The sequence below is a fragment of the Enterobacter sp. UPMP701 genome, from assembly GCF_053709515.1.
Genome location: NZ_JBSKJN010000005.1, coordinates 1 through 57,671, shown reverse-complemented (window position 1 = coordinate 57,671; position 57,671 = coordinate 1). Strand labels below are relative to the sequence as shown.

The 57,671-nt window shown below is 55.1% G+C and carries 46 protein-coding genes and 5 tRNA genes (1 of these 51 running past the window's edge); 34 read left to right on the top strand and 17 right to left on the bottom strand.

Features of this window, described 5'->3' with window-relative positions:
* Both avtA and ACWKXT_RS13280 read right to left on the bottom strand, forming a co-directional pair.
* Positions 1-500, bottom strand: partial view of a valine--pyruvate transaminase gene (avtA, locus tag ACWKXT_RS13285; protein ID WP_454528245.1) — the 5' portion only. Its footprint begins 757 nt before the window's first position; 500 of the gene's 1,257 nt are visible here — the first part of the coding sequence; the start codon lies at positions 498-500; its stop codon lies beyond the left edge, outside the window.
* Positions 501-740: 240 nt separating this feature from the next.
* On the bottom strand, positions 741-2,771 hold the full coding sequence (locus ACWKXT_RS13280; RefSeq protein WP_454532616.1) for an alpha-amylase: 2,031 nt from the start codon (positions 2,769-2,771) through the stop codon (positions 741-743).
* A gap of 314 nt (positions 2,772-3,085) precedes the next feature.
* Here ACWKXT_RS13280 and ACWKXT_RS13275 point away from each other — a divergent pair, with 314 nt between their 5' ends.
* Positions 3,086-3,910, top strand: coding sequence for a protein bax (locus ACWKXT_RS13275; protein ID WP_454528247.1), 825 nt, complete (start codon positions 3,086-3,088; stop codon positions 3,908-3,910).
* 39 nt (positions 3,911-3,949) lie between these two features.
* Here ACWKXT_RS13275 and xylR read toward each other — a convergent pair whose 3' ends face one another.
* The 4 genes from xylR to xylF form a co-directional block, all read right to left on the bottom strand.
* Positions 3,950-5,128, bottom strand: coding sequence for a D-xylose utilization transcriptional activator XylR (xylR, locus tag ACWKXT_RS13270; protein WP_028015065.1), 1,179 nt, complete (start codon positions 5,126-5,128; stop codon positions 3,950-3,952).
* Positions 5,129-5,161: 33 nt separating this feature from the next.
* Complete coding sequence (gene xylH, locus ACWKXT_RS13265; protein ID WP_041911621.1) at positions 5,162-6,343, bottom strand: xylose ABC transporter permease XylH; 1,182 nt, start codon at positions 6,341-6,343, stop codon at positions 5,162-5,164.
* The gene (locus ACWKXT_RS13260; protein WP_454528248.1) at positions 6,321-7,862 is read right to left on the bottom strand and encodes a xylose ABC transporter ATP-binding protein; all 1,542 of its coding nucleotides are present in this window, start codon (positions 7,860-7,862) and stop codon (positions 6,321-6,323) included. Before ACWKXT_RS13260 ends, xylH begins: the two co-directional genes overlap by 23 nt.
* 71 nt (positions 7,863-7,933) lie before the next feature.
* Positions 7,934-8,926, bottom strand: coding sequence for a D-xylose ABC transporter substrate-binding protein (xylF, locus tag ACWKXT_RS13255; protein WP_454528249.1), 993 nt, complete (start codon positions 8,924-8,926; stop codon positions 7,934-7,936).
* A 371-nt stretch (positions 8,927-9,297) separates the two neighbouring features.
* Here xylF and xylA point away from each other — a divergent pair, with 371 nt between their 5' ends.
* The 4 genes from xylA to ACWKXT_RS13235 all read left to right on the top strand — a co-directional run bounded on the left by xylA (position 9,298) and on the right by ACWKXT_RS13235 (position 13,699).
* On the top strand, positions 9,298-10,620 hold the full coding sequence (gene xylA / locus ACWKXT_RS13250) for a xylose isomerase (protein ID WP_454532685.1): 1,323 nt from the start codon (positions 9,298-9,300) through the stop codon (positions 10,618-10,620).
* 61 nt (positions 10,621-10,681) lie between these two features.
* Complete coding sequence (gene xylB, locus ACWKXT_RS13245) at positions 10,682-12,136, top strand: xylulokinase (protein WP_454532615.1); 1,455 nt, start codon at positions 10,682-10,684, stop codon at positions 12,134-12,136.
* 103 nt (positions 12,137-12,239) lie between these two features.
* Complete coding sequence (locus ACWKXT_RS13240; RefSeq protein ID WP_454528251.1) at positions 12,240-12,779, top strand: isochorismatase family protein; 540 nt, start codon at positions 12,240-12,242, stop codon at positions 12,777-12,779.
* A complete protein-coding gene (locus ACWKXT_RS13235) occupies positions 12,779-13,699 on the top strand; it encodes a GlxA family transcriptional regulator (RefSeq protein ID WP_454532614.1) in 921 nt (306 codons plus the stop codon). Before ACWKXT_RS13240 ends, ACWKXT_RS13235 begins: the two co-directional genes overlap by 1 nt.
* Here the strand turns inward: ACWKXT_RS13235 and ACWKXT_RS13230 are convergent.
* Positions 13,692-14,687 carry an acyltransferase gene (locus ACWKXT_RS13230; protein ID WP_454532613.1) on the bottom strand — a complete coding sequence of 332 codons (996 nt, stop codon included), beginning with the start codon at positions 14,685-14,687 and terminating at the stop codon, positions 13,692-13,694. The genes ACWKXT_RS13235 and ACWKXT_RS13230 overlap by 8 nt on opposite strands.
* A gap of 182 nt (positions 14,688-14,869) precedes the next feature.
* Here ACWKXT_RS13230 and ACWKXT_RS13225 point away from each other — a divergent pair, with 182 nt between their 5' ends.
* The 4 genes from ACWKXT_RS13225 (at position 14,870) to ACWKXT_RS13210 (ending at position 20,175) form a co-directional block, all read left to right on the top strand.
* Positions 14,870-15,175, top strand: coding sequence for a YsaB family lipoprotein (locus tag ACWKXT_RS13225; RefSeq protein ID WP_454528254.1), 306 nt, complete (start codon positions 14,870-14,872; stop codon positions 15,173-15,175).
* 160 nt (positions 15,176-15,335) lie between these two features.
* Positions 15,336-16,247 carry a glycine--tRNA ligase subunit alpha gene (gene glyQ, locus ACWKXT_RS13220; protein ID WP_003860141.1) on the top strand — a complete coding sequence of 304 codons (912 nt, stop codon included), beginning with the start codon at positions 15,336-15,338 and terminating at the stop codon, positions 16,245-16,247.
* 9 nt (positions 16,248-16,256) lie between these two features.
* Positions 16,257-18,326: a glycine--tRNA ligase subunit beta gene (gene glyS, locus ACWKXT_RS13215; protein ID WP_454532612.1), complete on the top strand. Its 2,070-nt coding sequence runs from the start codon at positions 16,257-16,259 to the stop codon at positions 18,324-18,326.
* A 229-nt stretch (positions 18,327-18,555) separates the two neighbouring features.
* The gene (locus tag ACWKXT_RS13210; RefSeq protein ID WP_454528256.1) at positions 18,556-20,175 is read left to right on the top strand and encodes an ABC-F family ATP-binding cassette domain-containing protein; all 1,620 of its coding nucleotides are present in this window, start codon (positions 18,556-18,558) and stop codon (positions 20,173-20,175) included.
* Between the two features lie 38 nt (positions 20,176-20,213).
* On the opposite strand, the gene ACWKXT_RS13205 is transcribed toward ACWKXT_RS13210, so the two are convergent.
* The gene (locus ACWKXT_RS13205; RefSeq protein ID WP_028015078.1) at positions 20,214-20,501 is read right to left on the bottom strand and encodes an HTH-type transcriptional regulator; all 288 of its coding nucleotides are present in this window, start codon (positions 20,499-20,501) and stop codon (positions 20,214-20,216) included.
* Positions 20,502-20,832: 331 nt separating this feature from the next.
* Between ACWKXT_RS13205 and ACWKXT_RS13200 the strand changes: the two genes are divergently transcribed.
* A complete protein-coding gene (locus ACWKXT_RS13200; RefSeq protein ID WP_454532611.1) occupies positions 20,833-21,543 on the top strand; it encodes a DUF3053 domain-containing protein in 711 nt (236 codons plus the stop codon).
* 246 nt (positions 21,544-21,789) lie between these two features.
* On the top strand, positions 21,790-22,002 hold the full coding sequence (gene cspE / locus ACWKXT_RS13195) for a transcription antiterminator/RNA stability regulator CspE (RefSeq protein ID WP_003860775.1): 213 nt from the start codon (positions 21,790-21,792) through the stop codon (positions 22,000-22,002).
* 58 nt (positions 22,003-22,060) lie between these two features.
* Here the strand turns inward: cspE and ghrB are convergent, their stop codons facing one another.
* The 6 genes from ghrB to ACWKXT_RS13165 all read right to left on the bottom strand — a co-directional run bounded on the left by ghrB (position 22,061) and on the right by ACWKXT_RS13165 (position 28,078).
* A complete protein-coding gene (gene ghrB / locus ACWKXT_RS13190) occupies positions 22,061-23,035 on the bottom strand; it encodes a glyoxylate/hydroxypyruvate reductase GhrB (protein ID WP_454532610.1) in 975 nt (324 codons plus the stop codon).
* A gap of 26 nt (positions 23,036-23,061) precedes the next feature.
* Entirely contained in the window at positions 23,062-24,342 is a 1,281-nt protein-coding gene (locus ACWKXT_RS13185) for an MFS transporter (RefSeq protein ID WP_370884544.1), read from the bottom strand.
* Between the two features lie 94 nt (positions 24,343-24,436).
* Positions 24,437-25,375 (bottom strand): sugar kinase, encoded by a 939-nt coding sequence (locus ACWKXT_RS13180; protein ID WP_454532609.1) that lies wholly within the window; start codon positions 25,373-25,375, stop codon positions 24,437-24,439.
* A gap of 3 nt (positions 25,376-25,378) precedes the next feature.
* Positions 25,379-26,128, bottom strand: a complete 750-nt coding sequence (locus tag ACWKXT_RS13175; RefSeq protein ID WP_454528260.1) for a sugar phosphate isomerase/epimerase family protein — start codon at positions 26,126-26,128, stop codon at positions 25,379-25,381.
* Positions 26,129-26,231: 103 nt separating this feature from the next.
* The gene (locus ACWKXT_RS13170) at positions 26,232-27,248 is read right to left on the bottom strand and encodes a LacI family DNA-binding transcriptional regulator (RefSeq protein ID WP_116343076.1); all 1,017 of its coding nucleotides are present in this window, start codon (positions 27,246-27,248) and stop codon (positions 26,232-26,234) included.
* A 167-nt stretch (positions 27,249-27,415) separates the two neighbouring features.
* Positions 27,416-28,078, bottom strand: a complete 663-nt coding sequence (locus ACWKXT_RS13165; RefSeq protein WP_041911604.1) for an OmpA family lipoprotein — start codon at positions 28,076-28,078, stop codon at positions 27,416-27,418.
* Positions 28,079-28,290: 212 nt separating this feature from the next.
* Here ACWKXT_RS13165 and ACWKXT_RS13160 point away from each other — a divergent pair, with 212 nt between their 5' ends.
* A complete protein-coding gene (locus ACWKXT_RS13160) occupies positions 28,291-30,570 on the top strand; it encodes a molybdopterin guanine dinucleotide-containing S/N-oxide reductase (protein ID WP_454532684.1) in 2,280 nt (759 codons plus the stop codon).
* Here the strand turns inward: ACWKXT_RS13160 and ACWKXT_RS13155 are convergent.
* A complete protein-coding gene (locus tag ACWKXT_RS13155) occupies positions 30,533-30,979 on the bottom strand; it encodes an N-acetyltransferase (RefSeq protein ID WP_454532608.1) in 447 nt (148 codons plus the stop codon). The two genes, ACWKXT_RS13160 and ACWKXT_RS13155, sit on opposite strands and share 38 nt — an antisense overlap.
* On the bottom strand, positions 30,957-31,538 hold the full coding sequence (tag, locus tag ACWKXT_RS13150) for a DNA-3-methyladenine glycosylase I (RefSeq protein WP_454528262.1): 582 nt from the start codon (positions 31,536-31,538) through the stop codon (positions 30,957-30,959). The genes ACWKXT_RS13155 and tag overlap by 23 nt, the downstream gene beginning before the upstream one ends.
* 162 nt (positions 31,539-31,700) lie before the next feature.
* Between tag and ACWKXT_RS13145 the strand changes: the two genes are divergently transcribed.
* The 9 genes from ACWKXT_RS13145 (at position 31,701) to dppF (ending at position 42,265) form a co-directional block, all read left to right on the top strand.
* Entirely contained in the window at positions 31,701-32,399 is a 699-nt protein-coding gene (locus ACWKXT_RS13145) for an autotransporter domain-containing protein (protein WP_454528263.1), read from the top strand.
* 238 nt (positions 32,400-32,637) lie between these two features.
* Positions 32,638-33,840, top strand: a complete 1,203-nt coding sequence (locus ACWKXT_RS13140) for an L-lactate MFS transporter (RefSeq protein ID WP_454528264.1) — start codon at positions 32,638-32,640, stop codon at positions 33,838-33,840.
* A 237-nt stretch (positions 33,841-34,077) separates the two neighbouring features.
* Positions 34,078-35,772 carry a kdo(2)-lipid A phosphoethanolamine 7''-transferase gene (eptB, locus tag ACWKXT_RS13135; RefSeq protein WP_454532607.1) on the top strand — a complete coding sequence of 565 codons (1,695 nt, stop codon included), beginning with the start codon at positions 34,078-34,080 and terminating at the stop codon, positions 35,770-35,772.
* 91 nt (positions 35,773-35,863) lie between these two features.
* Positions 35,864-35,940 (top strand) — tRNA-Pro (locus tag ACWKXT_RS13130).
* Between the two features lie 620 nt (positions 35,941-36,560).
* Complete coding sequence (gene dppA / locus ACWKXT_RS13125) at positions 36,561-38,168, top strand: dipeptide ABC transporter periplasmic-binding protein DppA (protein ID WP_014830231.1); 1,608 nt, start codon at positions 36,561-36,563, stop codon at positions 38,166-38,168.
* A gap of 161 nt (positions 38,169-38,329) precedes the next feature.
* The gene (gene dppB, locus ACWKXT_RS13120; RefSeq protein WP_454528266.1) at positions 38,330-39,349 is read left to right on the top strand and encodes a dipeptide ABC transporter permease DppB; all 1,020 of its coding nucleotides are present in this window, start codon (positions 38,330-38,332) and stop codon (positions 39,347-39,349) included.
* Positions 39,350-39,358: 9 nt separating this feature from the next.
* Positions 39,359-40,261: a dipeptide ABC transporter permease DppC gene (dppC, locus tag ACWKXT_RS13115; RefSeq protein WP_454532606.1), complete on the top strand. Its 903-nt coding sequence runs from the start codon at positions 39,359-39,361 to the stop codon at positions 40,259-40,261.
* Between the two features lie 10 nt (positions 40,262-40,271).
* Entirely contained in the window at positions 40,272-41,255 is a 984-nt protein-coding gene (gene dppD / locus ACWKXT_RS13110) for a dipeptide ABC transporter ATP-binding protein (protein ID WP_080329900.1), read from the top strand.
* Positions 41,252-42,265: a dipeptide ABC transporter ATP-binding subunit DppF gene (gene dppF, locus ACWKXT_RS13105; RefSeq protein WP_134348423.1), complete on the top strand. Its 1,014-nt coding sequence runs from the start codon at positions 41,252-41,254 to the stop codon at positions 42,263-42,265. Before dppD ends, dppF begins: the two co-directional genes overlap by 4 nt.
* A 42-nt stretch (positions 42,266-42,307) precedes the next feature.
* Here the strand turns inward: dppF and coaA are convergent, their stop codons facing one another.
* Positions 42,308-43,258 (bottom strand): type I pantothenate kinase, encoded by a 951-nt coding sequence (coaA, locus tag ACWKXT_RS13100; protein ID WP_454532605.1) that lies wholly within the window; start codon positions 43,256-43,258, stop codon positions 42,308-42,310.
* A 317-nt stretch (positions 43,259-43,575) separates the two neighbouring features.
* On the opposite strand from coaA, the gene ACWKXT_RS13095 reads away from it, so the two are divergent.
* From ACWKXT_RS13095 to rpoC, 13 genes are all read left to right on the top strand, one after another.
* Positions 43,576-43,651: transfer RNA gene (locus ACWKXT_RS13095), tRNA-Thr, on the top strand.
* 8 nt (positions 43,652-43,659) lie between these two features.
* Positions 43,660-43,744: transfer RNA gene (locus tag ACWKXT_RS13090), tRNA-Tyr, on the top strand.
* Positions 43,745-43,861: 117 nt separating this feature from the next.
* A tRNA-Gly gene (locus tag ACWKXT_RS13085) sits at positions 43,862-43,936 on the top strand.
* A 6-nt stretch (positions 43,937-43,942) separates the two neighbouring features.
* Positions 43,943-44,018, top strand: a tRNA-Thr gene (locus ACWKXT_RS13080).
* Between the two features lie 118 nt (positions 44,019-44,136).
* A complete protein-coding gene (gene tuf, locus ACWKXT_RS13075) occupies positions 44,137-45,321 on the top strand; it encodes an elongation factor Tu (RefSeq protein ID WP_023309456.1) in 1,185 nt (394 codons plus the stop codon).
* Positions 45,322-45,550: 229 nt separating this feature from the next.
* The gene (gene secE, locus ACWKXT_RS13070) at positions 45,551-45,934 is read left to right on the top strand and encodes a preprotein translocase subunit SecE (RefSeq protein WP_013094999.1); all 384 of its coding nucleotides are present in this window, start codon (positions 45,551-45,553) and stop codon (positions 45,932-45,934) included.
* Position 45,935: 1 nt separating this feature from the next.
* Complete coding sequence (gene nusG, locus ACWKXT_RS13065; protein ID WP_003862341.1) at positions 45,936-46,481, top strand: transcription termination/antitermination protein NusG; 546 nt, start codon at positions 45,936-45,938, stop codon at positions 46,479-46,481.
* 156 nt (positions 46,482-46,637) lie between these two features.
* Positions 46,638-47,066: a 50S ribosomal protein L11 gene (gene rplK / locus ACWKXT_RS13060; RefSeq protein ID WP_008503452.1), complete on the top strand. Its 429-nt coding sequence runs from the start codon at positions 46,638-46,640 to the stop codon at positions 47,064-47,066.
* Between the two features lie 3 nt (positions 47,067-47,069).
* The gene (rplA, locus tag ACWKXT_RS13055; protein WP_006810530.1) at positions 47,070-47,774 is read left to right on the top strand and encodes a 50S ribosomal protein L1; all 705 of its coding nucleotides are present in this window, start codon (positions 47,070-47,072) and stop codon (positions 47,772-47,774) included.
* Positions 47,775-48,065: 291 nt separating this feature from the next.
* A complete protein-coding gene (rplJ, locus tag ACWKXT_RS13050) occupies positions 48,066-48,563 on the top strand; it encodes a 50S ribosomal protein L10 (RefSeq protein WP_003862338.1) in 498 nt (165 codons plus the stop codon).
* Between the two features lie 66 nt (positions 48,564-48,629).
* Positions 48,630-48,995: a 50S ribosomal protein L7/L12 gene (rplL, locus tag ACWKXT_RS13045; protein WP_002445276.1), complete on the top strand. Its 366-nt coding sequence runs from the start codon at positions 48,630-48,632 to the stop codon at positions 48,993-48,995.
* Positions 48,996-49,314: 319 nt separating this feature from the next.
* Entirely contained in the window at positions 49,315-53,343 is a 4,029-nt protein-coding gene (gene rpoB / locus ACWKXT_RS13040) for a DNA-directed RNA polymerase subunit beta (protein WP_008503453.1), read from the top strand.
* 76 nt (positions 53,344-53,419) lie between these two features.
* Positions 53,420-57,643, top strand: a complete 4,224-nt coding sequence (gene rpoC / locus ACWKXT_RS13035) for a DNA-directed RNA polymerase subunit beta' (protein WP_080330432.1) — start codon at positions 53,420-53,422, stop codon at positions 57,641-57,643.
* The last annotated feature ends 28 nt before the right edge of the window (positions 57,644-57,671 follow it).

Sequence of the window (57,671 nt, the reverse complement as noted above, 5' to 3'; positions counted from 1 at the left end):
TACTTGAACTGGCCTTCCGGCAGCAGCTCGATGTTCGGGCGCGCGGAGACGAACAGATCCTCTTCCAGGCCGGAATCGGCATAGCCGATATACTCCGGGGCCAGCGGGAACAGCACTTTTTTGGTGGTGCCGTCGGCACGACGTCCTGCGAACAGGTTAAACAAGTAGAAAAACGCGCTCTGGCTGCCGTTTGTCAGTGCAATATTCTGTGGTTCGATATCCCAGCCCAGCTCTTCACGCAGCATTTTGGCAAGGAGAGTCAGCAGCTCGGTTTTACCCTGCGGGCCATCGTAATTGCAGAGCGCATCGGTCGCTTTGCCGTTTTCCAGCATCTGCGTTAGCAGCGTCTGGAAATAGGTCGTCATCTCCGGAATTTGCGCCGGGTTTCCGCCGCCGAGCATGATGGCGCCCGGTGTGCGCAGCCCGTCGTTGAGGTCCTCCATCAGGCGAGTAATGCCTGAATGGCGGGTGAATTTGTCGCCGAAAAGTGAAAACGTCATAGCAGGTGTTCTATCGAGCTTATTTTGAAAGTGGGTAACCATAACGCTAGCACCGTGCTGGTGCAAATCGGGAGGTGTGGTCGGATTTGTCGTTTTATAGGGTGGGTAAGGGTTTATTCAGTGAATTGTTCTGGTGTATTTTCCCCTCACCCTAACCCTCTCCCCACGGGGGAGAGGGGACCGCACGGAGCCGTCTTTTCTCCCTCGCCCCTTTGGGGAGAGGGCCGGGGTGAGGGGGGGCTACTGATTACCCGCCCATACCACCATCACCTTATCGCCATTATGCTCACGCACAAAGCCATACCCCTCTTTCAACGACAGCGTGGTGTGCTTGCCTTCGCCAATCGCCGGATGACGCGCGCGGAACTGGCCGAGAGTTTGCCAGTGAGCGACGGTTGAGGCCTGCGTGCCCGTGACGTCCTGCCAGTTCATATCCGAGCGGGTACCCTGCAGCGGGTCGGACCCCGTCGGGCCGAACGGACGCTCAGATTCATCACCGTAATAAATTTGTACGCTGCCCGGCGCGAGCAGGAGCAGCTCCGCAGCTCGCTGGCCCCCTTCGCGGAACAGACGCGTATCGTGTGATGAGAGATAGCTCAGCACGTTGAAGCTTTGCAGCTTTTCCGCCATCTGCTGCCAGGTGAGATCCATATCTGCCAGACAATCCACCGCTTTTGCCGCCTGCTCCTGATAGTCAAAGTTGATCATCGCATCAAAACCGTGGCGGTAATAATCGCTTTGCATCACTCCGTGGCCCCAGGATTCGCCGGTCATCCAGAAGGGCGCATTATCGAGCTTTTTGTCCGGGTTGGCCCCTTTCCACGCGGCCAGCGCCTGGCTTGCCTGATCCTTTAACTGTTGCCATGCCGCAAGCTCGACGTGCTTAGCCGTATCGACCCGGAAACCGTCGATACCGTAGTCGCGTACCCACTGGCTGAGCCAGTGGGTGAGATAGTCGCGCGGCGTATATCCCGGGATGGCTTTCGCGTGGGTATCGGGCTTATGCTGATAGAAATTGGGTAACCCGGAAGGGGTGGTGGATTCTGTTTTCAGGTCCGGGAGAAACGCCAGCGACATGGTCAAATCGTCGAAGCCGGGGTTGTCGTAATCACCGATGTCGGTGCGGATCCATTTCTTGCCCCACCATTTTTCCCATGCGGCTTTGTCGCTGAAGTTGATGTAGTCATTAAAACTGTGCCAGCTTTGGCCCGCGCCCGGCTTCCAGTCTGTCCAGCGTTCGCCCAGGGTCTTTTTCAGCTCATCCCCCTGCAGGTACAGGGCGCCAAACTGGTACGCCTGCATGTCCGCAAGCGTCGCGTAGCCCGCGTGGTTCATAACGATATCGAACAGGATGCGAATGCCGCGCTTGTGCGCTTCATCAACAAGATGGCGCAGGTCATCCTCGGTGCCCATGTTGGCATCAAGCTTTGTCCAGTCCTGGGTGTAGTAGCCATGATAGGCGTAATGCGGGAAATCACCTTTGGTGCCACCGCCTACCCAGCCGTGGATCTGCTCAAGCGGGGAGCTTATCCAGAGCGCGTTCACCCCCAACTGCTGTAAATAGTCGAGCCTGCTGGCGAGCCCCTTGAGATCGCCCCCGTGGAAGGTGCCAATCTCCTGCATACCGTCTTTGTGGCGACCATAGCTGTTGTCGTTGCCCGGGTCGCCATTCACAAAGCGGTCGGTTAGCACAAAATAGACGGTGGCGTTCTGCCAGCTAAACGGCGCAGGTTTGTCGGTTTCGGCGCGCTCAAGGAGCAGCAGGCCATTACTGCCCGCAGCGGGCTGCAGGGTTATATTTTCATTCTGTACCGTCGCGGTCTGTTTGCTGTAGAAATCACGCACCACGGTGCCTTCCGGGAAGGTATGGCTGACGTCCAGCGTTAGCGGTTTACCGTCCCACTTTGGGCACTGGCGGATAACGTTCGCAACAGGTTTTTCAGCCGTACTTTGAATGGTCAGGATCAGCGTGGGCGTGCCGGAGCGGGTATCAATCCGCATCTGGTATTCACCGTCGCGGAAAAGGCGCCACTGCGGCGGCGTGCCGTCGCAGGGCTTGAGCGACAGCATCTCATTGAGTTTTATCGCGTCCGCAGGCTGCCAGCACGTCTTGTCAAAACTCAGCGTCAGAGGACGCGTACCCTTCGCAAGCTTTGCCTGGCTGGTGAAAATCCCGGTGCCTTCGGCGTTAAATGCGTCAAACCCCGGCGATGACCAGTCAGCATGCGCCAGAGCGGGTAACATCAGAAAAGCTAATGCGGTGCGTTTCATTCCTTTTTCCTGTCGCGGCATTTTTGACCAGTGTGCCATCAGGTCGAGGTTAAAAACTCATCCCCCATCGCTTTCTGCAAGGAGGACGCGTGAGGATGAGTGATCTCGCGCAAAATGAGGCTGTTATCTGCGATAGCGCACACATTTTTTGTGGAATGCGGTTTTTATGAGCAAGTTTCAGGTGACATAGTTTCGGAATTGGACTATTTCTATACGTGCTCTTGAAGTCTATTTTTGATATGATTTGAGATTCCGCTCTCAAATTTGTGAAAAAAATAAGGTGTTGGGATGATTACATCCGACCAGGAGACCTAATGATATCGACTCCCATTCGACGATATGGGGCTGCGATACTCATGTTACTCACCACGGCATTTTCGGGTGAGGTGCTTGCGAAGACGCACACGGATACAACGAGTAAGAAAGCCCACGTAATAAAGACGACAAGTAGTAAGGTTAGCAGTAAACAAGAGTATTCTCGCAATAGTGCAAAGAGTAGTTCACTTCCTGATTTGCGAAAATACCCTTCCGGAACACCAAGGAAAAAAGCGTTTCTCCGGACGGTAATGCCTTACATCACAAGTCAAAATGCCGCGATTACGGCAGATCGAAACTGGTTGATTTCCAAACAGTACGATAGCCGCTGGTCGCCGTCTGAACGCGCACGTCTGAAAGACATCACGAAGCGCTACAAGCTGAGCTGGAACGGTAACACGCGCCGCGTGCCGTGGAATGCGCTTCTTGAACGTGTGGACATTATCCCGGGCAGTATGGTTGCGACCATGGCTGCTGCCGAAAGCGGCTGGGGAACGTCTAAGCTGGCGCGTAACAACAACAACCTGTTCGGCATGAAGTGTGCGAAAGGGCGTTGTAATAATGCACCCGGCAAGGTGAAGGGTTATTCTCAGTTCGAATCAGTAAAAGATTCCGTGAATGCTTACGCGGTAAATCTTAATACGCACCCGGCCTACTCATCATTCCGTAAATCACGCGCTCAGCTGCGTAAAGCGGATCAGGAAGTGACGGCCAGTGCGATGATTCACAAGCTGAAAGGGTATTCCACTAAAGGACAGAGCTATAACAACTATCTGTTCGCGATGTACCAGGATAACCAGCGCTTAATTGCCGCCCACATGTAATCTCAAAACAACGCCTTCCACTGGAAGGCGTTTTCTTTTCTAGATCAGCACTTCGCTGTGGCGATCCCGATACTCTTTCGGCGTGGTGTCATACTCTTTGCGAAACACCGAATAGAAATACTGCAGCGACGGATAGCCGCACATCTGCGAGATTTCGTTGATCGACAGTGACGTAGAGACAAGCAGGCTGCGGGCCTTCTCCAGCTTCTCCGCATGAATGACGGCATGGATGGTTTCGCCCACTTCTTCTTTGAAACGCTTCTCCAGATTCGAGCGGGAAATGCCCACCGAATCCAGCACCTGATCGACCTTAATCCCTTTACAGGCGTGGTTGCGAATATAGTGCATGGCCTGAATGACGGCCGGGTCGCTTAAGGAGCGATAATCGGTTGAGCGTCGCTCAACGACGCGAACGGGGGGAACCAGCAGGCGCTGAAGCGGCAGAGCCTCTTTATCCAGCAGACGGTGCAGCAGCTTCGCCGCCTGATAGCCCATCTGACGCGTGCCCTGGGCAACGGAAGAGAGCGCCACGCGAGACAGATAGCGGGTCAGTTCCTCGTTATCAATGCCAATTACGCACAGTTTTTCGGGCACCGGGATGTGCAAATGTTCGCAAACCTGCAGCACGTGGCGGGCGCGGGCGTCCGTGACGGCAATAATCCCGGTCTGCGGCGGCAGCGTTTGTAGCCAGTCTGCCAGACGGTTTTGCGCGTGCTGCCAGTTTTCCGGCGCGGTCTCCAGCCCCTGATACACCACGCCGCGGTACTTCTCCTGTGCGACCAGCTGGCAAAATGCGTGCTCGCGCTCGACGGCCCAGCGTTTGCCGCTGGTGGCGGGTAACCCATAAAATGCGAAGCGATGGACGCCTTTCTCTTTTAAATGGAGAAAGGCGGCTTCGACCAGCGCATGGTTATCGGTGGCAATGTAGTGGACCGGTGGGTAGTGTTCGGGTGAATGATACGAGCCGCCGACGCCCACAATCGGTACGTCGACGTCGGTCAGCAGTTGTTCGATGACGGGATCGTCATAGTCAGCAATGACGCCATCACCCAGCCAGTCTTTGATGTTCTCCAGACGGGTGCGGAAATCTTCTTCAATAAAAATATCCCATTCGGACTGCGACGCCTGCAAATATTCACCCACGCCTTCAACCACCTGACGGTCGTAGGCTTTGTTGGCATTGAATAACAACGTAATGCGGTGACGCTTTTCAAACATGGCTCGCTTCCCAATTCAGTCACAATGCGATTATCAGGCTCGTCGCTTGGTGGCAGAGTCCATCCAGACTGCCAGCAAAAGAATGGCTCCCTTGACGATATACTGCCAAAACGTCGGGACGTCCATCATACTCATCCCGTTATCCAACGACGCCATGATAAATGCCCCCATGACCGCGCCCGCCACGCTACCGATACCGCCTGCGAGGCTGGTGCCACCGATGACGCAGGCAGCGATAGCATCCAGCTCGGCGATGTTACCGGCGGAGGGAGAGCCGGCCCCCAGACGCGAGCTGAGGATCAACCCGGCGATAGCGACCATCAGGCCGTTAATGGCGAAGACCGCCAGCTTGGTGCGTTCGACGTTAATACCCGACAGGCGGGCGGCTTCAAGGTTGCCGCCGATGGCATAAATACGCCGGCCAAACGCGGTGCGCGTCGCCATAAACATGCCGCCCAACAGCAGCAGTGCCAGCAGCAGCACGGGTGTTGGAACGCCGCGATAGTCGTTTAAAAGCCAGATGGCGCCCAGCACAATGACCGCCGTGAGCGCCTGACGTCCCACCACCGACGTTGATGCAGGCGACGCCAGACCCAGCGCCTGACGGCGCATGCGTCCCCGCCACTGCCATGCGACAAACGCCAGCAGTCCCACCACACCGATCGTAAAGCCTATGCTGTCTGAGAGGTAACTCTGACCAATTTGCGACATCGCCGCGCTGGTCGGGGAGACGGTGGTACCGTTGGTGATGCCGATTAAAATTCCGCGGAAGGCCAGCATTCCGGCCAGAGTGACGATGAACGACGGCACCTTGCGGTAGGCAACCCACCAGCCGTTCCATGCACCCAGTACCAGACCCAGCACCAGCGTGACCGCCACGGTCAGCGGCAACGGCCAGCCGAGCCAGACGTCAAAAATGGCCGCCACACCGCCGAGGAGGCCCATCATCGAGCCGACAGACAGGTCGATTTCCGCGGAGATAATTACGAAGACCATCCCCACGGCCAGGATACCGGTGATAGCGGTCTGGCGGAGCAGGTTAGAGACGTTACGCGCGCTCAGGTAAGAGCCATCCGTCATCCACGTGAAGAACAGCATGATGACGATGATTGCTGCGATCATCACGAAAACCTGCAGGTTCAGCGCTTTTAGCCCCGCGAACGCGCCGGGCGTCGGAACAGCGACTTTGATATCAGACGGATTGCTTTTCGACATGACGTTCGCTCCTTAAAGCGGCTTCCATCACCTGCTCCTGCGTCAGGTTCTGGTTAATCAGGTTGGCTTTCAGTTTCCCCTCGTGCATGACCAGCACGCGGTCGCTCAGGCCGAGCACTTCGGGTAACTCAGACGAGATGACGATGACGGCAATCCCTTGCTGTACAAGCTGATTAATCAGTTTGTAGATTTCATATTTAGCCCCGATATCAATCCCGCGCGTTGGTTCATCAAGGATCAAAATGCGTGGATTGAGAAGCAGGCAGCGCGCCAGAATGGCCTTTTGCTGGTTGCCGCCGCTCAGGCGGCCAATCGCCAGTTCCGGCGAGGAAGTTTTGACTTTCAGCCGGGCAAGTGACTGAAGGATGCACTGCTGCTCGGCAGCATCGTCCAGGCTGCTCAGCGCGCCGGAGAAACGATCGAGTGCCGCAAGGGTGATGTTTTTACCCACCGCCATCACCGGCACGATGCCGTCTTTTTTGCGGTCCTCCGGCACCATGGCAATGCCGCGGGCAATCGCCTGCTGGCAGTTGTCGATTCTCACGGGCTGGCCGTCAATATAAATCGTGCCCTCCCAGCGCCCCGGCCACACGCCAAACAGGCACTGCACGGCTTCGGTGCGTCCGGCACCGACGAGGCCCGCAATGCCGAGAATTTCGCCGCTGTGAAGGGAAAACGAAACGTTATTGACCCGCTTAATGTGGCGGTTAACGGGGTGCCACGCGGTCAGGTTTTCCACGCGCAACACTTCATCGCCCTGAGTGTGGGGCTCATTCGGGTAGAGCGCGGTCAGCTCGCGGCCCACCATCATGGTGATAATGTCATCTTCACTCATGCCTGCGGCTTCACGCGTGCCGATGTGTTGCCCGTCGCGGATCACGCAGATGGTGTCCGAAATGGCTTTTACCTCGTTCAGCTTGTGCGAAATGTAGATGCAGGCGATGCCGTGGTTTTGCAGATCACGGATGATATTGAGCAGGACCGCAGTTTCCTGTTCGGTGAGCGACGCCGTTGGCTCATCGAGGATCAGCAGCCTGACCTGCTTATTCAGCGCCTTCGCTATTTCGACCAGCTGCTGTTGCCCCAGGCCCAGATCGCCCACGCGGGTATCCGGTGAAATGTGGAGGCTCACCTGCGCCAGCAGCTTTTCACAGCGGAGCGTCATGTTGTCGTAATCCAGCACGCCGTGGCGGGAAATCTCGGCTCCGAGGAAGATGTTCTCCAGCACGGTGAGATGCTTCACCAGCGCCAGCTCCTGGTGGATGATGGCGATGCCTTTACGTTCGGTGTCGCGAATGTGTGTCGCCTGAATAACTTCGCCAGCAAAGACGATTTCGCCTTCGTAACTGCCGTGCGGATAGATCCCGCACAGGACTTTCATCAGCGTTGATTTGCCCGAGCCGTTCTCGCCACACAGCGAAACCACTTCGCCGGGATTCAACCGGAGGCTGACGTTATCGACGGCTTTCACCGCGCCGAAGCGCTTGGTGATGCTTTTCATTTCAAGTAAATAAGGCATAACTGCTCCACATAACCGAGGGAAGAACAGTACAACGTGATGCGCCCCCGCAGAGCAGGGGCCGCGCCGGTTTACAGTTCACTCTTCTTGTGGAAACCGTCTTTAATCACGGTGGCGTCAATGTTCTCTTTATTGACTTCAATTGGCGTGAGCAGGCGAGCCGGAACGTCTTTCAGCCCGTTATTCAGCGTTGCGTCTGCTTTAGGTTGCTTACCGTTGCCCAGCTCCACGGCAATTTCCGCCGCCGTATTGGCAAGCTGGGTAATCGGTTTGTAGACCGTCATGGTCTGGGTGCCTGCGATAATGCGTTTTACGCCCGCCAGGTCAGCATCCTGACCAGAAATCGCGACTTTCCCGGCCAGACCCTGGGCGCTCAGCGCCTGGATAGCGCCGCCTGCGGTGGCATCGTTAGAGGCCACGACCGCATCAATTTTGTTGTTGTTAGCCGTCAGCGCGTTTTCCATAATTTTCAGCGCGTTTTCTGGCAACCATCCGTCGGCCCACTGATCGCCAACCACCTTAATTTTGCCGCTGTCGATGTACGGCTTAAGGACCTTCATTTGCCCTTCGCGGAACAGCTTGGCGTTGTTATCCACTGGCGAACCGCCCATCAGGAAATAATTGCCCTGAGGCACTTTGTCGATCAGGCTTTGCGCCTGTAATTCGCCCACTTTTTCATTGTCGAAAGAAATATAATAATCAATATCCGCGTTATTAATCATGCGGTCATAAGCGAGAACTTTTATGCCTTCTTGTTTAGCTTCTTTCACCACGTTACTTAATACCTGGCCGTTATAAGGGATAATGACCAGAACATCGACTCCCCGGTTGATCATATTCTCGATCTGCGACATTTGCGTTTCTTCATTGCCGTTAGCCGACTGAACAAACACATTCGCACCGAGCGATTCCGCTTTTTTCACAAAAATATCGCGATCTTTTTGCCAGCGCTCCAGACGCAGGTCGTCAATCGCCATACCAATTTTGACCTCCTTGGCATGGCCTGCAAAGCTTGCAAGGAGGAGAGTGGTGCAGAGCGTTAGGGTCAGGTTCTTTATCTTCATAATTATTAGGCCTTTTTGTAGGGGTATGTGCTGCTGAGATAAAAGAAACATTCACTGCTGGGTCGCAGCAAATTTTTAACGCGGAAAGGCAGGCTGGCAATTACAGATTTTTATCTTCCCATTACGATATTTGGTTTATTTCTGAATTTATGACCGCGATCGGATTTTAAAATTCGTAACGCCTTAATTACATTTGATTCTGGAATGCGCGCCGAAAAATAGTTTGTCTGCGCATTATTTTGCGAGCCAGCGCACAGTTGTGCATTCTCTCAATAGCAGTGTGAAATAACGTAATTGAGCAACCCAAAATGTCTATTCACTATTACTCCTGTATCAACGACTCGCCGCATACCCTGATTATGGAGCTCAATATGCAAGCTTATTTCGACCAACTCGAACGCGTTCGTTACGAAGGCCCAAAAACGACCAATCCTTTAGCATTTCGTCACTACAATCCGGATGAGCTGGTGCTGGGTAAGCGCATGGAAGATCATCTGCGCTTTGCCGCCTGTTACTGGCATACCTTCTGCTGGAATGGCGCCGATATGTTCGGCGTGGGGTCCTTTGACCGTCCGTGGCAGCAGCCGGGTGAGGCGCTTGAGCTGGCGAAACGCAAAGCCGACGTGGCGTTTGAGTTCTTCCACAAGCTGAACGTGCCGTACTACTGCTTCCACGACGTGGATGTGTCGCCGGAAGGGGCGTCGCTGAAAGAGTATCTGAACAATTTTGCGCAGATGGTGGACGTGCTGGCAGAAAAACAGCAGCAAAGCGGCGTGAAGCTGCTCTGGGGCACGGCAAACTGCTTTACTAACCCACGCTACGGTGCGGGGGCGGCCACCAACCCGGATCCGGAAGTGTTTAGCTGGGCGGCTACGCAGGTGGTGACGGCAATGAACGCCACGCATCAGCTGGGCGGCGAAAACTATGTCCTGTGGGGTGGTCGCGAAGGCTATGAAACCCTGCTCAACACCGACCTGCGCCAGGAGCGCGAGCAGATTGGCCGCTTTATGCAGATGGTTGTCGACCATAAACACAAAATCGGCTTCCGCGGCACGCTGCTGATCGAGCCGAAACCACAGGAACCGACGAAGCACCAGTATGACTACGACGTGGCGACGGTGTATGGCTTCCTGAAACAGTTCGGTCTGGAAAAAGAGATTAAAGTGAACATTGAGGCTAACCACGCCACGCTGGCGGGCCACTCTTTCCATCACGAGATCGCGTCTGCGATTGCGCTGGGTATCTTCGGCTCTGTCGATGCGAACCGTGGCGATCCACAGCTGGGCTGGGACACCGATCAGTTCCCGAACAGCGTGGAAGAAAATGCGCTGGTGATGTACGAAATCATCAAAGCGGGCGGCTTCACCACCGGCGGCCTGAACTTTGACGCCAAGGTACGTCGTCAGAGCACCGACAAATACGATCTGTTCTACGGTCACATTGGCGCAATGGACACCATGGCGCTGGCGCTGAAAGTGGCGGCCCGTATGATTGAAGACGGCGAGCTGGATAAACGCGTGGCGAAGCGTTACAGCGGCTGGAACAGTGAGCTGGGCCAGCAAATTTTGAAAGGGCAATTATCGCTTGCGGACATCGCGAAGTACGCTGAACAACAGCAGCTGGCGCCGCAGCACCAGAGCGGGCACCAGGAGCTGCTGGAAAACCTGGTTAATCACTACCTGTTCGATAAATAACAGCATCCAGGCCCGGTAAGCGGAAGCGCCACCGGGCATTTCTGTCAAAGGAGTCACCACAATGTATATCGGGATCGATCTTGGCACATCGGGTGTGAAAGCCATCCTGTTGAGTGAGCAGGGCGACGTGTTAGCCACGCAGACTGAAAAGCTGCAGGTTTCACGTCCGCATCCGCTATGGTCGGAACAGGACCCGGAGCAGTGGTGGCAGGCGACGGATCGCGCGATTAAGGCGTTAGGCGAGCAGCACAGCCTGCGCGAGGTGAAAGCGCTGGGGATTGCCGGCCAAATGCACGGCGCTACGCTGCTGGATAGCCAGCATCGCGTGTTGCGTCCTGCGATCCTCTGGAACGATGGCCGCTGTGCAGAAGAGTGTGCGCTACTTGAGGAACGCGTACCCACGTCTCGCGAGATCACCGGTAACCTGATGATGCCGGGCTTCACCGCACCAAAACTTTTGTGGGTACAGCGCCACGAGCCGGAGATTTTCCGTCAGGTGGCGAAAGTCCTGCTGCCAAAAGACTATCTGCGTTTTCGCATGACGGGTGATTTCGCCAGCGACATGTCCGATGCTGCGGGCACGATGTGGCTCGACGTGGCGAAACGCGACTGGAGCGAGGCGATGCTGGATGCCTGCCATCTGACCCGTGAACATATGCCCGTGCTGTTCGAAGGTAGCGAGGTGACAGGCACGCTGCTGCCAGCCGTTGCCGAGCGCTGGAATATGCCTGCCGTACCGGTGGTGGCTGGCGGTGGTGATAACGCCGCTGGCGCTGTCGGCGTTGGGATGGTTGAGGCGGGGCAGGCGATGCTTTCGCTGGGAACCTCCGGCGTCTATTTTGCCGTTAGCGACGGGTATCGCAGCAACCCTGAAAGCGCCGTGCACAGCTTCTGCCACGCCCTTCCGGGAAAATGGCATTTGATGTCGGTGATGCTGAGTGCGGCGTCCTGCCTGGACTGGGCGGCAAAACTCACCGGCATGGCTGACGTTCCGGCGCTCATCTCCGCGGCGCAGCAGGCGGATGACGCGGCGGGTACGGTCTGGTTTTTACCCTATCTTTCCGGCGAGCGTACGCCGCACAACAACCCGGAAGCGAAAGGCGTATTCTTTGGCCTGACCCATCAGCATGGCCCTGCTGAACTGGCGCGTGCGGTACTGGAAGGTGTGGGGTATGCGCTGGCCGACGGGATGGACGTGGTGCACGACTGCGGCCTGAAGCCGGCGAGCGTCACCCTGATTGGCGGCGGCGCGCGAAGCCCGTACTGGCGACAGATGCTGGCGGATATCAGCGGCTTGCAGCTGGATTTCCGCACCGGAGGGGATGTCGGGCCCGCGCTGGGTGCCGCGCGTCTGGCACAGATAGCCATGAATCCGGAAAAACCGCTTTCGCAACTGTTGCCGCAGCTTACGCTTGAGCAGGCGCATCTCCCTGACGCGGCACGCCATGCGCGTTACGCGGAAAGGCGCGACGTGTTCCGCAAAATCTATCAGCAGTTGCTGCCGCTGATGTCGTAAATGCGGTTGTCTGGCAGAGGCACGAGGATGTCCTTTTTTGGTCTGTTCGTGCCTTCGGTTCCTCGTCAGGATAAGGTCATAACCACTGACGAGGAGTTCCATCATGTCCCGCATCGCATTAATCAACATTGATACTCAGCAGTCATTTCACCACCGCAATTACTGGCAGGAAAGCGAGATCCCTGACTTTCAGCAGGCAATGCTGGGGCTGATTGAAGGCTGCCAGGCGCGCAATATTCCGGTCGTTGATATTCTTCATGTGGATGAAGACGGCCCCTTCACCCTGCAAAGCGGCTATGTCAAACCGATGGCCTTTTTACGTCATCAGCCGGATGTGGTTTTTCAGAAACACGTCCATAATGCCTTCACGGATACCGGGCTTGACCGCTGGCTGCGTGAACGTGACATTAACCAGCTGATTATCTGCGGCATTCGCACTGAACAATGCTGTGAAACTACGGCCCGGGTGGCATCCGATCTGGGTTATGCTGTGACCTTTGTGAGCGAGGCAACGCTGACGTTTCCCATGACGTACAAGGGCATAACCCTGAGCACAGCGGAAATTCGCCATCGTACCGAAACGGTGCTGGCCGGGCGTTTTGCCGAGGTTAAAACGGTAGCGGAGACCCTGGAGTCACTGTAATGCGCATCGACGTCTGGTTCGTTATGTTGCCCGGGGTGCTGTCATTAGACATGACCGGCCCGGCAGAGACCTTTGTACTGGCGGGTGACGCGTTTCGCCTGCATTACATTGGCCCGCAGCCTGATGTTCAGACGTCGATTGGTCTAAAGATGAGCGGCATTCAGCCGCTGCCGGAGAGTCTGCCAGAAGGGAGCTTACTGGTGCTGCCGGGAGTCAGTGACTCCCGCGTTCAGTTCTCAACGCCCCAGGCGAAGCAGATCCAGCACTGGCTGATGCGACTGCAGCCGCAGATCCAGCGCCAGGAAATCACCGTGATGTGCGTCTGTTCAGGGGCGCTGCTGGCGGCAAAATCGGGTCTGCTGAATAACCGGCACTGCACAACCCATCATGACGTGATTAGCCGTTTACGCATCGCGGCCCCCACGGCGACGATTAAAGAGAACCGCATCTTTGTGCAGGACGAGAACATCTGGACCAGCGCAGGGATCACCTCGGGCATCGATCTGGCGCTGCATATGATTAACCGCCTGTGCGGCCCCGAAAAGGCGCTGGCCGTGGCGCGTGAGATGGTGGTCTGGTTCCGCCGTTCCGGTGACGATCCCCAGCTCTCTCCGTGGTTACGCTACCGCAACCATCTTCACCCGGCTATCCATCGGGCGCAGGATGCCCTCACCGCCGAGCCGCAAAAAACGTGGAGCTTGCCTGACATCGCCGCGCTGGCGCACGTCAGTCCACGCCATCTCACCCGGCTTTTCCAATCCCATTTGGGCATTAGCGTTCGCGATTATCTTGAGCAGTTGCGTCTGGCGGTGGCGGAACAGTGGCTGTTGCAGGGGCGCGGCGTGGAGCAGGCCTCACTGGCGGCAGGGTTTTCCTCCCCGCGTCAGTATCATCGCGCCCGGCAGCGAAGCGCTAGCTGACGAAGCGGCGAACGTCTATTTTTTGCAGCAGCATCGACAGCAGCAGGCTGACAGCCAGCGTGGCGGCAAAAATCCAGATGATATCCAGCACCGGCCAGCTTTTCAGCTCAACGCCCCGCGTTCGCAGTGCGTGGATCACCAGCGCGTGAAAGCCGTAAATCCCGAGAGAGTGCCGCGAGATAACGTTCAGCACGGGGAGAGGGCGTGCATTCAGGGTGTTTTTAACCAGCGTAAGCAGCGATACGGCACAGATAAAGACCATCGGCCCGCAATATAGATACCAGGTATCGGCAAAATTGCCGCGCCACTGCAGCTCATGTAGCGTCCCGCGTGAAATCACCGCCACGCCAGCAATAAACAGCGCCCCGCAGAGCCAGTTCAGACTCCTTTTTTGCGTGTCCATCATTCCGATGGCGCGCCCGAGCATGCCGTAAAGCACGTAGTAGAAGGTATCGCCGTTGATATAGAGGTTCACCGGCAACCACTCAAATCCGTCGATTTTCTGCGAGATCGTATTCGGGTTGGCGATGATGCCAATCACCACCATCAGGGCCAGGAGCATTTTTCCGCTGACGTTTTTCACCTGAATAAGCGGCGAGACCAGATAAATCACGATGATGGCGAAAAAGAACCACAGGTGGTAGAAAACCGGCTTTTGCAGCAAATATTTGAGGGATAACTCAGCGTTAATGGAGGTGAACAGGGTGATATAGAGCAAGGCAACGGCGCTGTAGAAACCCAGACAGGCCGCGATGCGGATAAAGTGCCTCGGTTGCGCGCTACGCTCACCAAAAAAGAGAAAACCGGAAATCATAAAGAACAGCGGCACGCTGACGCGCGACGCGGAGTTAAGGATATTGGCAATATCCCAGTTAACGGGGCTGACGCTGTGGGCATTCGTGACGTACCAGGTCGTCGTGTGGATCATGACCACCATCAGACACGCTATTCCCCTCAGGTTATCAATCCAGTTAATTTTTGACGGCATCAGTTCCTCGTATTCCCTGTAAAGTGAGTGTGACTCCCATTGTCCAAAAGTCTTCGTTTGGAAAATTCTGAGTTTTATGCGCAGGCTTGCCGGGAGACCGTGAGATTCGCAGAATGGAAGACCTTAATCTATAAAAGTGTTGATACTAAAAATAACAGCCGCTGACCAGGACGGTAATAAAAATGATGATGAAGCGTGGGATATCACTCTTTCTGCTGCTTTTATTGGCAGGATGCAGTGCTTCTCAGGATGCACCTGTACAAAAAGCGCAGCAGGGAAAAATAAGCCCGGAGCGTTCACTGAATATGGAAGAGCTCTGCAAAGATCAGGCCGCTCGGCGCTATAACTCGGATGTTCAGAAAATTAACGTCATCGGATTCGAGCGCTTTCAGGGCAGCTATGAGCTTAGAGGATATACTGCGCGTAAAGAGGGCTTTGTCTGCTCGTTTGATGCGGACGGTCAGTTTTTACACCTCTCCATGCGCTAACCTGCTTGCATAATCAACAGCCAGACGCCGTCAGCCTTCTGGCTGGAAAGCTTATTTCCCAATTTTCCCTAAACAACCCCGTTTCGTACTGTATATCTTGCAGCCAGCGGGTATACTGGTCCCTTCCATTTAAAACCACACGTATCCAGCACGAAATACTATGCAAAAGTTTGATACCAAGACCTTCCAGGGCCTGATCCTGACCTTACAGGATTACTGGGCTCGTCAGGGCTGTACCATTGTTCAACCTTTGGACATGGAAGTCGGCGCCGGCACTTCACACCCGATGACCAGCCTGCGCGCGTTGGGCCCAGAGCCAATGGCGACCGCGTATGTGCAGCCTTCCCGTCGTCCGACCGATGGTCGTTACGGTGAAAACCCGAACCGTCTGCAGCATTACTATCAGTTCCAGGTGGTGATTAAGCCATCACCCGACAACATTCAGGAACTGTACCTCGGGTCGCTGAAAGAGCTGGGTATGGATCCAACCATCCACGACATCCGTTTCGTGGAAGACAACTGGGAAAACCCAACGCTGGGTGCCTGGGGTCTGGGCTGGGAAGTGTGGCTGAACGGTATGGAAGTGACCCAGTTCACTTACTTCCAGCAGGTTGGCGGTCTGGAATGTAAGCCGATCACCGGTGAAATCACCTACGGTCTGGAACGTCTGGCGATGTACATTCAGGGCGTAGACAGCGTTTACGACCTGGTCTGGAGCGACGGCCCGCTGGGTAAAACCACCTACGGCGACGTGTTCCATCAGAACGAAGTGGAGCAATCCACCTATAACTTCGAATACGCGGATGTGGACTTCCTGTTCACCTGCTTCGAGCAGTACGAGAAAGAAGCGCAGCAGCTGCTGGCGCTGGAAACTCCGCTGCCGCTGCCTGCCTACGAGCGTATTCTGAAGGCCGCCCACAGCTTCAACCTGCTGGACGCTCGCAAAGCGATCTCCGTGACTGAACGTCAGCGCTACATTCTGCGTATTCGTACCCTGACCAAAGCCGTTGCAGAAGCTTACTACGCGTCCCGTGAAGCCCTTGGCTTCCCGATGTGCAACCGAAACAAATAAGAGGCGGCCATGTCTGAGAAAACTTTCCTGGTGGAAATCGGCACCGAAGAGCTGCCACCAAAAGCCCTGCGCAGCCTGGCTGAATCTTTTGCTGCGAACGTGACCGCCGAGCTGGATAACGCTGGCCTGGCGCACGGTAAAATTGAGTGGTTTGCTGCGCCGCGTCGTCTGGCGCTGAAAGTGGCAAATCTGGCGGCGTCTCAGCCGGATCGTGAAGTCGAAAAACGTGGCCCGGCGATTGCCCAGGCGTTCGATGCAGAAGGCAAACCAAGCAAAGCGGCTGAAGGCTGGGCGCGCGGCTGCGGCATCACCGTTGATCAGGCCGAGCGTCTGACCACGGATAAAGGCGAATGGCTGCTGTATCGCGCGCACGTGAAAGGCGAAAGTGCCGAAACGCTGCTGCCGGACATGATTGCCACGTCTCTGGCGAAGCTGCCGATTCCTAAGCTGATGCGCTGGGGCGCGTCTGACGTGCACTTCGTGCGCCCGGTTCACACCGTGACCCTGCTGTTGGGCGATACCGTTATCCCGGCGACCATTCTGGGCGTGGCGTCCGATCGCGTGATCCGCGGCCACCGCTTCATGGGCGAGCCAGAGTTCACCATCGACAATGCCGACCAGTATCCGAATATCCTGCTGGAGCGCGGTAAAGTTATTGCCGACTACGAACAGCGTAAAGCCAAAATCAAAGCGGACGCAGAAGAAGCGGCGCGCAAGATTGGCGGTAACGCTGACCTGAGCGAAAGCCTGCTGGAAGAAGTGACGTCTTTGGTCGAGTGGCCAGTTGTGCTGACCGCGAAGTTCGAAGAGAAATTCCTGGCCGTTCCGGCTGAAGCGCTGGTGTACACCATGAAAGGTGACCAGAAGTACTTCCCGGTCTATGCCAACGACGGCAAGTTGCTGCCAAACTTCATCTTCGTGGCGAATATCGAATCGAAAGATCCGAGCCAGATCATCTCCGGTAACGAGAAAGTGGTGCGTCCGCGTCTGGCGGATGCCGAGTTCTTCTTCAATACCGACCGTAAAAAGCGTCTGGAAGATAACCTGCCGCGCCTGCAGACCGTGCTGTTCCAGCAGCAGCTGGGCACGCTGCGCGACAAGACCGACCGTATCGCGGAGCTGTCCGGCTGGATCGCCCGTGAAATCGGTGCCGACGTCAACCACGCGACGCGTGCTGGCCTGCTGTCGAAGTGCGACCTGATGACCAACATGGTGTTCGAATTTACCGACACCCAGGGCGTGATGGGCATGCACTACGCGCGTCACGATGGCGAAGCGGAAGACGTGGCCGTGGCCCTGAACGAGCAGTATCAGCCGCGCTTTGCGGGTGACGATCTGCCGTCCAACCCGGTTGCCTGCGCCGTGGCGATTGCCGATAAGATGGACACCCTGGCGGGTATCTTCGGTATTGGTCAGCATCCTAAAGGCGATAAAGACCCGTTTGCGCTGCGTCGTGCCGCGCTGGGCGTGCTGCGTATCATCGTTGAGAAGAACCTGAACCTCGATCTGCAAACGCTGACTGAAGAAGCGGTGCGTCTGTACGGCGACAAGCTGACCAACGCGAACGTTGTGGATGACGTCATCGACTTTATGCTCGGTCGTTTCCGCGCGTGGTATCAGGACGAAGGTTACAGCGTTGACACCATTCAGGCGGTGCTGGCGCGTCGTCCAACCCGTCCGGCTGATTTCGATGCGCGCATGAAGGCGGTTTCCCACTTCCGTACGCTGGAAGCGGCATCTGCCCTGGCCGCGGCCAACAAACGTGTATCCAACATTCTGGCGAAATCCGACGAGACGCTGAACGAGCGCGTGAACGCTGCGACCCTGAAAGAGCCTGAAGAGATCGCCCTGGCGATGCAGGTTGTGGTGCTGCGCGACAAGCTCGAGCCGTACTTCGCGGAAGGCCGCTACCAGGAAGCGCTGGTGGAGCTGGCTGAACTGCGCGATGTTATCGATGCCTTCTTCGAGAAAGTGATGGTGAACGTAGAAGATAAAGAGCTGCGTGTTAACCGTCTCTCCATGCTCGAGAAACTCCGCGAGCTGTTCCTGCGCGTGGCGGATATTTCGCTGCTGCAGTAATATGCCCGTTGTTACACATGCTAAAAACCCGCTTCGGCGGGTTTTTTTATACCGTGCCGCTGAAAATTTAACCTTGAAATGGTCAACACATTACCGCTATCCTTATCACCGTTAAATTTCTCGCGCTGGAGTGCCCCCCAAAAATGAACAAACACGACTGATGAATTTCGATCCTTGCTAAATGCTATCGCGTCAGCAGGGGATGTTTTGATTTCATTCAGGAGTGCTTATGGCTCATTTTGCGCAGTCCCCTTCTTTTATTTTGCATCAGGTCACCTGTCAGTTTGCGACGGGCGATACCCTTTTTGGTCCGCTGAATCTTTCTCTGGAGCCGTCTCTGTGCGCGCTGGTTGGCCGCAACGGTAGCGGGAAAACGCGTCTGCTGCGTCTGCTGGCGGGGCTGGCCGAACCTGCAAGCGGGCATATCGAACGAACCGGAACACATGTCTATGTGGCTCAGCAGCAGGACATTTTGCCGCAGACGACGCTTGCTGAACTGCTCGGGTTCGAGGCCATCTTCGCGGCGCGAGCGCGCATCGACAGCGGCGATTATCAGCCTGACGATCTGGAAACGCTTGATGGATTCTGGGATTTAGCCGAACGTCTGGGTGAGGCGTTTGCCCGGGCGAAGCTCCCGCCGTTTGACCCAAATAAACCTGCCGGTGAACTCAGCGGCGGCGAGCGCGTTCGCGCCCTGCTGTGCGGGGCATTTACGGCGGACGCGGACTTTCTTCTGCTGGACGAGCCCACAAACCATCTGGACCGACAAGGCCGGGCGTGGTTCCACGACCAGCTTAGCCGTTATCAGGGCGGTGTGCTCGTCGCCTCCCATGACCGAGAGCTTCTGGAGCAGGTGCCGCGTATTCTTGAGCTGAGCAGCGGCGGCCTGCGCAGCTACGGCGGGAATTATGCGGATTATCAAACCCAGCGCGATGCCGAACAGCAGGCGGCCCGCGCGGCGCTGGAGCATGCGGCGACGGAGCGCAAACGCACCCGCGCACGCATGCAGAAAGAGCACGATGACAGCCAGCGGCGTTCGGCAAAGACATTGCGCACCGTCGATACCCTGAATATCGCGTCGTTCGAGCGGGTCAAATATAAAGGCGCGGCGAAGGAGCGGATCGGCTCCTGGAAAAAACAGCACAGTGAGCAAAATGAAGCCCTGAACGCCGCGGTAAACAAGGCGCGTGAACGCGTTGAAGACGATACGCCGGTGATGTTCACCCTGCCGGGGAGTCAGATCCCGGAAGGCAAACAGGTGCTGGTGCTGGAAGATCTGGTGCTGCCGCATGTGCCTGTTCCCCCGCTCAACTGGCGAATGGACGGGCCGATGCGCGTGGCGCTAAAGGGCCCGAACGGCTGCGGAAAATCGACGCTGTTAAAAACCATCCTCGGCGAGATTGTTCCCCGTTCGGGTACCTGTAAGGTTTCAGTCAGCTGCGCTTATCTCGACCAACATCTCTCCCGGCTCGATCTTTCGCTGTCGGTCATGACGCACCTCAACCTGAGCAATACGCCCCTGGAAGAAGGCGTATTACGAACCCGTTTGGCCCAGCTTCAACTGGGGGCCGACAAAGTCACGCTCCCGCTGGCGGAACTGAGCGGCGGTGAGCGTCTTAAGGCTGCGCTGGCCTGCGTGTTATGGCGCGCTGAAGCCACGCAGCTCCTGTTGCTGGACGAGCCGACCAACCATCTGGATCTGGCCTCGGTCCAGGCGATTGAAGCGGCGCTGGCCGGTTTCCCCGGCGCACTGCTGGTAGTGTCACACGATGAGGCTTTTTTAAGAGGGTTAACGCTATCGCACGAAATGATTTGGGAAGAGGCGGGCTGGCGTTGCGAGAGCCTTTAAACACAAGCCCCCGCAAAGGCGGGGGCGTTCAAACTTCACTACGCAATCTGTTTGCTGAGTGCAGGGTTGGCCTGGATCAGGCGCATCAGCTTTAACTCGGTTGGGGTGGGTTTCTCACGTTTTGACTCCCACTCCAGCACCATAGCCACGCTGACACCCATCGCTCTGGCGAATTCTTCAGTTTTCAGTCCTGTCCCTTTGCGCAATTGCTCATATTCTGTAAAGGGATTGGACTTTTGTTGCAGGGTAATCGCCTGCGGGACATCTTTAAAAACGATCTGTTCCAGGCTGCTCAGCAGCTCAAACTCAGGATCTTTATATTCCATTGAGGACTCCTCTTAAATCTCACATCGTGATCAAGAACATCAGAGAGCCAGTTAAGAATAGTCCCTAATACAAACCGAGGATCGTCACGGTTGTGATTAATTGTGCGGTAACGATCGCTTTACGCGATTCAGCTATATGGATAGTTATGCTAATTCCCTGATTAACCATATGTCGGCTTCGCCAGGTATTTTTTTGTAAATGGTAAGAAATAAATCGGCAATAGCCGTTTTACATGAAAAGAGTATCTTGCAAGGCTGACCTGGACTATCCTTGTCAGCGTCGGGCACGCGTGTGCCGGTGTGCGCTTTTTTGGGTGAAAGGAGTAATAAAATGGCGACAGGAAAGTCCTGCTCTCGCTGGTTTGCGCCTATTGCGGCGTTGTTGATGGTTGTTAGCCTGAGTGGGTGTTTTGATAAAGAAGGCGATCAGCGCAAAGCGTTTATCGATTTTCTGCAGAATACAGTGATGCGCAGCGGCGAGCGTTTGCCAACGCTGACTGCGGATCAGAAAAAACAGTTTGGCCCCTTCGTGTCCGATTACGCCATTCTTTATGGTTATTCACAGCAGGTGAGCCAGGCGATGGATTCCGGTATCCGCCCGGTAGTGGATAGCGTCAACGCCATCCGCGTACCACAGGATTATATGACTCAGCGCGAGCCGCTGCGCCAGTCTAACGGCGCGCTCGGCGTGCTGAGCCAACAGCTGCAGAATGCGAAGATGCAGGCTGATGCATCACGTTCAGCGCTGAAGCAGGGCGATGATCTGAAACAGGTCTTTGATAAAGTGTATGAAAAAGTGGTGACGAAACCGTCTGAAGCGATACAACCGCTGATTCCGGCCGCACAAGTCTTCACTCAGCAGCTGGTTCAGGTAGGGGACTTCATCTCGCAGCAGGGTACCCAGGTGAGCTTTGTTGCCAACGGCATTCAGTTCCCAACCTCGCAGCAGGCAAGCCAGTACAATACGTTGATTGGGCCGCTCGCCGCCCAGCACCAGGCCTTTAGCCAGGCGTGGAGTGCAGCCGTCGCTGCCACAGAATAAACAGAAAAACCCCGCTTCAGGCGGGGTTTTTTTATGTCTGGAGAAAATAACGCTTGTCATTCTTCTACTACATCGGTATAACTATCCCCGTCGGTTTGTTACACAGACCTAAAGCAGTTTAGTAAAGCAGTCCAGATTGTTATCCATAGATACCCTTCGTAGTGACCCTTCCTTCATCGCTTAAAAATCTGTAACGCAATCCATCAAGCCGGAAGGCACAATATATTTGTTAATAAGGTAATTTCTATGTCTGCTAAAATGACTGGTCTGGTAAAATGGTTCAACGCTGATAAAGGTTTCGGCTTCATTACTCCTGACGATGGCTCTAAAGACGTGTTCGTACACTTCTCTGCTATCCAGAACGATGGCTACAAATCTCTGGACGAAGGTCAGAAAGTTTCCTTCACCATCGAAAGCGGCGCTAAAGGCCCAGCAGCTGGTAACGTTGTAAGCCTGTAAGCTTCCAACCCAGTAGCACAAAATTCAAAAACCCGCCTTCTGGCGGGTTTTTTCATTTCTACTGTTGGATTTGCGGATTAACGCAGTTCTTATCCACTTTTCCAGCAAGCGCGGCTATCAGGTTGTCTACCGCCGTTGCCGCCATGTTGTAGCGCGTCTCGTGGGTAGCAGAGCCGATATGGGGCAGGGCAACGACGTTTGGCATAGCCAGCAGCGGGGAGTCCACCGGCAGCGGCTCCTGTTCAAACACGTCCAGACCGGCTGCGTGGATCTCTCCGTTTTGCAGCGCTTCAATCAGCGCCTGCTCATCCACCACCGGGCCACGACCCGCGTTGATGAAAATGGCGGATTTCTTCATTTTCTCAAACGCAGATTTGCCAATCAGATGTCGCGTTTCATCCGTCAGCGGCAGGATCAGGCAGACGAAATCGGCTTCCTGCAGCAGCGTATCCAGCTCGCAGTAACGCGCGTTGAAACGTTCTTCTGCTTCACTGTGGTGCCGGCGCGCGTTATACAGAATCGGCATGTTGAAGCCAAAATGCGCGCGCTGCGCCAGTGCCAGCCCGATACGCCCCATGCCTACGATACCCAGCGTTTTGCCGTGAACGTCCACGCCAAACCAGTCCGGACCAATGCTTTTTGTCCACTCTCCTGCTTTGACGCGCTCGGCCACTTCCACCACGCGACGAGCCGTGCTGAGCACCAGCGCCATCAGCGTGTCCGCCACGGTTTCCGTCAGGGCATGCGGCGTGTGCATCAGCAGAATTTTGCGGGCGTTCAGGGCATCCACGTCGAAATTGTCATAACCTACGGAAACGGTTGAGGTAGCACGAAGCTTCGGCATTTTCTCCAGCAGGGCGACATCCACTTTTTCGCTTGAACCCAGCATGCCCTCGGCGCTGGCGAACGCGTCGGCGTGCTGCGCCACGGTTTCCGGGCTCAGGTTCTTCACCTGCGTAACGGTGAAGTGGTCTTCCAGGCGTTTCTGCAGATCTTCCGGCAGAGCTTTATACAAAATGACGGACGGCTTCATGCTAATCTCCGTTGATTTTTAAGAATTCAGGCGTGACGAGCGCCGACGGGGTGCTGTTGATTATTAGCAGGCTTAACAATCAAAGTAAGCCACACGGAGGCGAAAAGCGCCACCCCCATAAAGATGTACGACGCGGACGGGCTGCCGGTGGCACCGTTCAGGTAGCCGACAAACCAGGAGCCACAGAATGACCCCAGCGCACCCATACTGTTAATTAACGCCATCGCACCACCCGCGACGTTACGCGGCAGCATTTCCGGGATGATGGCAAAGAACGGACCGTATGGGGCATACATGGCCGCACCCGCAATCACCAGCAGGGTGTACGAGGCCCAGAAGTGGTTTGCGCCCACGGCCCACGAGCCGATGAAGGCGAAAGCGGCAATCAGCAGCAGCGGCCAGACGAACAGCTTGCGGTTTTGCAGCTTGTCCGATGCCCAGGAGACGATAATCATCGCGATGGTCGCGGCCAGATACGGTACGGAAGAGAGCCAGCCCACTTCCACCATGCCAAGGTTTTCGCCACCGCTGCGGATAATTGACGGCAGCCACAGCACAAAGCCGTACACGCCGATGCTCCAGGTAAAGTACTGCGCGCACAGCAGAATCACGTTGCGGGAGCGGAACGCTTCGCCGTAATTACGTACCGCCTTCAGCCCCTGCTGTTCTTTATCCAGCTGCGCCTGCAGCGCGGCTTTTTCATCTTCGGAAAGCCACTTCGCCTGAGCAGGCTTATCTTTTACCAGCACCCACCAGCAGAATGCCCAGATAATCGCGGGCACCCCTTCGATGATAAACATTTCGCGCCAGCCGAAGGACTGGATCAGGTAGCCGGAGACCACCGACATCCACAGCACGGTGACCGGGTTACCGAGGATCAGGAAGGTATTCGCGCGGGAACGCTCAGACTTAGTAAACCAGTTGCTGATGTAAATCAGCATCGCTGGCATAACAGCCGCCTCAACGACGCCGAGGATAAAGCGAATGGCGGCCAGGGCAGGAATATTGTTCACCATGCCGGTCAGCGACGCGCAGGCGCCCCACAGGATCAGGCAGATGAAGATCAGCTTACGCACGCTGCGGCGTTCCGCGTAAATCGCGCCGGGGATCTGGAAGAAGAAGTAGCCCAGGAAGAAAAGGGCGCCCAGCAGGGATGAAATACCTTTCGTGATGCCGAGGTCTTCGGTGATCCCCGCCGCGGATGCGAAACTGAAGTTGGCACGATCGAGGTACGCCAGGCTGTACGTGATAAACACGATTGGCATGATGTACCACCAGCGTTTTACTGCATTGGTCGAACTGTTCATAGGCTTGCCTCTGTTGTTGAGGTTGTTACCGCCGTTGTCTGTAGGGTACACGGTGGCTTAATTATTTGGGCCCTCTCCCTGTGGGAGAGGGTATTTAAACGCCGAGCTCTGCTCGCGTGGGTAATCCTTCGCTGTCGCCCTGCACCTGAATGGCCAGCGAGCCAATCTTGTTGCCGCGCGCGACGGCTTGCTGCAGCGTTTTGCCTTCCAGCAGGGCGCTAATGACGCCAACGGCAAAGCCATCGCCCGCGCCGACGGTGTCGACCACGTTCTCAACCTTAACCGCCGCGACCGCACCCTGTTCGCCTTCGGCCGTTTTGAACCATGCGCCATCGGCACCGGTCTTCAGCACTACCGCTTTTACCCCTTTATTCAGGTAGAAATCGGCAATGCCTTCCGGCGTATTTTCACCCGTCAGGATCATCCCTTCTTTCAGGCCCGGGAGAACCCAGTCAGCCTGGAATGCCAGACGGTTCAGCTTCTCGACCATCTCCGCTTCGCTTTTCCACAGCACCGGGCGCAAATTCGGATCGAAAGAGATCGTTTTGCCCTGTGACTTCATGGTCGTTGCCGCATGGTCCAGCAGTTCACAGGAGCTGGCAGAGAGCGCCGCCGCCACGCCGCTGAGATGCAGATGGCGAGCGGAGGCAAAATAGTTGGCGTGATAGTCTTCCACTGAAAGATGGCTGGCCGCCGATCCTTTGCGGAAATACTCCACGATGGGATCGGTTCCATTTTCGACTTTTGATTTAAGCTGAAAGCCGGTCGGGAAGCGTCCGTCGAGGGTGACGCCTGCGGCATCAATACCCTCTTTTTTCAGGGAGTCGAGAACGAAATGGCCAAAGCTGTCATCCCCCACGCGGCTGACCCAGCCGACGTTCAGGCCAAGGCGCGCAAGTCCCGTCGCGACGTTCAGCTCTGCGCCCGCCACGCGTTTGATAAAGTGCTCTACCGCGCTCAGCTCGCCCGTTTCGGTGGCGACAAACATCGCCATGGCTTCGCCAATGGTGATGACATCCAGCGTCTTGTGCATGGTTTACTCCTCGCGCAGCAGGTTGACGTAATGGCGGGTAACGGCGGTTAAATCCGCCCCTTCCAGCGGGAATTCGATACCGCGCGGGGCATCGGCAGGCAGCTGGCCGAGCAGATCCAGCCAGCGCGCATCGGCGTGGTCCGGCGCCACGGCGCGGAAGTTGTCTTTATGCGGCACGGCGGCTTTAACGTGGATATAGCTCACGGCCGGAGCCAGACGGCGCGCGGCCTCTTCGGGGGAATCGCCGACCCACAGCCAGTTGCCCATATCGAAGGTCAGGGTGACGGGCAAGGCCATCTCCCGACAGGCGGTCTGGAAGCGCTGCATGGGCGCGAGCTGCCCGCAGTCGGTCTGATCGTTTTCCACGACCAGCGCCATGCCGCTTGCGTTGAGCAGGCTACGCAGCGCGTCGAGAGGCTGCGCATCGCGGAAATGGCCCAGGGAAACCTTCAGCCACAGGGCGTTCAGGGTGCTGGCCTCAGAGAGATAGCGGGGCAGGTCGGGGTTAAGCGTACCGTCGGGCATAAACAGGGCGGCGGGCGCGGAGTAGCACGCCAGCAGGCCGAGCAGCTCAATGGATTCTCCCAGCGCAGGCAGCGCCAGCAGCTCTTCACTGCTGAACAGTTCCCGGCGGATCTCCACGCCGTCGGCGCCTGCACCCGCAATAACGGGAAGCATCGCCCGCTGACCGCCTGCCTGTCGCACCTGTTCCGCGCCGTACGCGGCGGTGACCACCATGATTTTCCTGCCCATCTTCGGACTCCATCGCAACATAACAATACTATTACGCTAGATGGAACCGGTTCCAAAGAAAAGGTCAGGATGTCGAATTTATGATCGGTATCACAAGGGGAAATTAACGGGCGGTGGAGCCGCGCACGATCAGCTCACCGGAGAAGACCTGCTCGCGTACGGCATCGCTGGTGCCTTCAATACGACGAACCACTTGTTCAACAGCGGCGTAGCCAATCTGCCAGGTGGGCTGTTTGAGGGTCGTAATGCCGACGCCAGCCAGCTCCGCCCACTCCAGCTCATCAAAGCCGAGCAGACCGATATCGCTACCCCAGTGCAGGCCAATACGCTTGAGCGAGCGGGCGACCTGCAGCGTCAGCGCCCCGTTGGCGGAGATGACCGCTTTGCGCATCCCGCGGTGACGCGTGTGAAACTGGCGCAGGGTGTTATCGAGCTGGTCGGCTTCATGCAGCGGCGTTTCGGCATTTTCGGCGATCACGCCGGGATAACGTGCAAGCGTGGCACGAAATGCTGCCAGGCGATCGCGTCGGGTATTCACCATGCCCAGCGGTTCGCTCAGGAAAAGAATTGCTTCGAAGCCCTGTTCGATCAGGTGCTCGGTCGCGGTTGTAGCCGCCTGGGTGTTATCCAGCCCAACCACATCGCAGGCAAATTCCGGAATTTTACGGTCGATGAGGACCATGGGCAGGGAGGATTGCTGCAGGCGATTCAGCCCCTCTTCACGCATGCCCACCGCATTGACCACAATCCCTTCCACCTGGTAGCTGCGAAGCAGATCGAGGTAGTGCAGCTCCTGGTCAACTTCGTTGTTGGTATTACAGACCAGCGGTGTGAAACCCTTCTCGCGACAGGCGGCCTCAATACCGCTGAGGACGTTGACGGAGTAGGGGTTGGTGATATCGGCGATGATAAGCCCGATAAGGCGGGTGCGGCCGCGTTTAAGCCCGCGCGCCATCAGGCTGGGGCGGTAGTCGAGATCGGCGATAGCCTGTTCAATACGTGCCAGCAGCGCATCGGACAACAGGTGTTTCTCGCCGTTAAGGTAGCGCGAGATACTGGTTTTACCGGTTTTGGCGGCTTTCGCCACGTCGCTGATGGTGGCCCTGGCTGGTTTGCTCATCGCTGATTTCCCTGGATTTAGTGAGAATACCTTAGCGGGAAAATCTGACGAATCAAGTCATTTGCCCGGTGGCGCTGCGCTTACCGGAGGTTGCTGTCTGATGCCCTCACCCACGGGAGAGGGCGCAAACACTAAAAACGGCAACGGGGTTGCCGTTTTGCTTTAACCTACTGCACAGGACTCAACGTAATCTCAACGCGGCGGTTCTGCGCTTTGCCTTCCGCCGTGCTGTTGCTGGCGATAGGGTTGGCTGGACCCATGCCGCTGGTGCGGATGCGGTTTGCTTCAACGCCCTGGGTAATCAGGGAGCTGGCCACTGAATCGGCGCGCTGCTGAGAAAGACGCATGTTCAGATCCTGGCTGCCGGTGCTGTCGGTGTAGCCAATCACGTTCACGGCGGTCTTGTTGTACTCTTTCAGCACCATCGCCACGCCTGTCAGAGTGTTCGCGCCAGCAGGTTTCAGCGTTGCGCTGCTGCTGTCGAAGGTCACGTTGTTTGGCATGTTCAGGATGATGTTATCGCCGCTGCGGGTGACGCTCACGCCGGTACCCTTCATTTTGTCACGCAGTTTTGCTTCCTGCACGTCCATGTAATAGCCGACGCCGCCGCCCAGCGCTGCGCCTGCCGCTGCGCCAATCAGCGCACCTTTGCCGCGATCTTTTTTGGAGGAGGAGAGTGCGCCAACGCCAGCGCCCACCAGGGAACCAATACCTGCACCAATGCCGGATTTGCCCGCTTCGCGTTCGCCGGTGTAAGGGTTGGTTGTGCAGCCTGAAACAGCCAGTGCGCCGCTCACCAGAGCGGCAATAACGAGTACGCGTTTTTTCATCTTATTTCCTTAATCCTTTTTATTCTTTGCCACGGCGAGCGTGGCAGTTGATTATGACGTCCGGATACGGAGAAAATTCCGGGTATAACTCTGAAATTTGTGACAAACCATAAACGGCCTCAACAAGAAGGCCGTAAAACCTGCACGCAACCAGGAGCGCACGCTTGAGCACCTCAACGAAAACCATTCTGACCGCCGCCCACTGGGGGCCGATGCTGGTCGAAACCGATGGCGAAAATGTTCTGTCGTCCCGTGGGGCACTGCCAACCCAACATCCCAACTCGTTACAGACCGTCGTTCGCGATCAGGTGCATAGCAAAACGCGCGTGCGCTGGCCGATGGTGCGTAAAGGTTTTCTGGCCTCGCCGGATAAACCGCAGGGTATTCGCGGTCAGGATGAGTTTGTTCGCGTGAGCTGGGATGACGCGCTGGCGCTGATCCATACGCAGCATAAGCGTATTCGTGACAGCTATGGCCCGTCGTCCATTTTTGCTGGCTCTTACGGCTGGCGTTCGAATGGCGTACTGCACAAGGCCTCGACGCTGCTGCAGCGCTACATGACCCTGGCGGGAGGCTATACCGGCCATCTGGGAGATTATTCGACCGGCGCGGCGCAGGCGATCATGCCGTACGTCGTGGGGGGAAATGAGGTTTATCAGCAGCAGACCAGCTGGCCGCTGGTGCTGGAACACACCGATGTAGTGGTGCTGTGGAGCGCTAACCCGCTAAATACGCTGAAAATTGCCTGGAACGCCAGCGACGAGCAGGGCATCGGGTATTTCGACGCGCTGCGCAAAAGCGGCAAGCGCATCATCTGCATTGACCCGATGCGCTCTGAAACCATGGATTTCTTCGGCGACAGCGCCGAGTGGATTGCGCCGCATATGGGCACCGACGTGGCGATGATGCTGGGTATCGCTCATACGCTGGTGGAGAACGGCTGGCACGACAGCGATTTCCTCGCCCGCTGCACCTCCGGCTTCGACAAATTTTCCGACTACCTGACGGGTAAATCCGACGGCGTGGCGAAAACGGCGGAGTGGGCCGCGGAAATTTGCGGGGTTCCTGCCGCTAAAATCCACGAACTGGCTGCACTGTTCCATAAAAATACCACAATGCTCATGTCCGGCTGGGGGATGCAGCGCCAGCAGTTCGGCGAGCAAAAACACTGGATGCTGGTCACCCTTGCCGCGATGCTTGGGCAGATCGGTACGCCGGGTGGGGGCTTTGGGCTTTCCTATCACTTCGCGAATGGCGGTAACCCCACCCGTAAAGCCGCCGTGCTGGCTTCTCTGCAAGGCTCGGTGCAGGGCGGCGTGGACGCCGTGGATAAAATCCCGGTAGCGCGGATCGTGGAAGCCCTGGAAAACCCGGGCGGTTTTTATCAGCATAACGGTCTGGACCGCCACTTCCCGGACATTAAATTTGTCTGGTGGGCGGGCGGGTCGAACTTCACGCACCATCAGGATACCAATCGCCTGATCCGTGCCTGGCAAAAGCCGGAGCTGGTGGTGATTTCCGAGTGCTTCTGGACCGGCTCGGCTAAGCATGCCGATATCGTGCTGCCGGCGACCACATCGTTTGAGCGTAACGATCTCACCATGACCGGCGACTACAGCAACCAGCACATGGTGCCGATGAAGCGGGTGGTAGCCCCGCGTGATGAAGCGCGTGATGATTTCGACGTGTTTGCCGAACTGAGCGAGCTGTGGGAAGCGGGCGGCCGCGAACGCTTTACCGAAGGGAAAAATGACCTGCAGTGGCTGGAGAGTTTCTACCAGATCGCCGGGCAGCGCGGTGCGGCGCAGGGCGTAACGCTGCCTCCTTTCGCCGAGTTCTGGGAAGCGAACCAGATTATCGAGATGCCGGAGAGCGAACAGAACGCCCGGTTTGTCCGTTTCGCCGATTTTCGCCGCGACCCGGAGAACCATCCGCTGAAAACCGAGAGCGGAAAGATTGTGATCCACAGCGAGCGCATCGCCAGCTTTGCCTATGCCGATTGTCCGCCACACCCTACCTGGCTGGAGCCGGACGAGTGGCACGGCAATGCGCAGCCGGAGCAACTCCAGGTGTTGTCCGCTCATCCGGCGCATCGTCTGCACAGTCAGCTTAATTATACCTCGCTGCGCGAGCAGTATGCGGTCGCCGGGCGGGAGCCTATTACGCTGAACACCCTTGACGCCAGGGCGCGTGGGATTGCGGACGGTGACGTGGTGCGCGTCTGGAACCAGCGTGGACAGGTGCTGGCAGGGGCGGTAGTGAGCGACGGGATTAAGCCTGGCGTTATCTGTATACACCAGGGAGCATGGCCCGACCTTGATCCCGCCGAAGGCGGTATCTGTAAAAACGGGGCGGTTAACGTGCTGACCAAAGATCTCCCCAGCTCGAAGCTGGGGAATGGTTGTGCGGGAAACACGGCGCTGGCGTGGGTGGAGAAATACCAGGGGCCGGAACTTACGTTGACGGCGTTTGATCCGCCTGCCAGCTCATAATCCACGTCGGGTGCTGGGTATCATCCTGCCAGGCGCTGTCTTCAATACGAAAGCCCTGGGCGTGGTAGAAATTCACCGCCCGGATATTTTTCTGGTACACCTCCAGGCTTAAGTGCGGGAAGCGCTGTTGAATATGGTTCAGCAGCGCGCGCCCGATCCCTCGCCCGATATACGCTGGCGTGACGAACAGTGCCCCCACAAACTGCGACTGTATGACGCTGATAAACCCGCGCGGCGTGCCGTCCTCTTCCCACACCCAGGTTTCCGCCGCGGGCAGGTAGACTTCCCGCACCATGGCTTCGTTCTCTTTCCAGTAGCTTGCGCTTATAAACGGGTGCGCCTCGATGGTGCTTTCAAGCCACAGGCTCAGGAGCGGGTCAGCATTTTCACTTTGCCATTTGCGGATCATGTTGCCTCCCCGGATGACAGAAGCAGCCGGTAACATGGTCATTGACCAGGCCACAGGCCTGCATAAAGGCGTAGCAGATGGTGGAGCCGACGAACTTAAAGCCGCGTTTTTTCAGCGCCTTCGAGAGCGCGTCTGACGCGGGTGTGGACGCCGGGATCTCCGCCAGCGTGGCGGCCTGCGTGATTTGCGGATCGTTATTCACAAACGACCAGACAAACTCTGAGAACGATTCGCCGTTTTGCTCCATCGCCAGCCAGGCACGGGCGTTACCGATGATGGCCTGGATCTTACCGCGATGGCGGATAATCCCGGCATCCTGTACCAGCCGTTCTACGTCATCTTCGGTCATGGCGGCGACGGCAACAGGATCGAACTGGTGGAAAGCGTTGCGGTAGTTTTCGCGTTTCTTCAGCACCGTAATCCATGACAACCCCGCCTGCTGGCCCTCCAGGCAGATCATCTCAAAAAGTTTTTTGCCATCCGTCTCCGGCACGCCCCATTCCCGATCGTGATAGTCGATATAAAGCTGATCCTGGCTTACCCAACCGCAACGTTCCATCCGACATCTCCCTTATTGATACTGATTTCGAAAAAATTTCATTCCGTCTGTCTTGACGTGCCTGGTATAAAGACAATAGTTAATACAGGGCCATATGCCCTCTAACGTCTTCCTGAATAACGACAAATATCGCCGAATTCGGCTCTCTCTGGGGTCGCTTTGATGATGATAAAAACAATCAGTGGTCGCCATGCTGTTTCTGGCCTGGTGGGGATTTCAGCCTGCCTGTTATTGTGTAATACAGCGTCTGCCTGGCAACAGGAATATATCGTTTCAGATGCCCAAAATAATACGGCGGAACGCTATACATGGGACGCGGATCACCAACCGCGTTATGAGGATATTCTTGCTGAGCGTATTCAGTCTTCACAAAATTCGCCGGGGCTGGCGCTGAATTTACCGTCTGGCGGCACGGCGGACGCGGCGATGAGCATAGGCTGGAATTTCCCTGTCTCTGCGCGGATAAGCACGGGGCCGGTGATGACCTGGCGGTATGACGGCTCGACGCCGATGATGGTCAATGAATTTGGTGACAGTGCGACGACGCAGGGACTCGCCGATCCGCTCTGGCATGCCAGCGTCAGCACGCTTGGCTGGCGCGTGAATACCCGGTACGGCGATCTTCGTCCCTGGGCGCAGATCAGCTATAACCAGCAGTTTGGTGAAAACCAGTGGAAATCGCAGTTTGGCATGCCGCAGACCCCAACCCCGGCACAAAACGGTAACTGGATGGATGTCACCGTGGGAACCGATATTCCGTTTAACACCCACATGGCGGCCTATGCGTCGCTGGCTCAGGGGGAACGCACCACCACCGGTGAGGAGTTTCTCTATACTCTGGGCGTAAGTGCGAATTTCTGATGTTGTTACTTTTTTAAACGTTGCGATAACATCTTGAATACAATAATCACAGGCTTTACAGCGATAGCAGGCACTAACGCGCTATCGCTTTATTCGTAGTCCAGGCTATTCATTCCCGATTCCAGGCATTTCATTCCGTTCCGCCTGCATTTCATGCCGTTTTACCCCAGGCATATTAAGGTTTTGTTTATCGTTGTCCTCAGCGAACTTCCTTAATTTCTGTTGCAGGACAACGGCCATGAACACATCAACCTATAACCGTACGCGCTGGCTCACGCTCTTTGGCACCATCGTTACCCAGTTTGCACTGGGTTCGGTCTATACCTGGAGCCTGTTTAACAGCGCGCTTTCTGACAAACTCGACGCGCCGGTCAGCCAGGTAGCGTTCTCCTTCGGCCTGCTGAGCCTGGGTCTGGCGATTTCGTCTTCCGTCGCGGGCAAGCTGCAGGAACGTTTTGGCGTGAAGCGTGTGACCATGGCCTCCGGCATTCTGCTGGGCGTGGGCTTTTTCCTGACGGCGCATTCCAGCAACCTGATGATGCTGTGGCTGAGCGCCGGGGTGCTGGTGGGGCTGGCAGACGGTGCAGGTTACCTGCTGACGCTGTCGAACTGCGTGAAGTGGTTCCCTGAACGTAAAGGCTTAATTTCCGCGTTTGCTATCGGCTCCTATGGCCTGGGCAGCCTCGGTTTTAAATTTATCGACTCCCACCTGCTGGCGTCCGTTGGCCTGGAAAAAACCTTCATGATTTGGGGCGCTATCGTTCTGGTGATGATTCTGTTCGGCGCCACGCTGATGAAAGATGCCCCGCAGCAGGAAGTGAAATCCGTTAACGGTGTGGTGGAGAACGACTTTACCCTCGCGCAGTCCATGCGTAAGCCACAGTACTGGATGCTGGCGGTGATGTTCCTGACGGCCTGCATGAGCGGTCTGTATGTTATTGGTGTGGCAAAAGATATCGCGCAGGGGATGGTAAAACTGGATGCCGCGACGGCGGCGAATGCGGTAACCGTGATCTCCATCGCCAACCTCTCCGGTCGTCTGGTGCTGGGTATTCTGTCTGACAAAATTGCCCGCATCCGCGTGATTACGATTGGACAGGTGGTTTCGCTGGTGGGTATGGCGGCGCTGCTGTTCGCACCGCTGAATGAAGCGACCTTCTTTGCTGCAATTGCCTGCGTGGCCTTTAACTTCGGCGGCACCATTACCGTCTTCCCGTCGCTGGTGAGTGAGTTCTTCGGCCTGAACAACCTGGCGAAAAACTACGGCGTGATTTATCTCGGCTTCGGCATCGGCAGTATCTGCGGCTCGCTGATTGCTTCGCTGTTCGGCGGATTCTATGTGACCTTCTGCGTAATCTTTGCCCTGCTGATTATTTCGCTGGCGCTGTCCACCACGATTCGTCAGCCGCAGCGTGAAGTGTATAAAGAAGCGCACGCATGATTCGATGAGAAGAGGCCGCTGGGCCTCTTTTTTTATCTCCGCATCGCCGCCTGGCCTGTTATTTTGTAAAAATCTTCATCGATCACATTCTCTGCTGCCACTTTTTTTCCCCGCTGTGGTCTACTTATCGCGCTTGTAGACGTTTCTGATAACGGTTTCTCTCGCACCTACTTACTCTGTCTGCTTTCTCAATGAGATTCGGCGGGTCTTTATACCCCTTCCCCCAGGGTTGTTTGCATGAAATATATTAGGTCTCTTACCCAGCAAAGATTGTGTCTGATGCTGGCTGTCTATATCGGCTTGTTTCTGAATGGCGCGGTGCTGTTCAGAAGAGTGGAAGGTTATTTAGAACACCTCACCGTAAGAAATGGGATTTTCGCCGCGATTGAAGTGTTTGGCTCTGTTCTGGCCACTTTCTTCCTGTTACGTCTGCTTTCTCTCTTTGGCCGCCGTGCCTGGCAAATTCTGGCCTCGCTGGTGGTGATTATTTCCGCCGCCGCAAGCTATTACATGACATTCATGAACGTGGTGATTGGCTACGGTATTGTTGCCTCGGTGATGACCACGGATATTGACCTCTCGAAAGAGGTGGTAGGAAAGGGCTTTATCGTCTGGACGGTTTTAACCTGCCTGATACCGCTCTTCTTTATCTGGAGTAATACCTGCCGCTATACCCTGTTACGCCAGCTGCGTACGCGGGAGCAACGTATCCGCAACGTCCTCGTCGTTCTGCTGGCGGGTCTGCTGGTGTGGGCGCCGATTCGTTTGATGGAAAAACAGCAAAAACGTATCGAAAAGGCGACGGGCGTGGATATGCCAAGCTATGGCGGCGTAGTGGCCAACTCGTATTTACCCTCTAACTGGCTGTCAGCGTTAGGTCTGTATGCCTGGGCACAGGCGGACGAATCCAGTGATGTGAAGTCGCTGATCAATCCGCTGAAAAAATTCAAATACGAACCGCCGGCTGACGGACTGGATGATACGTATGTCGTCTTTGTCATCGGCGAAACGACGCGTTGGGACCATATGGGGATTCTCGGTTATGACCGTGATACCACGCCAAAACTGGCGCAGGAAAAGAACCTGGTGGCCTATCGGGGTTACTCCTGCGATACCGCAACGAAGCTCTCGCTGCGCTGTATGTTTGTGCGTGAAGGCGGTGCAAGCGATAACCCTCAGCGTACCCTGAAAGAGCAAAACGTCTTTGCCGTGCTGAAGCAGCTTGGATTTAGCGCTGACCTGTTCGCCATGCAGAGTGAGATGTGGTTCTACACCAACACGCTGGCTGATAACATCGCGTACCGCGAGCAGATTGGCGCCGAGCCGCGTAACCGCGGCAAAAACGTCGACGACATGCTGCTGCTTGAGGAGATGTCCCAGTCTCTGAAGAACCATCCGCAGGGTAAGCATCTTGTCATTCTTCACACCAAAGGGTCGCACTACAGCTATTACCAGCGCTACACGCGTGATTTCGCGAAGTGGAAACCTGAGTGCGTTGGCATTAATAAAGACTGCAGCAAGCAGGAGCTGATCAATGCCTACGATAACTCCGTTCTGTATGTGGATACCTTCCTGAGCCGCGTGATCGACCAGCTGCGTGATAAAAAAGCGATTGTCATCTATGCCGCCGACCACGGTGAGTCGATCAATGAAAAAGAGCACCTGCATGGTACGCCGCGTAAGCTGGCACCGCCGGAGCAGTTCCGCGTGCCGATGATCATGTGGATGTCGGATAAGTACCTGGAAAACCCTGACAAAGCCAAAATGTTTGCTCAGCTCAAGAAAGAGGCGGAGATGAAGGTGCCGCGTCGCCACGTTGAGCTGTACGACACCATTATGGGTTGTCTCGGTTATACCTCACCGAACGGTGGGATTAACGAAAATAACAACTGGTGTAAACTCCCGAATAACACCACAAAAGCCGCGCAGTAGCTGCTCTGGCGAGAATATCGCCAGTTGAATGGCTTTTTGAAAATAAGGGATTGACGGGGGCGCACCTCAGCAGTAAGATGCGCTCCGCATTCGGCGAGTAGCGCAGCTTGGTAGCGCAACTGGTTTGGGACCAGTGGGTCGGAGGTTCGAATCCTCTCTCGCCGACCACATTCTGAAAAGGGCTAACCGCAAGGTTAGCCCTTTTTGCATTAACGGCTTACTCATGCTGATTCAGCAAAACGCCCCTTATCCCCGCTTCTCCCTGTCTGTTAATGATTTTGTGACATAATCCATTGTATTTTTTTATATATAGATTGATCTTTTTTCGCGTTGCTTATGGATAACCTCAGCATTTTTCGCTGTGCGTTTTAACGTTCGCGGTATTTAGTGCTCAGATAATCACCATTCCGCAAGAAAATTTACCCATTCTGAATAAAAGTTAATCACTGATTGTTGCGAAATATGAAGATATTTGTGCTGCAACATGGTGAGTAGCATAAATTTCCCTGCTGAAAACTGACGTTCAGGGTTTTTTTAATCTTTGTTTGCGGTTTCTCACACTCAGCGCAAATCCCCGTCACCTGTATTGACGTTTTCACATTCTGTTGACAGATTGTAGGGCATGAGGGGCATTTCAGGGACGATCTGCGCTGCAACTCAAACGCTCTTCTGAAAGGATTCTCCATCCCTTTAACGCCTTCGGGCACCTCCGACCGGACCGGGTAAAAAATAAATAAAGGTCTGGCGGCGTAACACAACAAAGCAAAACATCACATTGGAGCAGAATAATGAGTATTTCCTTGAAGAAGTCAGGGATGCTGAAGCTTGGTCTGAGCCTGGTGGCTATGACCGTGGCAGCAAGCGTACAGGCAAAAACCCTGGTTTACTGTTCTGAAGGCTCGCCGGAAGGCTTTAACCCACAGCTCTTTACCTCTGGTACGACTTACGACGCAAGCTCTGTACCGATCTATAACCGTCTGGTTGAATTCAAAACCGGCACCACGGAAGTGATTCCGGGTCTGGCCGAGAAGTGGGACGTCAGCGAAGATGGTAAAACTTATACCTTCCACCTGCGCCAGGGCGTGAAGTGGCAGGACAGTAAAGAATTTAAACCAACGCGCGACTTTAACGCCGACGACGTTGTGTTCTCCTTCGACCGTCAGAAAAATGCCCAGAACCCGTACCACAAAGTCTCTGGCGGCAGCTATGAGTACTTCGAAGGGATGGGTCTGCCAGACCTGATCGCCGAAGTGAAAAAAGTGGACGATAAAACCGTTCAGTTCGTGCTGACCCGTCCGGAAGCGCCATTCCTGGCTGACCTGGCGATGGACTTCGCCTCTATTCTCTCTAAAGAGTACGCGGACAACATGCTGAAAGCTGGCACGCCGGAAAAAGTGGACCTGAACCCAATCGGTACCGGCCCGTTCCAGCTGCTGCAGTACCAGAAAGACTCCCGTATTCTGTATAAAGCGTTCCCGGGCTACTGGGGCACCAAGCCGCAGATCGACCGCCTGGTCTTCTCCATCACTCCTGATGCGTCCGTACGTTACGCCAAACTGCAGAAAAACGAATGCCAGGTAATGCCGTACCCGAACCCGGCTGACATCGCGCGCATGAAGCAGGATAAAAACATCAACCTGCTGGAGCAGGCGGGCCTGAACGTGGGCTATCTCTCCTTCAACACCGAGAAGAAACCGTTTGATGATGTGAAAGTGCGTCAGGCGCTGACCTACGCGGTGAACAAAGAAGCGATCATCAAAGCCGTTTACCAGGGCGCGGGCGTTGCGGCCAAAAACCTGATCCCGCCAACCATGTGGGGCTATAACGACGACGTTAAGGACTACAGCTACGATCCTGAGAAAGCGAAAGCGCTGCTGAAAGAAGCGGGCCAGGATAAAGGCTTTACCGTTGAGCTGTGGGCAATGCCTGTTCAGCGTCCGTACAACCCGAACGCGCGCCGTATGGCGGAAATGGTTCAGGCTGACTGGGCGAAGATTGGCGTACAGGCCAAGATCGTGACCTACGAGTGGGGCGAATATCTGAAGCGCGCCAAAGCGGGTGAGCACCAGGCGGTAATGATGGGCTGGACCGGTGACAACGGGGATCCGGATAACTTCTTTGCCACCCTGTTCAGCTGCGCGGCCGCGAAAGACGGTTCTAACTATTCTCGCTGGTGCTACAAGCCGTTTGAAGACCTGATCCAGCCGGCGCGTGCGACCGACGATCACAACAAACGTATTGAACTGTACAAGCAGGCTCAGGTTGTTATGCACGATCAGGCTCCGGCGCTGATTGTTGCTCACTCCACCGTGTACGAGCCAGTGCGTAAAGAAGTGAAGGGCTACGTGGTTGATCCACTGGGCAAACACCACTTCGAAAACGTATCGGTTGAATAATAAGTAGGGTGTTCTCCCTCTCCCTATGGGAGAGGGCAGGGGTGAGGGACGTGCATGCATCCCCTCACCCTAACCCTCTCCCACGGGGAGAGGGAATCTACATTTGTGAGCAATACAGACGTCATGCCACTGGGCGTGCGTCATCAGAGAGAATCCGGGTTATGTTGCAGTTCATCCTCCGACGTCTGGGACTTGTTATCCCGACGTTTATCGGTATCACCCTTCTCACTTTTGCCTTCGTCCATATGATCCCCGGCGACCCGGTAATGATTATGGCGGGCGAGCGTGGTATCTCCCCTGAACGTCATGCGCAGCTGCTGGCTGAACTCGGCCTCGATAAGCCGATGTGGCAGCAGTACCTCCACTATATCTGGGGCGTGATGCACGGTGACTTAGGGATTTCGTTAAAAAGCCGTCTTCCGGTGTGGGACGAGTTCGTGCCGCGTTTTAAAGCGACGCTGGAGCTCGGGGTCTGCGCCATGATTTTCGCCACTGCGGTGGGTATTCCTGTCGGGGTACTGGCTGCCGTTAAGCGTGGCTCAATTTTCGACCACACCGCCGTCGGCCTGGCGCTGACCGGCTACTCCATGCCTATCTTCTGGTGGGGCATGATGTTGATCATGCTGGTCTCGGTCCATTGGAACCTGACGCCGGTCTCAGGGCGCGTCAGCGATATGGTGTTCCTTGATGATACCAATCCGTTAACCGGTTTTATGCTGATCGATACGGCCATCTGGGGCGAAGAGGGCAACTTCATTGATGCCGTCGCGCACATGATCCTGCCTGCTATGGTGCTGGGCACCATTCCTCTGGCGGTGATCGTGCGTATGACCCGTTCGTCCATGCTGGAAGTGCTGGGTGAAGATTACATCCGTACCGCGCGCGCAAAAGGGTTAACCCGCATGCGCGTCATTATCGTTCACGCTTTGCGTAACGCCATGCTGCCGGTGGTGACCGTTATCGGTCTTCAGGTAGGTACGCTGCTGGCGGGGGCGATCCTGACGGAAACTATCTTCTCCTGGCCGGGCCTAGGACGCTGGCTGATTGATGCGCTGCAACGCCGTGACTATCCGGTAGTGCAGGGCGGGGTACTGCTGGTCGCGACGATGATTATTCTCGTCAACCTGCTGGTCGATTTGCTGTACGGCGTGGTGAACCCGCGTATTCGTCATAAGAAGTAAGGGGCCATCATGTCACAGGTTTCTGAAAACAAAGTTGTTGCTGCACCGGTTCCGATGACGCCGCTGCAGGAGTTCTGGCACTACTTCAAGCGCAATAAAGGCGCGGTGGTGGGGCTGGTCTATGTCGCCATCATGATTCTGATTGCGGTGTTTGCGAATTTCCTGGCGCCGTATAACCCGGCGGATCAGTTCCGCGATGCGCTGCTGGCACCTCCTGCGTGGCAGGACGGCGGTAGCCTGACGCACCTGTTAGGTACTGATGACGTGGGCCGCGATGTGCTGTCGCGTTTGATGTACGGCGCGCGTCTGTCGCTGCTGGTTGGCTGTCTGGTGGTGGTGCTGTCCCTGATTATGGGGATCATCCTCGGCCTGGTTGCCGGTTACTTTGGCGGCATCGTTGATAACATCATCATGCGCGTTGTCGACATTATGCTGGCGCTGCCAAGCCTGCTGCTGGCCCTGGTGCTGGTGGCAATCTTCGGCCCGTCGATCGGCAACGCCGCGCTGGCGTTGACCTTCGTGGCGCTTCCCCACTACGTGCGTTTAACCCGTGCGGCGGTGCTGGTGGAAGTGAACCGCGACTACGTCACCGCGTCTCGCGTGGCGGGTGCGGGTGCGATGCGCCAGATGTTCGTCAATATCTTCCCTAACTGCCTTGCGCCGCTGATCGTTCAGGCGTCGCTCGGCTTCTCTAACGCCATTCTTGATATGGCCGCTCTTGGCTTCCTGGGCATGGGTGCGCAGCCGCCAACACCGGAGTGGGGCACCATGCTCTCCGACGTGTTGCAGTTCGCACAGAGCGCCTGGTGGGTTGTCACCTTCCCGGGGCTGGCAATCCTGCTGACGGTGCTGGCATTTAACCTGATGGGTGATGGTCTGCGTGATGCGCTTGATCCCAAACTGAAGCAGTAAGAGGCACGAGATGGCGTTATTAAATGTAGATAAATTATCGGTACACTTCGGTGACGAAGGCACCCCGTTTCGCGCCGTGGACCGCATCAGCTACAGCGTAAATCAGGGCGAAGTGGTTGGTATTGTCGGCGAGTCCGGTTCCGGTAAGTCAGTGAGTTCACTGGCGATCATGGGGCTGATTGATTATCCGGGCCGCGTGATGGCGGAAAACCTGCAGTTCAACGGTCAGGACCTGAAGCGCATTTCAGAGAAACAGCGCCGCCAGCTGGTGGGCGCGGAAGTGGCGATGATTTTCCAGGACCCGATGACCAGCCTGAACCCGTGCTACACCGTCGGTTTCCAGATTATGGAAGCGATTAAGGTGCACCAGGGGGGTAACAAGAAAACCCGTCGTCAGCGCGCGATCGACCTGCTGAACCAGGTCGGTATTCCTGACCCGGCATCGCGTCTGGACGTTTATCCGCACCAGCTCTCCGGCGGGATGAGCCAGCGCGTGATGATCGCCATGGCGATTGCCTGTCGGCCAAAACTGCTGATTGCGGATGAACCGACGACGGCGCTGGATGTGACCATCCAGGCGCAAATCATCGAGCTGCTGCTGGAGCTGCAGCAGAAAGAGAATATGGCGCTGGTGCTGATTACGCACGACCTGGCGCTGGTGGCCGAAGCGGCGCATAAAATCATCGTGATGTATGCGGGTCAGGTGGTCGAGACCGGGGATTCGCACGATATCTTCCGCGCGCCGCGTCACCCGTATACGCAGGCTCTGCTGCGTGCGCTGCCGGAATTTGCTCAGGACAAAGCGCGTCTGGCGTCGCTGCCGGGTGTGGTACCGGGTAAATATGACCGTCCGCAGGGCTGTCTGCTCAATCCGCGCTGTCCGTATGCGACGGACAAATGCCGGGCAGAAGAGCCAGAGCTGAACCAGCTTGCTGACGGTCGTCAGTCGAAATGCCACTACCCACTCGATGATGCCGGGAGGCCAACACTATGAGTACGCAACAGGCCACCACGCAACAGCCGCTGTTGCAGGCCATCGACCTGAAAAAATACTACCCGGTGAAGAAGGGGCTGTTTGCCCCTGAGCGCCTGGTGAAAGCGCTGGACGGCGTCTCTTTTAACCTCGAACGCGGTAAAACGTTGGCGGTGGTGGGGGAGTCAGGGTGCGGTAAGTCCACCCTGGGCCGTCTGCTGACGATGATTGAAGTGCCGACCGGCGGTGAGCTCTACTATCAGGGGCAGGATCTGCTCAAGCACGATCCGCAGGCGCAGAAGCTTCGCCGCCAGAAAATCCAGATTGTGTTCCAGAACCCGTATGGTTCTTTAAACCCGCGTAAAAAAGTGGGGCAGATTCTGGAAGAGCCGCTGCTGATTAACAGCAATCTGAGCAAAGAACAGCGCCGTGAAAAAGCGCTGGCGATGATGGCGAAGGTCGGGCTCAAAACCGAGCATTATGACCGCTACCCGCATATGTTCTCCGGCGGCCAGCGTCAGCGTATCGCCATCGCCCGCGGGCTGATGCTCGATCCGGACGTGGTGATTGCCGATGAGCCGGTCTCTGCGCTCGACGTCTCCGTGCGTGCGCAGGTGCTGAACCTGATGATGGACCTTCAGCAGGAGCTGGGGCTCTCTTACGTGTTCATCTCCCACGACCTGTCGGTGGTGGAGCATATTGCCGATGAAGTGATGGTGATGTATCTGGGGCGCTGCGTGGAGAAGGGGAGTAAAGACCAGATCTTTAATAATCCCCGTCATCCGTACACCCAGGCGCTGCTGTCTGCGACGCCGCGTCTGAACCCGGACGATCGTCGCGAGCGTATTAAGCTGACGGGCGAACTGCCCAGCCCGCTGAATCCGCCACCGGGGTGTGCCTTTAACGCGCGTTGCAGTCGCCGCTTTGGTCCTTGCACCCAGTTGCAGCCGCAGCTGAAGGATTATGGTGGTCAGCTGGTTGCCTGCTTCGCGGTCGATCAGGATGAAAATGGCGAGAAGCCACACGCATAACGAAAAAACCGGCGCTAAGCCGGTTTTTTTATGTCTGCCAGGCTATTTCCGCAGGCGAATCTGGTCGACGGCGTGCTTCTCGCTCTTGGTGAGGATCAGGCTCGCGCGCTCGCGCGTCGGCAGGATGTTCTCTTTGAGGTTCACGTAGTTGATCTCATTCCACAATCCCCTCGCCACATTAATCGCCTCTTCTTCAGAAAGCTGGGCGTAGTGGTGGAAATAGGAGTCCGGGTCGGTGAATGCCCCTTCGCGGAACTTCAGGAAGCGGTTGATATACCAGTTCTGCAGCAGATCTTCCGGCGCATCAACATAGATAGAGAAATCGACGAAATCCGAAACGAATACATGATGCGGGTCATGAGGATAATCCATGCCGCTTTGCAGGACGTTTAACCCTTCGAGAATCAGGATGTCTGGTTGTACAACCGTTTTATCCCCATCCGGAATGCGATCGTAAATCAGATGCGAGTAAACCGGCGCAGTGACGTTTGGGGCACCGGATTTAAGGTCGGATACGAATTTCACCAGACGGTGCATATCATAAGAGAGCGGGAAGCCTTTCTTCTTCATCAGCCCGCGTTCTTTTAAGACCTCGTTCGGGTGCAGGAAGCCGTCGGTGGTGATCAGCTCTACGCTGCGGTGTTCCGGCCAGCGGCTCAGTAGCGCCTGCAGCACGCGTGCGGTGGTGCTTTTACCCACGGCCACGCTGCCTGCAATACTAATGATATAAGGAATACGCTGGCCATTGGTTCCGAGGAACTGCTCCAGCACCGCCTGACGACGCAGGTTGGAGCTGATATAGAAGTTAAGCAAGCGAGAGAGGGGGAGATAAATTTCTGCCACCTCTTCCAGGGACAGATCTTCGTTTATCCCTTTTAACCGTGCGATTTCACCTTCCGTCAGCGTCATAGGGACGGAATCACGCAGGGCAGCCCACTGGCTGCGGTTAAAGTGAAGATAAGGCGTCATTAACGTTTGCTCTTTTTTGCTCATAAGCATGCTTCAGTGAGCCAGCTCTATGCTGCCGGGACGTGGCTCATCACACAGTTAATTTTGGACAATGGGCAGGAGGTTAACACCAGATGGCGGGAATAATAAGAAAAAAGATGGAAAGCGCTGCGTTACGCGGAAGCCGTCACGCTACGGTGTATGCGGTGTAAATCACGTATGTATGTTGATTATTTGACCCGCAATGGCTACTTTTACAGCGCTTAGCGCTGCGGTCGCATAAAATGTGAGCGAAAGAACGTTTTATGCAAATTTTTAGTTGCATGACCGCGCAGGTATCCATAGAATGCGCGCTACTTGATGCCGACTTAGCTCAGTAGGTAGAGCAACTGACTTGTAATCAGTAGGTCACCAGTTCGATTCCGGTAGTCGGCACCATCAAGTCCGGTGGGGTTCCCGAGCGGCCAAAGGGAGCAGACTGTAAATCTGCCGTCACAGACTTCGAAGGTTCGAATCCTTCCCCCACCACCACTTTCTGGCAGCGTAAATGCCGCCGGAGCTGGTTGGAAAAATTAGCCAGCTCAAACTGAAAAAGAGAGAAATCTCTTTTTTTGTTACAGAAAGAACTGGGTAGCCGAGTTTCAGGATGCGGGCATCGTATAATGGCTATTACCTCAGCCTTCCAAGCTGATGATGCGGGTTCGATTCCCGCTGCCCGCTCCAATACGTGCTGATATGGCTCAGTTGGTAGAGCGCACCCTTGGTAAGGGTGAGGTCCCCAGTTCGACTCTGGGTATCAGCACCACTTCACTTCTCCTTCCCGTTTCTCTCTGTTTCAATTTTACTGTATTCAACAATTCAGGCATTTCGCCTGGTTGATGTGGTGATATCACCGATTTATCCGTGTCTTAGAGGGACAATCGATGTCTAAAGAAAAGTTTGAACGTACAAAACCGCACGTTAACGTCGGTACTATCGGCCACGTTGACCATGGTAAAACAACGCTGACCGCTGCAATCACTACCGTTCTGGCAAAAACCTACGGTGGTTCTGCTCGTGCATTCGACCAGATCGATAACGCGCCAGAAGAAAAAGCTCGTGGTATCACCATCAACACCTCTCACGTTGAGTACGATACCCCGACTCGCCACTACGCGCACGTAGACTGCCCAGGCCACGCCGACTATGTTAAAAACATGATCACCGGTGCTGCGCAGATGGACGGCGCGATCCTGGTTGTTGCTGCGACTGACGGCCCAATGCCGCAGACTCGTGAGCACATCCTGCTGGGTCGTCAGGTAGGCGTTCCTTTCATCATCGTGTTCCTGAACAAGTGCGACATGGTTGATGACGAAGAGCTGCTGGAACTGGTAGAGATGGAAGTTCGTGAACTGCTGTCTCAGTACGATTTCCCGGGCGACGACACCCCTATCGTTCGTGGTTCCGCGCTGAAAGCGCTGGAAGGCGACGCTGAGTGGGAAGCGAAAATCATCGAACTGGCTGGCTTCCTGGATTCTTACATCCCAGAACCAGAGCGTGCGATTGACAAGCCATTCCTGCTGCCAATCGAAGACGTATTCTCCATCTCCGGTCGTGGTACCGTTGTTACCGGTCGTGTAGAGCGCGGTATCATCAAAGTGGGTGAAGAAGTTGAAATCGTTGGTATCAAAGAGACTGCGAAGTCTACCTGTACTGGCGTTGAAATGTTCCGCAAACTGCTGGACGAAGGCCGTGCTGGTGAGAACGTTGGTGTTCTGCTGCGTGGTATCAAACGTGAAGAAATCGAACGTGGTCAGGTTCTGGCGAAGCCAGGCTCAATCAAGCCACACACCAAGTTCGAATCTGAAGTTTATATCCTGTCCAAAGACGAAGGCGGCCGTCATACTCCGTTCTTCAAAGGCTACCGTCCACAGTTCTACTTCCGTACAACTGACGTGACCGGTACCATCGAACTGCCAGAAGGCGTAGAGATGGTAATGCCAGGCGACAACATCAAGATGGTTGTGACTCTGATCCACCCAATCGCGATGGACGACGGTCTGCGTTTCGCAATCCGTGAAGGCGGCCGTACCGTTGGCGCGGGCGTGGTTGCTAAAGTTCTCGGCTAATTGCTGATAACATTTGACGCAATGCGCAATAAAAGGGCATCATTTGATGCCCTTTTTGCACGCTTTCACGCCAGAACCTGGCTCATCAGTGATTATTTTTGTCATAATCATTGCTGAGACAGGCTCTGCAGAGAGCGTATAATTCGAAAAGCGAATTAGCATTTCGATTTGGTTTGCCTCGCGATCGCGGGGTGAAAATGTTTGTAGAATACTTCTGACAGGTTGGTTTATGAGTGCGAATACCGAAGCTCAAGGGAGCGGGCGCGGCCTGGAAGCGATGAAATGGGTAGTAGTAGCCGTTCTGCTGATCGTAGCGATTGTCGGCAACTACCTTTATCGTGACATTATGCTGCCGCTACGCGCGCTTGCAGTGGTAATTCTGATTGCTGCAGCGGGTGGTGTCGCGCTGTTGACGACGAAAGGCAAAGCGACTGTCGCTTTTGCCCGCGAAGCGCGTACCGAAGTCCGCAAGGTAATTTGGCCGACTCGCCAGGAAACATTGCACACCACGCTGATCGTAGCGGCGGTTACCGCTGTAATGTCACTGATCCTGTGGGGACTGGATGGTATTCTGGTTCGCCTGGTATCCTTTATCACTGGCCTGAGGTTCTGAGATGTCTGAAGCCCCTAAAAAGCGCTGGTACGTCGTTCAGGCGTTTTCCGGTTTTGAAGGCCGCGTAGCAACGTCGCTGCGTGAGCATATCAAATTACACAACATGGAAGAGTTGTTTGGCGAAGTTATGGTTCCGACCGAAGAAGTGGTTGAGATCCGTGGCGGCCAGCGTCGCAAAAGCGAGCGCAAATTCTTCCCGGGTTACGTGCTGGTTCAGATGGTTATGAACGACGCGAGCTGGCACCTGGTGCGCAGCGTACCGCGCGTGATGGGCTTTATCGGCGGCACGTCTGACCGTCCGGCGCCAATCAGCGACAAAGAAGTTGATGCGATTATGAACCGCCTGCAGCAGGTGGGTGATAAGCCGCGTCCGAAAACGCTGTTTGAACCGGGTGAAATGGTTCGTGTTAATGACGGTCCGTTTGCTGACTTTAATGGCGTGGTTGAAGAAGTGGACTACGAGAAGTCCCGCCTGAAAGTTTCTGTTTCTATCTTCGGTCGTGCGACCCCGGTAGAACTGGACTTTGCCCAGGTCGAAAAAGCCTAAGCAGCGATCAAAAAAGCGACGATTTAATCGTTGCACAAGGCGCGAGATTGGAATACAATTTCGCGCCTTTTGTTTTTATGGGTTACGGCCCGTAAAACGAATTTTATTCACGGGGAGCCTCCCTGAGGCGCTATTACCCAATCAGAGGATTTTAGAATGGCTAAGAAAGTACAAGCCTACGTCAAGCTGCAGGTTGCAGCTGGTATGGCGAACCCAAGTCCACCAGTTGGTCCAGCTCTGGGTCAGCAGGGTGTGAACATCATGGAATTCTGTAAAGCGTTCAACGCAAAAACTGAATCCCTGGAAAAAGGTCTGCCAATCCCAGTCGTAATCACTGTTTACGCTGACCGTTCTTTCACTTTCGTTACCAAAACCCCTCCAGCAGCAGTTCTGCTGAAGAAAGCGGCTGGTATCAAGTCTGGTTCCGGTAAACCGAACAAAGACAAAGTGGGTAAAATTTCCCGCGCTCAGTTGCAGGAAATCGCGCAGACCAAAGCTGCCGACATGACTGGTGCCGACATTGAAGCGATGACTCGCTCAATCGAAGGTACTGCACGTTCCATGGGCCTGGTAGTGGAGGACTAAGAAATGGCTAAACTGACCAAGCGCATGTCCGTGATCCGTGACAAAGTTGATGCGACCAAACAGTACGACATCAACGAAGCTATCGCTCTGCTGAAAGAACTGGCAACGGCTAAGTTCGTTGAAAGCGTTGACGTTGCTGTTAACCTGGGCATCGACGCTCGTAAATCCGATCAGAACGTTCGTGGCGCAACTGTACTGCCACACGGTACTGGCCGTTCCGTTCGCGTAGCTGTATTTGCTCAGGGTGCAAACGCTGAAGCTGCTAAAGCTGCCGGCGCTGAACTGGTAGGTATGGAAGATCTGGCTGATCAGATCAAGAAAGGCGAAATGAACTTTGACGTTGTTATTGCTTCTCCAGATGCAATGCGCGTTGTTGGCCAGCTGGGCCAGGTTCTGGGTCCACGCGGCCTGATGCCAAACCCGAAAGTGGGTACTGTAACCCCTAACGTTGCTGAAGCGGTTAAGAACGCTAAAGCAGGTCAGGTTCGTTATCGTAACGACAAAAACGGCATCATCCACACCACCATCGGTAAAGTGGACTTTGACGCTGACAAACTGAAAGAAAACCTGGAAGCTCTGCTGGTTGCGCTGAAAAAAGCAAAACCAACTCAGGCGAAAGGCGTGTACATCAAGAAAGTTAGCATCTCCACCACCATGGGTGCAGGTGTTGCAGTTGACCAGGCTGGCCTGAGCGCTGCTGCAAACTAATGCCTTTACGTGGGCGGTGATTTTGTCTACAATCTTACCCCCACGTTTGCTAACGAAAGTTAGCGGCTAAAAGATTTGTTCGTTGGAGCCTGGCCTAATCCAGGCCTCCGTCGAAGACCGCAGGTGTTTCGCAAGAGACTTAATCCCCTGCGTAGACGGTGACAGAACGCTAAGATTATTTTTGGATACTCTGGCTTGTTTCTGCTCACCGTATTAAGACGCTCTTCCCGTTGGGTTGAGTGAAGTGAGTTCCGGAACATGAGTTCCGGCAAACATCCAGGAGCAAAGCTAATGGCTTTAAATCTTCAAGACAAACAAGCGATTGTTGCTGAAGTCAGCGAAGTAGCCAAAGGCGCGCTGTCTGCAGTAGTTGCGGATTCCCGTGGCGTTACTGTAGACAAAATGACTGAACTGCGTAAAGCAGGTCGTGAAGCTGGCGTATACATGCGTGTTGTTCGTAACACCCTGCTGCGTCGCGTAGTTGAAGGTACTCAGTTCGAGTGCCTGAAAGACACGTTTGTTGGTCCGACCCTGATTGCATACTCTATGGAACACCCGGGCGCTGCTGCTCGTCTGTTCAAAGAGTTCGCGAAAGCGAATGCAAAATTTGAGGTCAAAGCTGCAGCCTTTGAAGGTGAGTTGATCCCGGCATCGCAAATCGATCGCCTGGCAACCCTGCCGACCTACGAAGAAGCAATTGCACGCCTGATGGCAACCATGAAAGAAGCTGCGGCTGGCAAACTGGTTCGCACTCTGGCTGCTGTACGCGATGCGAAAGAAGCTGCTTAATCGCAGTTATCTTTATAAAGCATTTGCTTACGTATAAACTTATTCTGATTTTCAGGAACAATTTAAATGTCTATCACTAAAGATCAAATCATTGAAGCAGTAGCAGCTATGTCCGTAATGGACGTTGTAGAGCTGGTTTCTGCAATGGAAGAAAAATTCGGTGTTTCTGCTGCTGCTGCTGTAGCTGTAGCTGCGGGCCCGGCTGAAGCTGCTGAAGAAAAAACTGAATTCGACGTAATTCTGAAAGCTGCTGGCGCGAACAAAGTTGCTGTTATCAAAGCAGTACGTGGCGCAACTGGCCTGGGTCTGAAAGAAGCTAAAGACCTGGTAGAATCTGCTCCAGCTGCGCTGAAAGAAGGCGTGAGCAAAGACGACGCAGAAGCACTGAAAAAATCTCTGGAAGAAGCTGGCGCTGAAGTTGAAGTTAAATAAGCCAACTTTTCTGGTTGCAGCCTAAGTCATTAGGCTGATGGCTGGTGACTTTTTAGTCACCAGCCTTTTTGCGCTGTAAGGCATCAGTAGCATTTCACACTGTTTGACTGCTGATTGTCCTGACAATGCATGTTTCTATCGACGACTTAATATATTGCGACAGGGTGCTCGCTCTGTGTAAATCGCGACGAAATGATTTAAGCGTGATAGCAACAGGTATTGCGGAAAGTATTCAATTTTCCGGTCCACAAAATGGTGTTGCACAAACTGTCCCTTCGTCGGACAGATGGGTCGACTTGTCAGCGAGCTGAGGAACCCTATGGTTTACTCCTATACCGAGAAAAAACGTATTCGTAAGGATTTTGGTAAACGTCCACAAGTTCTGGACATTCCATATCTCCTTTCTATCCAGCTTGACTCGTTCCAGAAGTTTATCGAGCAAGATCCTGAAGGGCAGTACGGTCTGGAAGCAGCCTTCCGCTCCGTGTTCCCGATTCAGAGCTACAGCGGTAACTCCGAGCTGCAGTACGTCAGCTACCGCCTTGGCGAACCGGTGTTTGACGTTCAGGAATGTCAGATCCGTGGCGTGACCTATTCCGCACCGCTGCGCGTAAAACTGCGTCTGGTGATCTACGAGCGCGAAGCGCCGGAAGGCACCGTAAAAGACATTAAAGAACAAGAAGTCTACATGGGTGAAATTCCACTCATGACAGACAACGGTACTTTCGTAATTAACGGTACTGAGCGTGTTATCGTTTCCCAGCTGCATCGTAGCCCGGGCGTCTTCTTCGACAGCGATAAAGGTAAAACGCACTCTTCCGGTAAAGTACTGTATAACGCACGCATCATTCCTTACCGTGGTTCATGGCTGGACTTCGAGTTCGATCCGAAAGACAACCTGTTTGTCCGTATCGACCGTCGTCGTAAACTGCCTGCAACCATCATTCTGCGTGCACTGAACTATACCACTGAGCAGATCCTGGACCTGTTCTTTGAGAAAGTGATCTTTGAAATCCGCGACAACAAGCTGCAGATGGAGCTGGTGCCGGAACGTCTGCGTGGTGAGACCGCGTCGTTCGACATCGAAGCCGACGGCAAAGTGTATGTGGAAAAAGGTCGCCGAATCACCGCGCGCCACATCCGTCAGCTGGAAAAAGATGATATCAAACACATCGAAGTTCCAGTTGAATACATTGCAGGAAAAGTAGCCGCGAAAGATTACGTTGATGAATCAACTGGCGAGCTGATCTGCCCGGCTAACATGGAGCTGAGCCTGGATCTGCTGGCTAAGCTGAGCCAGGCTGGCCACAAACGTATCGAGACGCTGTTCACCAACGATCTGGACCACGGTCCGTACATCTCTGAGACTGTACGCGTCGACCCAACCAACGATCGTCTGAGCGCGCTGGTAGAAATCTACCGCATGATGCGTCCTGGTGAGCCGCCGACTCGTGAAGCGGCTGAAAGCCTGTTTGAGAACCTGTTCTTCTCCGAAGACCGCTATGACTTGTCTGCGGTAGGTCGTATGAAGTTCAACCGTTCTCTGCTGCGCGACGAAATCGAAGGTTCCGGTATCCTGAGCAAAGACGACATCATTGAAGTGATGAAGAAGCTCATCGATATCCGTAACGGCAAAGGCGAAGTGGACGATATCGACCACCTCGGCAACCGTCGTATCCGTTCCGTAGGCGAAATGGCGGAAAACCAGTTCCGCGTTGGCCTGGTACGTGTAGAGCGTGCGGTGAAAGAGCGTCTTTCTCTGGGCGATCTGGATACCCTGATGCCTCAGGATATGATCAACGCCAAGCCGATTTCTGCAGCAGTGAAAGAGTTCTTCGGTTCCAGCCAGCTGTCTCAGTTCATGGACCAGAACAACCCGCTGTCTGAGATTACGCACAAACGTCGTATCTCTGCACTCGGCCCAGGCGGTTTGACCCGTGAACGTGCAGGCTTTGAAGTTCGAGACGTACACCCGACTCACTACGGTCGCGTGTGTCCAATCGAAACGCCTGAAGGTCCAAACATCGGTCTGATCAACTCCCTGTCCGTGTATGCACAGACGAACGAATACGGTTTCCTCGAGACCCCGTATCGTAAAGTGACCGACGGTGTGGTTACTGACGAAATTCACTACCTGTCTGCTATCGAAGAAGGCAACTACGTTATCGCTCAGGCGAACTCCAACCTGGATGACGAAGGCCACTTTGTAGAAGATCTGGTTACCTGCCGTAGCAAAGGCGAATCCAGCTTGTTCAGCCGCGACCAGGTTGACTACATGGACGTATCCACCCAGCAGGTGGTATCCGTCGGTGCGTCCCTGATCCCGTTCCTGGAACACGATGACGCCAACCGTGCATTGATGGGTGCGAACATGCAACGTCAGGCCGTTCCAACTCTGCGCGCTGATAAGCCGCTGGTTGGTACCGGTATGGAACGTGCTGTTGCCGTTGACTCCGGTGTTACTGCAGTTGCTAAGCGTGGCGGTACCGTTCAGTACGTCGACGCATCCCGTATCGTTATCAAAGTTAACGAAGACGAGATGTATCCGGGCGAAGCGGGTATCGACATCTACAACCTGACCAAATACACCCGTTCTAACCAGAACACCTGTATCAACCAGATGCCTTGCGTATCTCTGGGTGAGCCAGTTGAGCGCGGCGACGTGCTGGCAGACGGTCCGTCCACCGACCTCGGTGAACTGGCGCTCGGTCAGAACATGCGCGTAGCGTTCATGCCGTGGAACGGTTACAACTTCGAAGACTCCATCCTCGTCTCCGAGCGTGTGGTTCAGGAAGATCGTTTCACCACCATCCACATTCAGGAACTGGCCTGTGTGTCCCGTGACACCAAGCTGGGGCCAGAAGAGATCACTGCCGACATCCCTAACGTGGGTGAAGCTGCGCTCTCCAAGCTGGATGAATCCGGTATTGTTTACATCGGTGCGGAAGTGACCGGCGGCGACATTCTGGTTGGTAAGGTAACGCCGAAAGGTGAAACCCAGCTGACGCCAGAAGAGAAACTGCTGCGTGCAATCTTCGGTGAGAAAGCGTCTGACGTTAAAGACTCTTCTCTGCGCGTACCAAACGGTGTTTCCGGTACGGTTATCGACGTTCAGGTCTTCACTCGTGACGGCGTTGAGAAAGATAAGCGTGCGCTGGAAATCGAAGAGATGCAGCTCAAACAGGCGAAGAAAGACCTGTCTGAAGAACTGCAGATCCTCGAAGCAGGTCTGTTCAGCCGTATCTATGCGGTGCTGGTTGCCGGTGGCGTTGAAGCTGAGAAGCTCGACAAACTGCCACGCGATCGCTGGCTGGAACTCGGCCTGACCGACGAAGAGAAACAAAATCAGCTGGAACAGCTGGCTGAGCAGTATGACGAACTGAAACACGAGTTCGAGAAAAAACTCGAAGCGAAACGCCGCAAAATCACTCAGGGCGACGATCTGGCACCAGGCGTGCTGAAGATTGTTAAGGTGTATCTGGCTGTTAAACGTCAGATCCAGCCTGGTGATAAGATGGCAGGTCGTCACGGTAACAAGGGTGTTATCTCTAAGATCAACCCGATCGAAGATATGCCGCACGATGCTAACGGTACACCGGTAGATATCGTACTGAACCCACTGGGCGTACCGTCTCGTATGAACATCGGTCAGATTCTGGAAACCCACCTGGGTATGGCTGCGAAAGGTATCGGCGACAAGATCAACGCCATGCTGAAACAGCAGCAGGAAGTCGCGAAACTGCGCGAATTCATCCAGCGTGCCTACGATCTGGGTACCGATGTTCGTCAGAAAGTCGACCTGAACACCTTCAGCGATGAAGAAGTGCTGCGTCTGGCAGAGAACCTGCGCAAAGGTATGCCAATCGCAACGCCGGTATTCGACGGTGCAAAAGAAGCTGAAATCAAAGAGCTGCTGCAACTGGGTGGTCTGCCAACGTCTGGTCAGATTACGCTGTTTGACGGCCGTACCGGTGAACAGTTTGAGCGTCCGGTAACTGTAGGTTACATGTACATGCTGAAACTGAACCACCTGGTCGACGACAAGATGCACGCTCGTTCTACCGGTTCTTACAGCCTGGTTACTCAGCAGCCGCTGGGTGGTAAGGCTCAGTTCGGTGGTCAGCGCTTCGGGGAGATGGAAGTGTGGGCGCTGGAAGCATACGGCGCAGCATACACCCTGCAGGAAATGCTCACCGTTAAGTCTGATGACGTGAACGGTCGTACCAAGATGTATAAGAACATCGTGGACGGCAACCATCAGATGGAACCGGGCATGCCAGAATCCTTCAACGTACTGTTGAAAGAGATTCGTTCGCTGGGTATCAACATCGAACTGGAAGACGAGTAATTCTCGCTCAAACAGGTCACTGGTGTCGGGTTAACCCCCGACACCGGATTGTGCTAACTCCGACGGGAGCAAATCCGTGAAAGATTTATTAAAGTTTCTGAAAGCGCAGACTAAAACCGAAGAGTTTGATGCGATCAAAATTGCTCTGGCTTCGCCAGACATGATCCGTTCATGGTCTTTTGGTGAAGTTAAAAAGCCGGAAACCATCAACTACCGTACGTTCAAACCTGAGCGTGACGGCCTTTTCTGTGCGCGTATTTTCGGGCCAGTAAAAGACTACGAGTGCCTGTGCGGTAAGTACAAGCGCCTGAAACACCGCGGTGTGATCTGTGAGAAGTGCGGCGTTGAAGTGACCCAGACCAAAGTACGCCGTGAGCGTATGGGCCACATCGAGCTGGCGTCCCCAACTGCTCACATCTGGTTCCTGAAATCTCTGCCGTCCCGTATCGGTCTGCTGCTGGATATGCCGCTGCGCGATATCGAACGTGTACTGTACTTCGAATCTTATGTGGTTATCGAAGGCGGGATGACGAACCTGGAACGTCACCAGATCCTGACTGAAGAGCAGTATCTGGACGCGCTGGAAGAGTTCGGTGACGAATTCGACGCGAAGATGGGTGCGGAAGCTATTCAGGCCCTGCTGAAGAGCATGGATCTGGAGCAAGAGTGCGAGCAGCTGCGTGAAGAGCTGAACGAAACCAACTCCGAAACCAAGCGTAAAAAGCTGACCAAGCGTATCAAACTGCTGGAAGCGTTCGTTCAGTCTGGTAACAAGCCAGAGTGGATGATCCTGACCGTTCTGCCGGTTCTGCCGCCAGATCTGCGTCCGCTGGTTCCACTGGATGGTGGTCGTTTCGCAACGTCCGATCTGAACGATCTGTATCGTCGCGTGATCAACCGTAACAACCGTCTGAAACGTCTGCTGGATCTGGCTGCGCCGGACATCATCGTACGCAACGAAAAACGTATGCTGCAGGAAGCGGTAGATGCCCTGCTGGATAACGGTCGTCGTGGTCGTGCGATCACCGGTTCTAACAAACGTCCTCTGAAATCTTTGGCCGACATGATCAAAGGTAAGCAGGGTCGTTTCCGTCAGAACCTGCTCGGTAAGCGTGTTGACTACTCCGGTCGTTCTGTAATCACCGTAGGTCCATACCTGCGTCTGCATCAGTGCGGTCTGCCGAAGAAAATGGCACTGGAGCTGTTCAAACCGTTCATCTACGGCAAGCTGGAGCTGCGTGGCCTGGCCACCACCATCAAAGCCGCTAAGAAAATGGTTGAGCGTGAAGAAGCTGTCGTTTGGGATATCCTGGACGAAGTTATCCGCGAACACCCGGTACTGCTGAACCGTGCACCAACACTGCACCGTCTGGGTATCCAGGCATTTGAGCCGGTCCTGATCGAAGGTAAAGCTATCCAGCTGCACCCGCTGGTTTGTGCGGCCTATAACGCCGACTTCGATGGTGACCAGATGGCTGTTCACGTACCGCTGACGCTGGAAGCCCAGCTCGAAGCGCGTGCGCTGATGATGTCTACCAACAACATCCTGTCTCCAGCGAACGGTGAACCAATTATCGTTCCATCTCAGGACGTTGTATTGGGTCTGTACTACATGACCCGTGACTGTGTTAACGCCAAGGGCGAAGGCATGGTGCTGACTGGCCCTAAAGAAGCTGAGCGTATTTATCGCGCTGGCCTGGCCTCTCTGCATGCGCGCGTTAAAGTGCGTATCACTGAATACGAAAAAGATGCAAACGGCGAATTCGTTGCGAAAACCAGCCTGAAAGACACGACCGTTGGCCGTGCCATTCTGTGGATGATCGTACCGAAAGGTCTGCCTTTCTCCATCGTCAACCAGGCGCTGGGCAAGAAAGCGATCTCCAAAATGCTGAACACCTGTTACCGCATTCTGGGTCTGAAGCCGACCGTTATCTTCGCTGACCAGACTATGTATACCGGCTTTGCTTATGCAGCGCGTTCAGGTGCATCTGTTGGTATCGATGACATGGTCATCCCAGAGAAGAAACACGAGATCATCTCTGAAGCGGAAGCCGAAGTTGCTGAGATCCAGGAGCAGTTCCAGTCTGGTCTGGTAACCGCGGGCGAACGCTACAACAAAGTTATCGATATCTGGGCAGCGGCGAACGATCGTGTATCCAAAGCGATGATGGATAACCTGCAGACCGAAACCGTGATTAACCGTGACGGCGTTGAAGAGCAGCAGGTTTCCTTCAACAGCATCTATATGATGGCCGACTCCGGTGCGCGTGGTTCTGCAGCACAGATTCGTCAGCTGGCAGGTATGCGTGGTCTGATGGCGAAGCCAGATGGCTCCATCATCGAAACGCCAATCACCGCGAACTTCCGTGAAGGTCTGAACGTACTCCAGTACTTCATCTCCACGCACGGTGCGCGTAAAGGTCTGGCGGATACCGCACTGAAGACAGCGAACTCCGGTTATCTGACGCGTCGTCTGGTTGACGTTGCGCAGGATCTGGTTGTGACCGAAGACGATTGTGGCACCCTTGAAGGTATCACCATGACCCCGGTTATCGAGGGTGGTGATGTTAAAGAGCCACTGCGCGATCGCGTTCTGGGTCGTGTGACCGCGGAAGACATTCTGAAGCCGGGCACCGCAGACATTCTGGTTCCACGCAATACGCTGCTGCACGAACAGTGGTGTGACCTGCTGGAAGCAAACTCTGTTGACTCCGTGAAAGTGCGTTCCGTTGTATCCTGTGACACCGACTTTGGTGTGTGTGCGCACTGCTACGGTCGTGACCTGGCGCGTGGCCACATCATCAACAAAGGTGAAGCCATCGGCGTTATCGCGGCACAGTCCATCGGTGAGCCGGGTACACAGCTGACGATGCGTACGTTCCACATCGGTGGTGCGGCATCTCGTGCGGCTGCTGAATCCAGCATCCAGGTGAAAAACAAAGGTAGCATCAAGCTCAGCAACGCGAAGTCTGTTGTTAACTCCGCAGGCAAGCTGGTTGTGACCTCTCGTAACACCGAGCTGAAGCTGATCGACGAATTCGGTCGTACCAAAGAGAGCTATAAAGTGCCTTACGGTGCGGTTATGGCGAAAGGTGATGGCGAGCAGGTTGCCGGCGGTGAAACCGTTGCAAACTGGGATCCACATACCATGCCGGTTATCACCGAAGTAAGTGGTTTCATCCGCTTTACGGACATGATTGACGGCCAGACCATTACTCGTCAGACCGACGAGCTGACCGGTCTGTCTTCTCTGGTGGTTCTGGATTCTGCTGAACGTACTACCGGTGGTAAAGATCTGCGTCCTGCACTGAAAATCGTTGATGCTCAGGGTAACGACGTTCTGATCCCAGGTACCGATATGCCTGCGCAGTACTTCCTGCCGGGTAAAGCGATTGTACAGCTGGAAGATGGCGTACAGATCAGCTCTGGTGACACCCTGGCGCGTATTCCTCAGGAATCCGGCGGTACCAAGGACATCACCGGTGGTCTGCCACGCGTTGCGGACCTGTTCGAAGCACGTCGTCCGAAAGAGCCTGCAATCCTGGCTGAAATCAGCGGTATCATCTCCTTCGGTAAAGAGACCAAAGGTAAGCGCCGTCTGGTTATCACTCCAGTAGATGGCAGCGAGCCATACGAAGAGATGATTCCTAAGTGGCGTCAGCTCAACGTGTTCGAAGGTGAACGTGTAGAACGTGGTGACGTGGTTTCCGACGGTCCAGAAGCGCCGCACGACATCCTGCGTCTGCGTGGTGTGCATGCTGTTACTCGTTACATTGTTAACGAAGTACAGGACGTATACCGTCTGCAGGGCGTTAAGATTAACGATAAGCACATCGAAGTTATCGTTCGTCAGATGCTGCGTAAAGCAACCATCGAAAACGCGGGCAGCTCCGACTTCCTGGAAGGCGAGCAGGTTGAATACTCACGCGTTAAGATCGCTAACCGCGATCTGGAAGCGAATGGCAAAATCGGTGCGACCTTCGCGCGCGATCTGCTGGGTATCACCAAAGCGTCTCTGGCAACCGAGTCCTTCATCTCTGCAGCATCGTTCCAGGAAACCACGCGTGTCCTGACTGAAGCCGCTGTTGCAGGTAAACGTGATGAACTGCGCGGTCTGAAAGAGAACGTCATCGTGGGTCGTCTGATCCCGGCCGGTACCGGTTATGCGTACCACCAGGATCGTATGCGTCGTCGCGCAGCGGGCGAACTGCCAGCTGCACCGCAGGTTACTGCTGAAGATGCATCCGCGAGCCTGGCAGAACTGCTGAACGCAGGTCTGGGCGGTTCCGACAACGAGTAACCGTTGATGCCGTAAATAAAAAACCCGC

Coding starts and splice junctions, on each gene's coding strand:
- ACWKXT_RS13280 (WP_454532616.1), bottom strand. CDS start 2,771: ATGAAACGCACCGCATTAGCTTTTCTGATGTTACCCGCTCTGGCGCAT.
- ACWKXT_RS13275 (WP_454528247.1), top strand. CDS start 3,086: ATGATATCGACTCCCATTCGACGATATGGGGCTGCGATACTCATGTTA.
- xylR (WP_028015065.1), bottom strand. CDS start 5,128: ATGTTTGAAAAGCGTCACCGCATTACGTTGTTATTCAATGCCAACAAA.
- xylH (WP_041911621.1), bottom strand. CDS start 6,343: ATGTCGAAAAGCAATCCGTCTGATATCAAAGTCGCTGTTCCGACGCCC.
- ACWKXT_RS13260 (WP_454528248.1), bottom strand. CDS start 7,862: ATGCCTTATTTACTTGAAATGAAAAGCATCACCAAGCGCTTCGGCGCG.
- xylF (WP_454528249.1), bottom strand. CDS start 8,926: ATGAAGATAAAGAACCTGACCCTAACGCTCTGCACCACTCTCCTCCTT.
- xylA (WP_454532685.1), top strand. CDS start 9,298: ATGCAAGCTTATTTCGACCAACTCGAACGCGTTCGTTACGAAGGCCCA.
- xylB (WP_454532615.1), top strand. CDS start 10,682: ATGTATATCGGGATCGATCTTGGCACATCGGGTGTGAAAGCCATCCTG.
- ACWKXT_RS13240 (WP_454528251.1), top strand. CDS start 12,240: ATGTCCCGCATCGCATTAATCAACATTGATACTCAGCAGTCATTTCAC.
- ACWKXT_RS13235 (WP_454532614.1), top strand. CDS start 12,779: ATGCGCATCGACGTCTGGTTCGTTATGTTGCCCGGGGTGCTGTCATTA.
- ACWKXT_RS13230 (WP_454532613.1), bottom strand. CDS start 14,687: ATGCCGTCAAAAATTAACTGGATTGATAACCTGAGGGGAATAGCGTGT.
- ACWKXT_RS13225 (WP_454528254.1), top strand. CDS start 14,870: ATGATGATGAAGCGTGGGATATCACTCTTTCTGCTGCTTTTATTGGCA.
- glyQ (WP_003860141.1), top strand. CDS start 15,336: ATGCAAAAGTTTGATACCAAGACCTTCCAGGGCCTGATCCTGACCTTA.
- glyS (WP_454532612.1), top strand. CDS start 16,257: ATGTCTGAGAAAACTTTCCTGGTGGAAATCGGCACCGAAGAGCTGCCA.
- ACWKXT_RS13210 (WP_454528256.1), top strand. CDS start 18,556: ATGGCTCATTTTGCGCAGTCCCCTTCTTTTATTTTGCATCAGGTCACC.
- ACWKXT_RS13205 (WP_028015078.1), bottom strand. CDS start 20,501: ATGGAATATAAAGATCCTGAGTTTGAGCTGCTGAGCAGCCTGGAACAG.
- ACWKXT_RS13200 (WP_454532611.1), top strand. CDS start 20,833: ATGGCGACAGGAAAGTCCTGCTCTCGCTGGTTTGCGCCTATTGCGGCG.
- cspE (WP_003860775.1), top strand. CDS start 21,790: ATGTCTGCTAAAATGACTGGTCTGGTAAAATGGTTCAACGCTGATAAA.
- ghrB (WP_454532610.1), bottom strand. CDS start 23,035: ATGAAGCCGTCCGTCATTTTGTATAAAGCTCTGCCGGAAGATCTGCAG.
- ACWKXT_RS13185 (WP_370884544.1), bottom strand. CDS start 24,342: ATGAACAGTTCGACCAATGCAGTAAAACGCTGGTGGTACATCATGCCA.
- ACWKXT_RS13180 (WP_454532609.1), bottom strand. CDS start 25,375: ATGCACAAGACGCTGGATGTCATCACCATTGGCGAAGCCATGGCGATG.
- ACWKXT_RS13175 (WP_454528260.1), bottom strand. CDS start 26,128: ATGGGCAGGAAAATCATGGTGGTCACCGCCGCGTACGGCGCGGAACAG.
- ACWKXT_RS13170 (WP_116343076.1), bottom strand. CDS start 27,248: ATGAGCAAACCAGCCAGGGCCACCATCAGCGACGTGGCGAAAGCCGCC.
- ACWKXT_RS13165 (WP_041911604.1), bottom strand. CDS start 28,078: ATGAAAAAACGCGTACTCGTTATTGCCGCTCTGGTGAGCGGCGCACTG.
- ACWKXT_RS13160 (WP_454532684.1), top strand. CDS start 28,291: ATGCTGGTCGAAACCGATGGCGAAAATGTTCTGTCGTCCCGTGGGGCA.
- ACWKXT_RS13155 (WP_454532608.1), bottom strand. CDS start 30,979: ATGATCCGCAAATGGCAAAGTGAAAATGCTGACCCGCTCCTGAGCCTG.
- tag (WP_454528262.1), bottom strand. CDS start 31,538: ATGGAACGTTGCGGTTGGGTAAGCCAGGATCAGCTTTATATCGACTAT.
- ACWKXT_RS13145 (WP_454528263.1), top strand. CDS start 31,701: ATGATGATAAAAACAATCAGTGGTCGCCATGCTGTTTCTGGCCTGGTG.
- ACWKXT_RS13140 (WP_454528264.1), top strand. CDS start 32,638: ATGAACACATCAACCTATAACCGTACGCGCTGGCTCACGCTCTTTGGC.
- eptB (WP_454532607.1), top strand. CDS start 34,078: ATGAAATATATTAGGTCTCTTACCCAGCAAAGATTGTGTCTGATGCTG.
- dppA (WP_014830231.1), top strand. CDS start 36,561: ATGAGTATTTCCTTGAAGAAGTCAGGGATGCTGAAGCTTGGTCTGAGC.
- dppB (WP_454528266.1), top strand. CDS start 38,330: ATGTTGCAGTTCATCCTCCGACGTCTGGGACTTGTTATCCCGACGTTT.
- dppC (WP_454532606.1), top strand. CDS start 39,359: ATGTCACAGGTTTCTGAAAACAAAGTTGTTGCTGCACCGGTTCCGATG.
- dppD (WP_080329900.1), top strand. CDS start 40,272: ATGGCGTTATTAAATGTAGATAAATTATCGGTACACTTCGGTGACGAA.
- dppF (WP_134348423.1), top strand. CDS start 41,252: ATGAGTACGCAACAGGCCACCACGCAACAGCCGCTGTTGCAGGCCATC.
- coaA (WP_454532605.1), bottom strand. CDS start 43,258: ATGAGCAAAAAAGAGCAAACGTTAATGACGCCTTATCTTCACTTTAAC.
- tuf (WP_023309456.1), top strand. CDS start 44,137: ATGTCTAAAGAAAAGTTTGAACGTACAAAACCGCACGTTAACGTCGGT.
- secE (WP_013094999.1), top strand. CDS start 45,551: ATGAGTGCGAATACCGAAGCTCAAGGGAGCGGGCGCGGCCTGGAAGCG.
- nusG (WP_003862341.1), top strand. CDS start 45,936: ATGTCTGAAGCCCCTAAAAAGCGCTGGTACGTCGTTCAGGCGTTTTCC.
- rplK (WP_008503452.1), top strand. CDS start 46,638: ATGGCTAAGAAAGTACAAGCCTACGTCAAGCTGCAGGTTGCAGCTGGT.
- rplA (WP_006810530.1), top strand. CDS start 47,070: ATGGCTAAACTGACCAAGCGCATGTCCGTGATCCGTGACAAAGTTGAT.
- rplJ (WP_003862338.1), top strand. CDS start 48,066: ATGGCTTTAAATCTTCAAGACAAACAAGCGATTGTTGCTGAAGTCAGC.
- rplL (WP_002445276.1), top strand. CDS start 48,630: ATGTCTATCACTAAAGATCAAATCATTGAAGCAGTAGCAGCTATGTCC.
- rpoB (WP_008503453.1), top strand. CDS start 49,315: ATGGTTTACTCCTATACCGAGAAAAAACGTATTCGTAAGGATTTTGGT.